Here is a 57,671-nt window from a genome sequence, read left to right as displayed (position 1 = left end):
TGCGGTAGCCGAACTGGTTCGACGGGTCGCTGACGCCGTCCTTCACGTGGAAGAGCGGGTAGCGGTGCGGCTGCTTGAGGACGTAGTCGAGGGGTTCGAAGGGGGCGGGCGTGCCGTCGGGTCGCTTCGAGAAGCGGAACTGGCCGGCGTACGCCCAGAAGATGTCCATCTCCAGGAAGACCAGGTCGGGGTCGGTCTCGGCGAGCAGGACGTCGTAGAGGCGGACCTTGGGGTTGTCGGTGGCGAAGCCGAACTCGTCGGAGTGGTTGTGCTGGTAGAACTTCATGCCGCGTGCCTTCGCCGCCGCGCCGTACGTGTTGAACTCCTCGGCCGCGCGCTTCCAGGCGTCGACGGTGGAGCCGTAGCGGAACGGGCCGGATGCGGTGCCGATGTGCTTGAGGCCGAGGGCCTGGGCGTCGTCGAGGACCTTGGTGAGGTTCTGGGCGAAGGTGTAGGCGTTCGGGTCGTCGGAGTAGTAGCCGACGTGGCTGCCGATCGGGTTCAGGCCGTGGTTCCTGGCCAGCCGCTTGAGCTGGGCGAGCGTGATCGGGCCGGCCGAGCCCTGGGTGTAGCCGGCGAACTCGACCTCGTCGTAGCCGTACTTCTCCAGTTCGGCGAAGACGGGGGCGAAGCCCAGCGTGGAAACCTTGTCGCGCAGGCTGTAGAGCTGGATGCCGAGGCGGCCGGGCGGCAGGACGGGACGGCCGCGGCCGGCGGCTGCGGTCGCGGTCTCGGTGGCGGCGGCCGGGGTCGCGGCGGCGCCGAGCAGGGCGGCGGCGGTGGCGCCGGCGGCCACGCCGAGCATGCCTCGTCTGGTCAGGCGGTGGGTGAGTTCGGGGTCGATCCGGTGCATGCGGCTCATGCTGGAACTCCTCGGGTCGCGGGGCGTTGTCAGTGGTGAGTGCTTCACTGGTGACCAGTCGGAAGTGACCGGTCCGGTGGTGCCGGTCAGGTGAGACCGGCGAGTTGGAGCAGCAGTGCTTTCACGTCGGTGGCCGCGACGCGGTCGCCGACAGCGCGGGGGGTGGAGCAGATGAGGAGCGGACCGTCGTCGTCGCTCGTGGGGAGGCGGCCGTGGCTGCCTCGAATAGGTGACGGGTCGAGGGGCACGACCGCCATGCGGTAGCGCAGGCCGAGTTTCTTGCGGGCCAGTGCGGTGGCCGCCTTGACCTTGACGTAGGGGTCGAGGGGATCCATGAAGAGTTCGACCGGGTCGTAGCCGGGTTTGCGGTGGATCTCGACGAGTCGCGCGAAGTCGGGCGCGTGGGCGTCGTCGAGCCAGTAGTAGTACGTGAACCAGGCGTCCGGCTCCGCTACGGCGACGAGTTCGCCGGAGCGCGGATGGTCGAGGTGGTGGGCCTTCTTGCCCTCGTCGTCGAGGAGTTGCTCGATTCCGGGCAGGTCGGCGAGTGCGGCCCGGGTGGCGTCCAGGTCCTCGGGCCGGCGTATGTAGACGTGGGCGATCTGGTGGTCGGCGACGGCGAAGGCGCGGGACGCCATGGGGTCGAGGTACTCCATGCCGTCCTGCGTGTGCACCTCCAGCAGGCCGGCGCGGCGCAGGGCACGGTTGATGTCGACGGGGCGGTCCGCGCGGGTGATCCCGTACTCGGACAGGGCGACGACGGTACGGCCTTCGGCGCGGGCGTCGTTCAGGAGCGGGGCCATGGCCCGGTCCAGGTCGGCGGCGGCTTTCAGGGAGCGTGGGTCGTCGGGGCCGAAGCGCTGCAGGTCGTAGTCGAGGTGAGGGAGGTAGCAGAGGGTCAGGTCGGGGTGCCGGGTGCGCATGATGTGACGGGTCGCGTCGATGATCCAGCGGCTGGAGACCAGGTCCGCGCCGGGTCCCCAGAAGTGGAAGAGGGGGAAGGTGCCGAGTTTCTCGGTGAGTTCGTCGTGCAGGGCCGGGGGCCGGGTGTAGCAGTCGGGTTCCTTGCGGCCGTCGGAGTAGTAGATGGGGCGGGGAGTGACGGTGATGTCGCTGTCGGCGCCCATGGCGTACCACCAGCAGATGTTGGCGACGGTGTAGCCGGGGTGGGCTCGGCGGGCGGCGTCCCAGAGTTTGTCTCCGGAAACGAGGCCGTTGTGCTGGCGCCACAGGAGTACGTCGCCGAGCTCGCGGAAGTACCAGCCGTTGCCGACGATGCCGTGCTCGGCGGGGTGGGTGCCGGTGAGGAAGGTGGACTGGGCGGCGCAGGTGACGGCGGGCAGGACGGTGCCGAGCGGGGCGCGGGAGCCGGACTGGCCGAGGGCCCTGAGATGGGGCATGTGGTCGAGGAGACGGGGGGTGAGGCCGACGACGTCGAGGACGAGGAGCGGGGTGGGGCCGCTTTCCGCAGCGGTGCTCATGGGAGCTCCTTCAGGTCGAGGTCCGTCAACAGGTCGCGCACGAGGGCGAGTTCGGCGGCGATGCCGTCGGCGAGCTGGGTGCGGCCGCGGGGTCGCAGCTCGGGCGGGAGGGCCTGCCAGGTGTAGGTCTCGACCTCCAGGTGGCGGGTGAGCGGGTGTGGGCCGCCGACGAGTCGGGTCAGTGCGGCCTTCAGTACGGGGAGTGTGGAGGTGAGGGGCTCGGCGGGGGCCGCGTGCAGGGGGACGTGGAAGTGGGCGCGCCAGGGTGCCGCGTCTGGGAGGGTGTCGCCGGCGAGGGCTTCGCCGAGGTCGTCCGTGCCGCGCAGACCGGCCGCGATGGGGGTCCCTCCCGCTCGAACGCACTTGAGAGTGGGGGACGTGCGGGTCTGGTGCAGGAAGCGGGGTTCGTCGAAGGCGGCGAGGGCCGCGCGGACCTCGCGGAGATGGGGGTGTTCGGCGTGCAGGGCGGCCGACAGCTGGGACTTGACGACGGGGATGCCGGCCCGGGTGAGCGTGTCGAGGGCGGTGTACGGGTCTTCGAAGGAGGTGGCGAGGTGGCAGGTGTCGACGCAGATGCCGATCCGGTGGTGGTCGATCGCGGTCAGCGGGGCGATGGCGTCGGCGGTGGTCTCGACGACACAGCCGGGTTCCGGCTCCAGGCCGAGGCGGATGGAGCGGCCGGTCAACTCCTGCAGGGCGTCGAGGCGTTCGGCCAGGGTGAGCAGGGCGGTGTGTGCCTTCTCGGCCCGGTCCTGGTCGTAGGCGGTGCGCCAGGCGAGCGGCAGGGTGGAGATGCTGCCCTCGGTGACGTCGTCGGGGAGGAGTCCGGCGAGGACGCGGGCCAGGGCGGTGGTGTGGTCGAGGCGTTCGGGGTCGGCCCAGTCCGGTTTGTAGACGCGGTACTTGACCTGCTCGGCGCCGAAGCCTTCGTACGGGAAGCCGTTGAGGGTGACGACTTCGAGGCCGCGCCGGTCGAGTTCGGTGCGCAGGCCGCGCAGCGCGGACGGGTCGCTGACGAGAGCGTGGGCGGCGTCCCGGGCGAGCCACAGGCCGATGCCGAGGCGGTCGCGGCCGAGGCGTCGGCGGACGGGTTCGCAGTGGTCGCGGAGCTGGGCGAGGACGCCGTCGAGGGTTTCGGCGGGGTGGACGTTGGTGCAGTAGGCGAGGTGGACGGTGGTGCCGTCGGGGTGGCGGAAGCGCATCGCTCACGCCTCCGTCTTGGGGGCACCGCGCAGGATGGAGTTGCCCTCGTGGGTGGCGTCGGGCGGGGTGATGTCGAGGTTCAGGCGGCCGCTGAGGGCGTAGAAGGCGACGGGGTTGCGCCACAGCACCCGGTCGACGTCGTCCTCGGTGAAGCCCTCGGAGAGCATCAGGTCGCCGACCCTGCGGGTCTTGAGGGGATCGCTGCGGCCCCAGTCGGCGGCGGAGTTCACGAGGACCTGCTCGGGTCCGTAGGCGCGGAGGATCGCGATCATCCGTTCCTCGTCCATCTTGGTGTCGGGATAGACGGAGAAGCCCAGCCAGCAGCCGCTGTCCTTGGCCTCTTTGACGGTGATCTCGTTGAGGTGGTCGACCAGGACGCGGTCCGGTGGCAGCGCGGACTCCCGGACGACGTCGAGGGTGCGGCGCAGGCCGGCGAGCTTGTCGCGGTGCGGGGTGTGGACGAGGGCGGGCAGTTCGTGGTCGGCGGCGAGCTGGAGCTGTGCGGCGAGGGCAGTGTCCTCGGCGGGGGTGATGGAGTCGTAGCCGATCTCGCCGACGGCCACGACCTGGTCCTTGACGAGATAGCGGGGCAGTTCGTCGAGGACGGGGATACAGCGGGGGTCGTTCGCCTCCTTGGGGTTGAGGGCGAGCGTGCAGTGGTGGGCGATGCCGTGCTGGGCGGCGCGGAAGGGCTCCCAGCCCAGGAGGGAGTCGAAGTAGTCGAGGAAGGAGGCGGGAGAGGTGCGGGGCTGGCCGAGCCAGAAGGAGGGCTCGACCACGGCGCGCACGCCGGCGGTGTGCATGGCTTCGTAGTCGTCGGTGGTCCGGGAGGTCATGTGGATGTGGGGGTCGAAGAGGCGCATCAGGACTCCTTGCCGTCGCTGCCGCGGGTGCTGTGCTCGGCGCCCTTCGGCTCGGCGGGCGGGGTGGCCGTGGGGTCGGTCAGGGTCAGGACGCGGTGCAGGTCTTCGGGAACGGGACGGCCCGCGGCGGTGCGTTCGGCGGCGTAGTCGCCGAGCATGCGGGCGAGTTCCGCATCGGCGTGGGCGCGGCGGTCCAGTTCGGCCACCTCGTCCACGGGTACTCCGGTGAAGAGGCATTTCAGTACGGCGTGGCGCCAGTTGTGGGCGTCGAGGTGCCGGGCGGCGTAGGGGCCGACGGCGGCGGCAAGGAGCCGGGTGTCGTTGGTGCGCAGGGCGTCCTCGACCAGCGGGAGGGCGTCGGGGCCGGGGACCAGGTGGGGCAGGGCATGCAGGACGGCGCGGCGTTCGGCGGCCGTGCCCTGGACGTAGACCCGGGTGAGGGCGTCCGTGTCGGCGTGGGCCGCGTCCAGGATGAGGACGCGGGCGGCGTCGGCGTGCTCGGGGCCGCAGCGGCGCCCGGCCTCGGCGAGACGCAGCTCCCACACGGAGATGGGTCCGTGGGTGCCGGGGTGGGTGGCGGCCTCGTCGAGGGCCTGGTCGAGCCAGGAGCGGGCGGCTTGGTCGAGCTGCGCGGTGAGGTGGCTGTGCAGGTCGTCCGGCGGGGTGCGGGCGAGGGTGGTGCCGTGGGTGGCCCCGGCGTGGGTGGCCGGGGTGGTGCGGGGGTCGGTCATGGGGTGCTCCCTTCGGGGGTGGCGGAGGGCTCGCCCGGGGGTGGTGCGTCGGGCAGTGGAGCGTGCGGAGTCGCGGCGGTCGCCGTCGCGTGGTGGAGGAACGGGAGGGAGCGTTCGGCGAAGTGGGGGCCCGCGTGGGAGTGGCGGGGAAGTTCGACGACGGTCAGGCCCTGATAGCCGGTGGCGGCCAGGGCGGCGAGTACGGGAGGGAAGTCGATGTCCCCGTCACCGAGTGGGAGGTGTTCGTGCATGCCCCGGCGCATGTCCTCGATCTGGACGTGGCGCAGCCAGGGGCCGGCGGCGCGGACGCAGTCGGCGGGCGGTAGGGGTTCGAGGCACTGGCAGTGGCCTATGTCGAGGGTGAGTCCGAGGTGCGTCGCATCACCGAGGGTCCGGCGGAGCCGGTGGAAGTCGGCGAGGGTGGCGAGCAGGTGCCCCGGTTCGGGTTCGACGGCGAGGGGGATGCCGGCGGTGGTGGCGGCGTCCAGGACGGTGGCGAGGGACTCGGCCAGGCGTTTCCATGCGGTGTCCGGGTCCGTTCCGGGCGGAGTGGTGCCGCTGAAGCAGTGGACCGCGTGGGCGCCGAGGTCGGCGGCGACCTGGACGGCGCGGATCAGCAGGTCGACGCGGCGGGCGCGGTCGTCGGGCTCGGGGTCCAGCAGCGAGGGGCCGTGCTTGCGGCGCGGATCGAGCACATAGCGGGCGCCCGTCTCGACGGTCACAGCCAGGCCGAGCGCGTCCAGCCGGTGCGCGACACGGCGCGTGCGGGCGGCGAGGCCGGGGGCCAGCGGGTCGAGGTGCATGTGGTCGAGGGTCAGACCGACGCCGTCGTAGCCGAGATCGGCGAGCAGGGAGAGGGCGTCGTCCAGGCGGAGGTCGGCGAGGCCGTTGGTGCCGTAGCCGAAGCGGAGGGGGCTGGCGGTGGGGGGATGTGCGGGTGCGAGAACGGACGGGGGCACCTCAAATGAATGTGACGTCCCGTCACATGAATGCGACGTCTTGCTCCTCCTCACGGCCGCTCCTCAGGACCGCAGGCCGGCTCCTCGCGAAGCCGTTCCGCGAATCCCACCAGCGCCGCGAACTGCTCCCCCAGTGCCGACGGCCCCTCCCCCATCGGGTCCTTGAAGTAGAAGCCCAGTTCGCTCAGCGGGCCGGACAGTCCGTTCTCGTGGGCCCGCGACACCAGTCGGGCCAGGTCGAGGACCAGGGGTGCGGCCAGGGCCGAGTCGCAGCCCTGCCAGATGGTCTGGAGGACCATGCGGGTGCCGAGGAAGCCGTGGAAGGCGATGTGGTCCCAGGCGGTCTTCCAGTCGCCGAGCGCGGGGACGTCGTCGATGTGGACCTCGCCCTCGGGGATCTCGCCCAGCACATCCGCCAGCACTCGTTCCTTGCCGGCGTTCTTCGCCGCCGCGGCGGCCGGGTCGGCCAGGGAGGCGCCGTCGCCGCCGCCCAGCAGGTTGGTGCCGGACCAGGCCCGGACGGGCAGGGCGCGTTGCGTGAACATCGGGCCCAGGGCGGATCGCAGCAGGGTCTGGCCGGTCTTGCCGTCGCGGCCCGCGTACGGGAGGTGGGAGGAGGCGGCCTGCCCTGCGAGCGCCGGGTGGTGCAGGCCGGTAGAGGGCGTGAAGTTCACGTAGGGGCAGCCCGCGCGCAGGGCCGCCGCCGCGTACAGGGAACTCGCCGGCAGCGCAGGGCCGTTGGTGGCCGGTTCGGTGGAGGCGACGTTCACCACCACGGCCCGGGCGAGCCCGCGCCGCCGTACGAAGTCCCGTATGTCCGCGGCGAAGGCGGTGATGAGTTGCGCTTCGCCCCGCCGGTCGCCGGGGGCCGGGCCGCCCGGCCTGATCTCCCGGTCGGCGGCGGCGAGTTCGGCTCCGACGGCCGTCGGGAGGCCGTGCGGCAGGACGCCTCCGGCCGCCAGTGCCTCCGCGCGTTTCGGCAGGGGGCAGTCGACCGTGTCGTGTCCGCCGAAGACCAGGGACGAGAGGGGTGGCAGGCCACTGTCGGCGAACGCCGGTGTCTCGGTGACCAGCCCGGTCGGCGGGTGCAGGCCGGCGGTGAGGGCGGCGCAGCCCGCGACGACGGTGGTGGCGACGGAGCCGCGCGCCCCGATCAGCCAGACGCCGACGTGCGGCGCGGAAACGGACGCGGACATGGGCAGCCTCCTTGTCGAACGCTTCGTGCGCGTCGTACGCGAAACCCTGTCGACGCGAACCCTGTCGAGAGGGGAAAGGACGGCGGGCGGAAGTCCGGCGTCTCCCGCCCGCCGCCGCTCAGTCGCCCTGCGAAGCCGTGGACAGCGAGGGCTCCGTGGGCAGTTCCTTGATCCGGACGTCGCGGAAGGACATCCGGTCGTCGGCTCCGTGGTTCTGGATGCCGAGGTGCCCGTCGACGAGGCTCCGGGCCGGATCGGTGTTGGTGAAATCGTTGATCTTCACGCCGTTGAGCCAGACACGGAGGCGTTCGCCCTCCACGCGGATCTCGTACGTGTTCCACTCCCCCGGGGGATTCAACGCGCGGTCGCGCTTCTTCAGGTCGGCGGACTGGAAGCCGTAGACGGAACCCGTCGTCTTCTCGGGCACGTCGGTGGCGTCGATCTGGATCTCATAGCCGTTGTTCACGGCCGACCACGGGTCGTCCGAGGGTGGGAAGCCCACGAACACGCCGGAGTTGTCGTCGCCCGAGGCGCCGGCCATCTTCCAGTCGACCTTCAGGGAGTACGAGGAGAAGCCCGACGCGGCATACCAGAGCATCCCCATGCCGCCCGACGACGTGAGCGTGCCGTCGTCGTCCAGGGTGAAGGAGCCCGGGCCGGCCTGCTTCCAGCCGTCCAGCGACCCCGCCGTGCCGTCGAAGAGCGGACGGTAGCCGTTCTCCGGTCGGCAGTCGGCCTGTGCGTCGCCGACGGCATACCGGATCCCGCCGAGCAGGTGTCGACGGAACACCGGATCCGCGTAGGACTCCTTCGTGTGGCCGCCGCCGGTATAGAAGGCCCGACCGCCCTGGTAGTTCTGGCACCAGGCGATCGGGTGATCGCCGTTCATGGTGCCGCCGGTGTACGAGGACTCGTCGAGGGAGGCCAGCACATGGACTTGATCCCGGGGATTCGAGCGGTAGTTGTACCACTCGTCCGTCCGGTTCCAGGTGCGGGACAGCCCGGACGTCGCCGGGTGGGCACGGTCCTCGACGACCACCTTGGCCGGCTGGATCGCCGGGTGCGACTGGAAGTAGGCGCCGACGAGGCCGCCGTAGAACGCCCAGTCGTACTCGGTGTCGGCGGCCGCGTGGATGCCGACGTAGCCGCCGCCGTGCCGGATGTAGCCCTCGAAGGCGGTCTGTTGGGCCAGGTCGAGGACGTCGCCGGTCGTCGACAGGAAGACGACCGCGTCGTAGCGGCGCAGGTTCCGTGCGGTGAACGCCGCCGCGTCCTCGGTGGCGTCGACGGTGAAGCCGCTCGTCTTGCCGAGCTGTTGTACGGCCGCGACGCCGTCGGGGATGGAGTCGTGCCGGAAGCCGGCCGTCTTGGAGAAGACCAGCACTCGTCCGGTGTCCGCGGGGTGCGAGGCGGCCGGCTCCGAGACGCAGCCGATGAGCAGGGCCGCGCCGACAACTGCTGTACCGAGTCGTCCTGTTGAGCGCATCGTCACCGCCTCCTCTCAGCCGGTCGTGAAGGTGAAGTCGTCCACGTCGTACAGGGCTCCGGAGCCGCTGCCCTTGAAGACGAGGTAGAGCGTGGTCGTGCCCCTCGGTGCCCGGGACAGGTCGGCGCTGACGTCCTGGAAGGTCTCCCAGCCGCCGGTCACCGGTACGGTCGCTTTGCCGAGCAGGGTGCCGGTCGAGGACCCCGCACGGACCTCGAGCGTGCCGCCCGCGCCGCCGGAGGAGATGCGTGCGGTGATCGACTTGGCGTTGCTGAGGACGTACGGCGTGAAGGAGATCCAGTCGCCGTTGTCGATGTCTCCGACCGCGTTGCCGCCGTGGGCGGTGTCCTTGGCGATGACCGAGACGCCGGAGCCGTTGCCGAAGTGCTCGGCCTGGCGGTGTCTGGGCTGCAGGACGCTCTGGTCGTGGGTGGTGAGCGGGTCCTGGCCGCCGCCTCCGTTGTCGGTGTATTCGGCGTCCATCACGCCGAAGATGTTGGCGTCCTCGTCGTGGCCGCCGTCGGCGCTGGTCTGGATGGTGCCGGTGCAGCCGTTCGCGGAGGTCACGGGGTGGCCGTGGCTGTCGTGGCCGAGGATGAAGGTGACCTTGACCTTCGCGCAGTCGATGCTCTTGCCGTCCTCGGGGTCGGTGACCCTCACCTTGAACGGGATGGCGTCGCCGAAGCTGAACAGCTGGCCGTCGCGCGGGAGTTCAAGGGTCACCTTGGGCGCGGTGTTGCCCACCACGATCTGTACGCTCGCGCTGCCCGTGCGGCCTGAGACGTCCTTCGCGGTCAGGGTCGCGGTGTATGTGCCGTTCTTCTTGTACCTGTGCAGCGGGTTCGCGGCCGTGGATGTGCCGCCGTCGCCGAAGTCCCAGCCGTAGGTGAGGGCGTCGCCGTCCTGGTCGCTGGTGCCCTCGGAGGAGAACTGCACCCGCAGGGGCGCCTGTCCCGAGGTGCGGTCGGCTGCGGCCTGCGCCACCGGCGAGTGTCCGTCGGTCGCGTTCTCGATGCGGTACAGGGCCGAGTTCTCGTCGCCGCCGAACCAGGAGACGCCGTAGTCGAGGACGTACAGGGCGCCGTCGGGCCCGAAGGCCATGTCCATCACCTGGGTGCCGGTCCACGGGATGTCGTTGATCGACTGGACGGTGCCGCTCGCGTCGCTGGTGATGCGCTTGATCCAGCGGCGGCCGAACTCCCCGGCGAAGAAGTCCCCGTCGTAGGCCTCGGGGAACTTCACGGGCGAGTCGAGCGAGGCGTCGTAGTGGTAGACGGGGCCGCCCATCGGGGACTCGGAGCCGGTGCCGAACTCCGGTACGGAGGCGCCGTCGTAGGGGATCCAGGCGGGCTGGGCCGGGGGCAGGTCGGTGAGGCCGGTGTTGTGCGGCGAGGTGTTCTTCGGTGCGCCGCAGTCGAAGGAGGCGCCCGAGGTGCCGGTGGCGAAGTCGTAGTCCACGTAGGCGGCGTTGGCGCCCGTGCAGTACGGCCATCCGAAGTTGCCGGGGGCGGTCACTCGCGCGAACTCGACCTGGCCGGCGGGTCCGCGGGACGGGTCGGCGGCGCCCGCGTCGGGGCCGTAGTCGCCGACGTAGAGGATGCCGGTGGCCTTGTCGACGCTGAAGCGGAACGGGTTGCGGAAGCCCATCGCGTAGATCTCGGACCGCGTCTTGTCCGTGCCGGGGGCGAAGAGGTTGCCGTCGGGGATCGTGTAGGAGCCGTCGGCGTTCACCTTGATGCGCAGGATCTTGCCGCGCAGGTCGTTGGTGTTGCCGGCCGAACGCTGGGCGTCGAAGGCGGGGTTGCGGTCGGCCCGTTCGTCGATGGGGGTGAAGCCGTCCGACTGGAAGGGGTTGGAGTCGTCGCCCGTCGACAGGTACAGGTTGCCCGCCGCGTCGAAGTCGATGTCGCCGCCGACGTGGCAGCAGATGCCGCGGGAGGCCGGGACGTCGAGGATCTTCGTCTCGCTGGCGTTGTCGAGGGTGCCGTCGGTGTTCAGGACGAACCGGGAGAGGCGGTTGACGCCGTCGAAGGGGGCGAAGTCGGCCGCGGTTCCGGTCTCGGGGGCGTCGCCCTCCGGGGTGTCCAACGGGGGTGCGTAATAGAGGTAGATGAATCGGTTGGTGGCGAACTGTGGGTCCACTCCGACGCCTTGGAGGCCTTCCTCGTCGTGGGAGTAGACGTGCAGCTTGCCCGCGAGCCGGGTGGTTCCGGCCGCGTCGGTGAGGCGGAGTTCGCCGTCGCGCGAGGTGTGCAGAACCGAGCGGTCCGGGAGGACGGCGAGCGACATGGGCTCGCCGACCTCCGGCTCGCCCTTTGCGAGGGTGACCTGCTGGAAGTCCTCGGCCGCGGCCACCGAGGCCCCGGCCGCGGAGCTCCCAGCCGCGGAGGCCCCCTCGTCGGCGACGGCTGCGCCGGCCTGGGGAGCGGCGAGGGTGAGGGACGCGCCCGCCAGTAGCGCGCCGCTGATCAGGGCGATCGCCTTACGGAACGTCGGGCGTCGTCTGTGGGACTCGTTTCTGTCGGTGCTGGTGGTGCGGGTTTTCCCGTGCACGAATGCCTCCAGAATGGGGCGGGTTGTACGGGCGGGTGCGGTACGCCGGGATGCGCCGTCATCCCGGAACTCACAGAACGGGCAACGATGTTGATTCAGTCGTTGCCGCCGAACGCCGCGTCGAAGGAAGCCGACGGCGGCTCGAAGTCGTATGCCTTGAGGCGGGTGAGGGCCTCGGGCGCGCCCTGGAGCCGGTCCATGCCGGCGTCCTCCCACTCGACCGAGATGGGGCCCTGGTAGTCGATGGAGCGCAGCATCCGGAAGACGTCCTCCCAGGGGACGTCGCCGTGGCCTGCGGACACGAAGTCCCAGCCGCGGCGGGGGTCGCCCCAGGGCAGGTGGGACCCGAGGCGGCCGTTGCGGCCGTCGAGGCGCTTTCGGGCCTCTTTGCAGTCGACGTGGTAGATGCGGTCGCGGAAGTCCCAGAGGAAGCCGACCGGGTCGAGGTCCTGCCACACGAAGTGGGACGGGTCGAAGTTCAGTCCGAAGGCCGGTCGGCCCCCAATGACCTCCAGGGCGCGCCGGGTTGTCCAGTAGTCGTAGGCGATCTCGCTGGGGTGGACCTCGTGCGCGAACCGCACGCCCTGCTCGTCGAAGACGTCGAGGATCGGGTTCCAGCGCTGGGCGAAGTCCTCGTAGCCGCGCTCGATCATGGATTCCGGCGCGGGCGGGAACATGGCGACCAGATGCCAGATGGAGGAGCCGGTGAAGCCGATGACGGTGTCGACGCCGAAGGCTGCCGCGGCGCGCGCGGTGTCCTTCATACGGTCCGCCGCGCGCCGCCGCACCCCTTCCGGGTCGCCGTCGGCCCACACCGCGCCCGGCAGGATGGCCTGGTGGCGTTCGTCGATGATGGCGTCGCAGACGGCTTGGCCGACCAGGTGGTTGGAGATGGCCCAGCACTTGAGGCCGTACTTGTCGAGGAGTTGGTGCCGCGAGTTCAGATACGAGGGATCCGCGAGTGCCTTGTCGACCTCGAAGTGGTCGCCCCAGCAGGCGAGTTCGAGTCCGTCGTAGCCGAAGTCGCGGGCGAGGCGGCAGACCTCTTCGAGCGGGAGGTCGGCCCACTGGCCGGTGAAGAGCGTGAACTGGCGTGGCATCTCTCTGAACCCTCCTCAGACGGCTATGGGTGTGTAGACGGAGTTCTTCTCGGCGCTCTCCTCCACCGCCGCGAGCACGCGCTGCACCTGCAGCCCGTCGGCGAAGGAGGGTTCGGGTTGCCTGCCCTCGGCGATCGCGTGGACGAGGTCGCGGGCCTGGTGGACGAAGCTGTGCTCGTAGCCGAGGCCGTGGCCCGGCGGCCACCAGGCCTCCAGGTAGGGGTGTTCGGGTTCCGTGACGAGGATGCGGCGGAAGCCTGCGTACGCTCCGGGCTCCGTACCGTCGTGGTAGGAGAGCTCGTTGAGGCGCTCCAGGTCGAAGGCCAACGAGCCGTGTTCGCCGTTGAGTTCGATGCGCAGGGCGTTCTTGCGGCCGGTCGCGTACCGGGTGGCCTCGAAGGAGGCGAGGGCGCCGGAGGTGAAGCGGCCGGTGAACAGGACGGCGTCGTCGACGGTGACCTGGCCGGTGCCGGTGGACTTCACGGCGCTCAGGCCGCTGGTGGGTCCGCCGCGGGGCAGCGGGCGTTGCCGTACGAACGTCTCGATGAGCGCCGAGACGCCCGTCAGCGGTTCCCCCGCCAGGTACTGGGCGAGGTCGACGATGTGTGCGCCCAGGTCGCCGAGCGAGCCCGAGCCGGCCTGTTCCCTGCGCAGCCGCCAGGTGAGCGGGAACTCGGGGTCCACCAGCCAGTCCTGAAGGTACGTCACCCGGACGTGCCGCAGCCTTCCGAGCCTGCCCTCGCCGACCATCTTCCGGGCCAGCGCGGTGGCGGGCACGCGGCGGTAGTTGAAGCCGACCATGGCCAACTGACCTCGTGAGTAGGCCTCTTCGGCGGCCTCGGCCATCATCGAGGCTTCCTCGACCGTGTTCGCCAGGGGCTTCTCGCACAGCACGTGTTTGCCGACGGCCAGTGCGGCGAGGGCGATCTCGGCGTGGCTGTCGCCGGGGGTGCAGATGTCGACGAGGTCGACGTCGTCCCGCGCGATCAGGGCCCGCCAGTCGGTCTCGGCCGCGGCCCAGCCGTGCTGCTCGGCGGCCTGGTGGACGGCGGTCGCGTCCCGCCCGCAGATCGCCGACAGGACCAGACGTCTGGGCAGGTCGAAGACGCGACCCGCGGTGCGCCAGCCCTGGGAGTGGGCGGCGCCCATGAAGGCGTAGCCGACCATGCCGACGCGGAGAGGCGGCTTCCCGGGCGCGGCCCCGTCCGGGTTCGCCTCCGCCCCTTCTGACTGCTGCGGCTGTGCCATGCGCGATGTCCTCCTCGTCGTCGTGGCGCGGTGGGGGGTGCAGCCCGGTCCGTCGACGTACCGGGCTCCTCGGGCCTGCCCTTCGGACCGGCTCGGTGCCGGTGGCGGGGCACCGTTCCTGTCGGCCGGCCCGGCCCGAAGGACAGGCCCCGGGGCGGAAAGCCTCACCTGAATCCGGTGGACATGTACTGGTCGATGTTGGTCTTGTCCACGACGGCCGAGTAGAGCGTGATCGACGCCGGGATCTCGTACTCGGCGAGCCCGCTCACGCCCTTGGCCTGGCCGAGGGCGCGGGCGAGGTCGATCGCGGACGCGGCCATGGTGGGCGGGTAGAGGACGGTCGCCTTGAGGACGCCGTTGTCCTGCTTGATCGCCTGGAAGGCGGACAGTGCTCCCGCACCCCCGACCATCAGGAAGTCGTCGCGTCCGGCCTGGTCGATGGCGCGCAGCGCGCCCACACCCTGGTCGTCGTCGTGGTTCCACAGCGCGTCGAAGTTGGGTTGTGCCTGCAGGAGTTGGGCCATCTTGGCCTGTCCGGACTCGACCGTGAACTCGGCGGCCTGGCGGGCCACCTTCTTGATGTTCGGGTAGTTCTTCAGCGCGTCGTCGAAGCCCTGGGTGCGCTGCTTGGTGAGTTCCAGGTTGTCGAGCCCCGCGAGTTCGATGACGCGCGCGTTCGACTTCCCCTTGAGCTTCTCGCCGATGTAGTTGCCGGCGTTGAGGCCCATGCCGTAGTTGTCGCCGCCGATCCAACACCGGTACGCCTGCGGCGTGTTGAAGATCCGGTCGAGGTTGACGACCGGGATCCCGGCGCGCATCGCCTTCAGGCCGACCTGGGTGAGGGCCTTGCCGTCGGCGGGCAGGACGACCAGGACGTCGACCTTCTTGTTGATCAGTGTTTCTATCTGGCCGATCTGCGCGGCCGTGTCGTTGGAGCCTTCGGTGATCTCCAGGGTGACGTCCGAGTACTTCTTGGCGCGGCTCTTGGCGTTGTCGTTGATCGCGTTGAGCCAGCCGTGGTCGGCCTGCGGGCCGGCGAAGCCGATGGTGACCTGCTTGCCGGGCTTGTCCTCGGCGGCCGGCTGATCGTTGGCGGCCGGTTCGTCGTCACCGGAGTCGTTGCTGGTGCAACCTGCGAGGAGGGCGCCGACCGAGACGGCGGCGGTCCCGAAGAGCAGTCCTCTGCGACTCGTGAAACGACTGGTGAACGTCGGCTCTGGCATGGCGGTGAACCCTTTCCTCAGGTCGTGCTCGCGGTACGGCGCTGGACCAGCACGGCGGCGACGATGATCGCGCCCTTGGCGATCTGCTGGACGTCGCTCTGCAGGTTGTTCAGGGCGAAGATGTTGGTGATCGTGGTGAAGATCAGGACGCCGAGCACGGAGCCGGTGATGGTGCCGCGACCCCCGCTGAGCAGGGTGCCGCCGATGATGGCGGCCGCGATGGCGTCGAGTTCGTAGAGGTTGCCGTTGGTGTTCTGGCCGGAGCCGGACAGGATGATCAGCAGGAAGGCGGCGATGCCGCAGCACAGTCCGGACAGCAGGTAGAGGTACAGCCGCTGGCGGCGTACGTCGATGCCGGCGAGCCGGGCGGCCTCCGCGTTGCCGCCGACGGCGACGGTGCGGCGTCCGAAGGTGGTCCGGTTCAGCACCAGCCAGCCGGTGATCGTCACGACCGCGAACACCATCACCAGGGGCGGGACGCCGAGCACGTAGGAGTCGCGTTCGCCGAGGTCGAGGATGCCGTCGACGGTGACGATCTGCGTGCGGCCGTCGGTGATCTGGAGGGCGAGGCCGCGCGCGGAGGCCAACATGGCGAGGGTGGCGATGAAGGGGACCATCCCGCCGTACGCGATGAGCAGCCCGTTGACCAGGCCGCACCCGAGGCCGACGAGCACCGCGGTGAAGAGGATGCCCGCGAAGCCGTACTCCTGCGTGGCGACCGTGGTCGCCCACACCGAGGCGAGCGCGACGATCGCGCCGACGGACAGGTCGATGCCGCCGGAGGTGATGACGAAGGTCATCCCCACGGTGACGACACCGATCACCGAGGCCTGGGTGAGGACGAGTTGGAGGTTGCGGGTGTCGAGGAACTCGTCCGGCTTGGTGATGCCGCCGATGAAGATCAGCGCGGCGAGCACGCCGAGGAGGGAGAGGGTGCGGAGGTCGGCGCGGGCGGCCACAGTGTGCAATGGGCCGCCTCGGGCCGCCTCACGATCGGCCTTTTGTTCGACTCTTGATGCCGACGAGTGCAGTTTGCTGACCACGGGCAACTCCCGTCATGAACGCCGCTAGATTGGCTACTGCCTTCAGGCAACGGTCAGGGCTTGACCGTCATGAGGCCGGTCAACGGCCGACCGAGAAGCCACCTCCTTCGGGAACCGGCGGAGTCACGACGAGGTCGAGTACGCGAAACTCGTCCAGTTCCCGCGAAGGTCCGGAGTGGATCACCCGGCCCTCGCGGAGAATCATCACCCGGTCGGCCAGCCCCAGAACTTCGGGAATCTCGCTGGAGACCAGCAGCACGGCGAGGCCTTCATCAGCCAGTCGACGGACGACTGCATACAGTTCGGCGCGGGCTCCGACGTCGACCCCTCGGGTCGGTTCGTCGAGCAGCAGCACCCGGCAGCCGCGCAGCAGCCAGCGGGCCAGAACGGCCTTCTGCTGGTTGCCGCCGGACAGGGTGCGGATCGGAACGTTCGGGTTGTCGGGCCGCAGTGACAGCTCGCGGGTCGCGGCCCGCGCGGCGTCGAGTTCGGCGCCCCGGTCGATCCAACCCGCCCGCGCAAAGCGGGACATGGAGGAGACGGAGACATTGCGGGTGACCGACTCCAGCATCAGCAGGGCCTGCGCCTTGCGCTCCTCGGGGGCGAGTCCGAGGCCGGCGCGGACGGCGGCGCGGACGCTGCCGGGTCGCAGCGGGCGTCCGTCGACGCTGACCTGGCCGGCGGTGGGTTTGCGGGCTCCGTAGATGGTCTCCAGGATCTCGGAGCGGCCCGAGCCGACGAGTCCGGCGAGGCCGACGATCTCGCCGGGACGGATGCTCAGGTCGAGGGGTTCGAACTCGCCGTCGCGGGCCAGCCCTCGGACCTCCAGGACCGGTGTGCCGCCGGACGCCGACACCGGCCGCTCGGGAAACACGTACTCGACGTTGCGTCCCGTCATCAGCGCCACGACCTCGCGGGTGGGCGTCGTCTTCGCGGGCAGTCCGACGGCGACGGCCCTCCCGTCCTTGAGCACGGTCACCCGGTCGCCGATGCGGCGGATCTCCTCCAGCCGGTGGGAGATGTAGACGACCGCGACACCGCCGGCGGTGAGGTCGCCGACGATCCGGAAGAGGTTGTCGACCTCGTCCGGGTCGAGTGCGGCGGACGGTTCGTCCATCACGATGAGCCGTACGTCGTGCGAGAGCGCCCGCGCCATGGACACGATCTGCTGCTGGGCGGCCGACAACTCCCCCACCAGGCGGGCGGGATCGATCTCCGGATGCCCGAGTCGCGTGAGCAGGGCGGCCGTCGACGCTCGTGCCGCCTTGCCCCGAACGACGAAACCGGCTGCCGTGGGTTCATGGCCCAGGTGGACGTTCTCGGCCACCGACAGGTGCTCCACCAGGTCGAGTTCCTGGTAGATGGTGGCGATGCCGAGGCGCATCGCGGCGATCGGCGAGCGGAGTGTGACGTCCTCGCCGCGCCAGCGGATGGAGCCGGTGTCGGGCTGGTGGGCGCCGGCCAGGACCTTGATGAGGGTGGACTTGCCTGCTCCGTTCTGGCCTAACAGGCAGTGCACCTCTCCGGCCTGGGCGTCGAGGTCGACGCCGTCGAGGGCCCGGACTCCGGGGAACGACTTGGTGATGCCGGACATGCTGAGCAGCGTTGGTTCGGGTGCCATGTGCGGGTCCCCCTGGCAGGCGTGCGGGCCGGATTCAGGGCAGGGCGGGGTAGGGCGGGGTGCCGGTTGGCCGTATGCGGTCGGCGACGTGCCGTACGAGTTCCGCTGGTGAACGTATGGAGTCTGCCGGCAGGTGTGTGAAGTCGGCTGGTGAGTGTATGTAGTCGGTGCTTATGCGGGTGAGAACAGGTGATCGCTGATGAGGCGGGCCGCGCCGATGACTCCGGCGGTGGGGCCCAACTCGCCCAGGACGATCGGCAGGTTGCCGGTCGCGAGGGGCAGTGACTGGCGGTAGACCTGGGTGCGGATCGCGGCGAGCAGGGTGTGGCCGAGGCCGGTGACCCCGCCGCCGATCACCACCAGGCCGGGGTTGAAGAAGCTGACCAGGCCGGCGATGACCTGGCCTACGCGGTCGCCGCCCTCGCGGATCAGGTCGAGGGAGGTGGCGTCGCCCGCGGCGGCCGCGGCAGCGACGTCGACAGCGGTGAGGCCGCCGTTCGCCTCCAGACGGGTCGCGAGCTCCACCGACAGCCCATGCTGGGCCGCGTCCGTGGCGTCCCGGGCGAGGGCCGCCCCGCTGAAGTGGGCTTCCAGGCAGCCCCGGTTGCCGCAGGCGCACGGTCGTCCGTCGGGCACGGCCTGGATGTGCCCGATGTCGCCCGCGCTGCCCGTCACCCCGCGGTGGACGTCACCGGCCGCGACGATGCCGCAGCCGATGCCGGTGCCGATCTTGACGCAGAGGAAGTCACCCACGGAGCGTGCGACGCCCGCGTGCATCTCCCCCATCGCCATCAGGTTCACGTCGTTGTCGACCATGACGGGGCAGCCGAGGTCCTGGCTGAGCGCCTCCCGCACGGGGAAGCCGTCCCAGCCCGGCATGATCGGCGGGGCCACCGGCACGCCCTCGGGGAAGCGGACGGGGCCCGGGACGCCGATGCCGGCGCCGTCGTATCCCTCCGCGAGTCCCGAGTCCCTCAACTTCGCGGCCATGGCGAGCACTTGCTCGAAGACCGCGACCGGCCCCTCGCGTACGTCCATGGGCTGGTTGAGGTGGCCGAGGATCTCCAGTTCGGCGTTGGTGACGGCGACGTCGACCGAGGTCGCGCCGATGTCGACGCCGAGGAACCTGAGGCCGGGGGCCAGCCTGATGTTGTGGGAGCGGCGGCCGCCGCGCGAGGCGGCGAGTCCGTCGGCCACGACCAGGCCGGTCTCCAGCAGCCGGTCGACCTCCACGGCCAGCTTGGACCGCGACAGGTCGACCTGATCCCCCAGTTGCGCCCGGGAGTTGGGGCCGCCGTCCCGCAGCAGCTTGAGCAGGCGGGCCTGATGCGCGTTCGCGGGTCGTGCCGTCATGCGTCTCACGGGCCCCTCCCCGCCTCAATCGGCCACCGGTTGGCTGGCTTTCGAGGGGAAGGTAGCAGCGGCTGCCGAAGGTGGGAAGAAGTCGTGCACGAATTGCCGCAGACTTTTTCCCCTCACAGGACAAAGCCGGTCCGCGCCCTGGTGTCCCCCGAACCCCGGCACCGCAGGATGGGCACGACGCCCCGGGCCGGGCACGGCCCGGGCGGGGAGGGGAGGGGGACCGTGTGATTCTGGTGACGGGTGCGACGGGGAACGTGGGTGCCGAGCTCGTGCGTGCGCCGGCCGAGGCCGGGAAACCGGTGCGGGAATCGGGGAGGATCCTCGGCGAGGTGCTGGGCCGAAACCTGCGCGCCGTCGGGCTCTCGCACGGGGAGGCACGCGTCGAGCTGGAGGCGGTCGGCATGGCCGACGTCGTACGTCGACGCGTTCTTCAGCTTCTTCGTGGACGGCACCCTGGACGAGTCGGTGGTCCTGCCGACGGTCCAGGAGGTCACCGGCCGGGCGCCGCGCACGTTCGCCGACTGGGCGAGGGCGCACACGGACGCCTTCTGAACATCAAGTCCTGTAGAAATCAGGAACGTTGGCGAGCGTGGTAAGAGCGGCGCGTGTGCTCCGTGTGCTCGCGCATCAACCGGGTGGCAAGCTGCTCGTCCCGGTCTTCGATCGCGTGGATCAGCTCCTGGTGCTCGATCCAGGACTGACTTCCGCGCTGCCGGGCGACCGGCGTGTAGTACCAGCGCACCCGGCGGTCGACCTGCGCCGCGAGTTCGGCGAGGACCGCGTTGCCCGCCAGCTCGATGATCTTTCCGTGGAAGCCGGCGTTCAGGGCGACGGCGGCGTCCACGTCGTCCGAGGCGACCGCCAACCGGCCCTGCTTGAGGATCTCGTTCAGATCCTCGATGCCGGCCTTGTCCGCGTTCGCGGCGGCGAGCCGGGCGGCCTCGGCCTCCAAAAGGGTGCGGACGATGAGGAGTTGGTCGGCCTCCTCCTCGGTGGGCTCGTGCACGAACGCGCCCTGAGCGGGGCGCAGATCCACCCAGCCTTCGGTGCTCAGTCGCTGCAACGCCTCGCGCACCGGCTGCCGGGAGACTCCGAGATGCCCGGCCAGTTCGCTCTCCACGAGATGCTGGCCGGGCTGCAGGGCGCGGGTGGTGATGAGTTCGAGGAGCGCCTCGTAGACGCGGTCCCGCAGCGGGCCGGGCCGTTCCAGCTTGGGCACTGCTCCCTGCGGCAGTCCTGTCGACAACATCACGCTCCCCCTCCTCGCGGGCCGTGCACAGCAGCCGTGACAGCCGGTGTCACCCGTAGACCCAGTATCGATTGTCTTTCGTCTACAGTCTACGGCGCACAGTCGCCAGAGGAATGGCGAGTTGGCCTCGTCACACCCCGTTGTAAGGGCTCGTCAGGGACAGCGGACCACCTGTCCGGCGTACGACAGGTTCCCGCCGAAGCCGAAGAGCAGCACGGGATCCCCCGTGGAGATCGCGCCCTGCTCCACCAGCTTGGAGAACGCGAGCGGAATGCTCGCGGCGGACGTGTTACCCGATTCGGTGACATCGCGTGCGATCACGGCGTTGACGGCGCCCAGCTTCTTCGCGAGGGGTTCGATGATGCGCAGGTTCGCCTGGTGCAGGACGACCGCGGCGAGGTCGGCGGGGACGAAGCCGGCGCGTTCGCAGGCCCGGCGGGCGATGGGCGGCAGCTGTGTGGTCGCCCAGCGGTAGACACTCTGGCCTTCCTGGGCGAACCGCGCGGGCTGTCCCTCGATCCGTACCGCGTGCCCCATCTCGGGCACCGATCCCCACAGCACCGGCCCGATACCGGGTTCCGTCTGAGCCGCCTCGACCACCGCGGCGCCCGCGCCGTCGCCGACGAGCACGCAGGTGGTGCGGTCGGTCCAGTCGGTGACCTCGGACATCTTGTCGGCGCCGATGACCAGGGCGCGGGTCGCGGCGCCCGCCCGCACGGTGTGGTCGGCGGTGGCCAGGGCGTGGGTGAATCCGGCGCACACGACGTTGATGTCCATCGCGGCGGGTGAGGGGATGCCGAGCCGGGCGGCGACCCGGGCAGCCATGTTCGGCGAACGGTCGACGGCGGTCGACGTGGCCACCAGCACCAGGTCGATGTCGGCGGGGGACAGGCCGGCCGCCGCGAGCGCCTTGGCTGCGGCATGCGCGGCCAGCTCGTCGACCGGTTCGTCCGGCCCGGCGATACGACGGGTACGGATGCCCACCCGGGACCTGATCCACTCGTCGCTGGTGTCGACCATGCCCGCCAGGTCCTCGTTGGTGAGTACCCTGGCGGGCTGGTAATGGCCGACGGCAGCGATGCGCGAGCCGTTCATGGGCGAATCCCCCTCATTGCTCAGGTAGCGGGATTCACCAGTCTGATCAGTGACTCGCGGGTACGACGGCAGGTGAAGCCACAGGAAACGGGGGCCCGGCTTGTCGGCTTCCATCAGGCCCTCGGACGCCCGAACAGTTTCCGAACGGGCTACCCGGTGAACAGCTGCGTCGCCTTTTGTACGAGTTCATACAGTCCGTAGGCGAGCGGCGCCCCCACCCACACCCAGGCGAAGGCGATCAGCCCCCGTCGGCTAGGCGGACTCTGGCTGCTGGTGCTGGACATCGACGGCCTCCTCCCTCGGGGCGGGGATGTGGTGACGGGCGTGGACGGGCCGGACGAGTTCGTTGGCGACGAACCCGACCACGAGCAGCCCGATCATGATGACGAACGACAGACCGTACAACGACGCCCCGTGCTTGCCCGCCTCCTCCTGCCGGTCGGCGATCCAGTTCACGATCAGCGGCCCGAGGACGCCGGCCGTGGACCAGGCGGTGAGCAGCCGCCCGTGGATCGCGCCGACCTGGTAGGTGCCGAAGAGGTCCTTGAGGTAGGCGGGGATGGTCGCGAACCCGCCGCCGTAGAAGGACAGGATCACCAGCGCGCTCAGGATGAACAGCGGTTTCGACGAGTCGCCGAACAGGGCGATCAGCGCGTACATGACCGCGCCCACGCCGAGGTAGACGCGGTAGATGTTCTTGCGGCCGATCAGGTCGGAGGTCGACGACCAGCCGATGCGGCCCGCCATGTTGGCCGCGGACAGCAGGGCGACGAAGCCGGCGGCGGCCGACACGGACACCGGGGTGGAGGTGTCCGCGAAGAAGTCCGTGATCATCGGGGCGGCCTTCTCCAGGATGCCGATGCCGGCGGTGACGTTCATGCAGAGCACGACCCACAGACACCAGAACTGGGGTGTACGCACGGCGCCGCGGGCGGAGACCTGCGGTCCGGTCAGGGCGCTCGGCCCGTCAGGGGTGGGTTTCTCACCGCGCGGCACTCGCACGAGCAGCACGCCCAGAGTCATGAAGACTGCATACGAAAGCCCGTGTACGAGAAACGCGAGCGCGATCCCGGAGCTGTCGCTGCCGAACGACTCCAGCATCTGCGCCGACCAGGGCGAGGCGATCAGGGCGCCGCCGCCGAAGCCCATGATGGCGATGCCGGTGGCCATGCCCGGCCTGTCCGGGAACCATTTGATCAGGGTGGAGACGGGCGAGATGTAGCCGATGCCCAGGCCGATCCCGCCGACGAAGCCGTAGCCGAAGACGATCAGCCAGTACTGCTCGGTGGCCGCGCCGAGCGCGGAAAGCAGAAAGCCGGACGAGAAGCAGATCAGGGCGACGGTCATCGCCCAGCGCGGCCCGTTGCGCTCCACGAGCGTGCCGCCGAACGCGGCCGACAGACCGAGCATGACGATGCCGAGCTGGAAGGGCAGCGCGCTCTGTGTGCCGCTGAGGTCGAGGGCGGATTCCAGGGGCGGCTTGAACACGCTCCAGGCGTAGGCCTGGCCGATGGAGAGGTGGACCGAGAGGGCGGCCGGCGGAACCAGCCAGCGGCTCCAACCCGGCGGTGCGACTGGGGGACTCATGATCCCCAACGGTAGGGAGAATCAAGGTAGTTGAAAAGGCGACACGTCGACCGTATGCGATGAACGGTATGCCGTGCGCGCCGAACGGTCCTACCGTCCGGTTTCCCCGGCGGCTTCCCATTCTGCTTCTGCGCGAACCCTGGCTGGCAGCCACCATACTGTAGGCAATATTTCGTCGACAGAGTTCGGCAGTTTCCTCGGTTGCCCTCGACCGAACGGAGTTCCCTCGCGTGAAAGTCGCAGTACTCGGCGCCGCCCTCCACCGTGCGGGCGCCGACGTGCACCTCGTCGCCCGTGGACCGCATCTCGCGGCCATGAGGCAGCACGGTGTGCGGGTCCTCAGCCCGCGCGGTGGGAGACGACCACGGTGTGCGCGTACTGCGGAGTGGGCTGCAACCTCACTCTGCACGTGCAGGACAATGAGATCGTGAAGGTCACCTCGCCGTACGACAACCCGGTGACCCACGGCAACCTCTGCATCAAGGGCCGTTTCGGCTACCAGCACGTACAGAACCGGGGCTGATCAGGACATGGGACGAGTCACGGAACGACGTAAGGTGATCCGCATCCGGGACGGGGTGGTCTCCAGCCGCCCGGACACGCTCGTCGCCGAGGAACCGCTGGAGATCCGGCTGAACGGCAAACCGCTCGCGATCACCATGCGGACACCCGGCGACGACTTCGCGCTCGCCGCCGGTTTCCTGGTGAGCGAGGGTGTACTGGCTGCCGCATCCGACCTACTGAATATTGTCTACTGTGCTGGGGCGACAGTAGACGGCTCGAACACCTACAACGTGGTGGACGTGAGGACCGCGCCGGGCGTGACGATGCCCGACATCACGCTCGAGCGGAACGTGTACACGACCTCGTCCTGCGGCCTGTGCGGCAAGGCCAGTCTCGACGCCGTGCGTACGACCGCCCGGTGGCCCATCTCCGACACTCCCCCGGTCCATGTCGACCCCCAGCTGCTCGCGAGCCTCCCCGACCGGCTGCGCGCGGCCCAGCGGGTCTTCGACCGGACCGGGGGCCTGCACGCGGCGGCCCTGTTCTCCGAGGACGGCGAACTGCTCGACATACGGGAGGACGTGGGCCGGCACAACGCGGTCGACAAGCTGGTCGGCCGTGCCCTGCAGAACGGTGACCTGCCGCTGTCCCGCACGATCCTCCTCGTGTCCGGCCGGGCCTCCTTCGAGCTGGCACAGAAGGCCGTGATGGCGGGCATCCCGGTCCTCGCGGCGGTCTCGGCGCCCTCGTCGCTGGCGGTGGACCTGGCGACGGAGGCCGGCCTGACGCTGGTGGGCTTCCTGCGGGGCACCTCCATGAACGTGTACGCGGGCGAGGGCCGTATCGCCCTGCGGGCCGCGGCCGCCCAGGGCTGACCGGCCCCCCGCTACACGACGGCGGGGCCCGACCCGCGGGGAGCGCCCCCTGCGCCGCAGGGCCCCGCCTCAACCCGTCGTGAAGCGCACTCCCGCGGCGGTCACGACCGATCCCAGCCGCGGGAAGTCGAGCCGCACCGATGCCTCGTGTTCGGCGGCGGTGAACGCGGCCATGGCGTCCTCGACGAAGACAAGGTCTTGACTTGCTCCTCGGGCTGAAGCCCTACCGGCACTCCGCAGGCCGATACCGCCAGTCCGGCGGCCGTCTTCACATTGATCGCGCCTGGCTGCCCATGGACCACGTGAGCCGCAGCCGCTAACGTCCCGGAGCGTGCCCGAGGACGGACGAGCACGACAAAGGAGAGGAGCCGGGGTCGGCCTGCTGATGGCCCTGGTTCTCGCGGCGGTGCTGCTCAGTGCGCTGCCGGACGACGACGACCGACAGAATCCAGGAGACTGTATACCGCATACCGTCCGGGCGTGGTCGACGGACGACCGTCTCACCACCGAGTTCGCCCGCTACGGCGACGACGCGACCCGCACCGACGACTGGACCGGCGGCGACGGCACGCACTCCGTACGACTGCCGGACGGACGGCTGCTGTGGCTGTTCTCGGACACCTATCTGGGCCAGGTGCACGGCCCGCCCAACCCGGTCGGCGAGTCGTACGCCTGGCGGGACGGGACGGCGCCCCTGGTGCGCAACTCGGCCGTGCTGATGGACGAGGGGCGACTGCAGGCCACGCTGCCCGCGCCGCTCTTCCCCGACCCCGGCCCCAACCAGTGGCGTTGGCCGGTCGCGGCCCGCGTCGAGCCCCGCTCCCCCGGCTCCGCCGAGCAGGTGCTGCGGGTGCTGCTGTGGGTGCGTACAACCGGCCCGGCGCCCTGGATCTACGGGGTGCCCACCGCCACCGAGGTGGCCACGCTGTCCCTGCCCGACCTGAGGGTCGAGTCGGTCGTCAAGGTGCTCGACCAGCAGCTCGTGCAGGATCCGTCCCGCCGGGTGCTGTTCGGCACGACGCTCGTCGAGAAGGGCGGCTGGACCTACGTGTTCGGCGGTGACGACGGGCAGGCCGCGTCCCGGCCCGCCTCGCAGGCGTACGTGGCGCGGGTTCCCGAGGGCGGGCTCGGGGACCCTGCCGCCTGGGAGTACTGGGACGGCTCCGCCTGGGCGGCGCGTACCCGTCCGGGGGCCGTGCTCGGGGACGGACGGCGCGCCGGGGTGGGCAGCGCGTTCTCGGTGGTGCGGGAGGGTGGGACGTACGTGCTGTTCACCATGGCGGCGGGGACGCGTGGGCTGACCACGGTGACCTCGTACTGGGCCTGCTCCCCCACCGGGCCCTGGTACGGCCCGTCGAAGGGCTTCACCGCGTCGCTGCCGCAGGGGCAGGTCGCCGCCTACAACCCCCAGGTGCACCCCGAACTCAGTGGTGACGGACGGCTGGTGCTGAGCTACGACGTCAACTGGCTGGAGGCGACGGGCGCGGCGGCGCAGCTCAACCGCGACGTGTCCCTGTACCGACCGCGGTTCGTGAGCCTGCGGCTGGCGCCGGCGCGGTGACCTCCTCGCGGGAGGCGTCGGGGTCGTGGGAGCGGCGTTTGGCGATCACCGCGCACACCATCAGCTGCATCTGGTGGAAGAGCATCAGCGGCAACACGGCCAGCGCGGCGTGCGCGCCGAACAGGACGCTCGCCATGGGCAGCCCGGAGGCGAGGGATTTTTTCGAGCCGGCGAACTGGATCGCGATCCGGTCCTCCCGGTCGAAGCGCAGCGCCTTGCTTCCGTACCAGGTCACGGCCAGCATCACGGCGAGGATCACGGCCTCCACGCCGAGCAGGCCGGCCAGCCTGAGGGGGCTCACCTGGTGCCAGATGCCCTGGACCATGCCCTCGCTGAACGCCGTGTAGACGACGAGGAGGATCGAGCCCCGGTCGACGAGGCCGAGGACCTTCTTGTGCCGGGCGACGAAGCCGCCGATCCAGCGGCGCAACAGTTGCCCGGCGAGGAACGGCACCAGCAGCTGGAGCACGATCTCAAGCAGCGAGTCGGCGGAGAACCCGCCGCCGCTGCCGAGCAGGGCGGCCGCCAGCAGCGGGGTGATGACGATGCCCACCAGGGAGGAGAAGGAGCCGGCGCAGATCGCGGCGGGAACGTTTCCACGGGCCATCGAGGTGAAGGCGATCGACGACTGGATGGTCGAGGGGACGAGCGTGAGGAAGAGCAGGCCCTGGTAGAGCGGGTGGGTCAGGAAGACGGGGACGAGTCCGCGGGCGGCCAGGCCCAGCAGCGGGAACACGAGGAACGTGCAGGCCAGGACGGTGGCGTGGAGCCGCCAGTGTTTGAGGCCGTCCAGCGCCTCACGGGTGGACAGGCGGGCGCCGTAGAGGAAGAAGAGGAAGGCGATCGCGCCCGTGGAGGCGCCGGAGGCCACGTCGCCCGACGTCCCGCGGGCCGGGAGGAGCGCCGCGAGGCCCACCGTCCCGAGCAGCAGCAGGATGTACGGGTCGATCGGCATCCAACTCGGCCATCGCAGGCGTTTCACGGTGCTCCACTTGCTGTCGGCGGTACGGCGGGGACGGGCTTCGGGCCGCCGGGTCACGGGTCCCCGCTCCATCCTGCTCCCTCACCCGGCGATCGGGAACCCGCCATACCGCACTCACTGTCATCACGTGCCGCGATAGCCTGGGCCTCGTGTACGACCCCTCGCAGCTGCGTACGTTCCTCGCGGTGGCCCAGACGCTCAGCTTCACGCAGGCCGCCCGGCGGCTGGGGCTGCGCCAGTCCACCGTCAGCCAGCACGTGCGGCGGCTGGAGGACGCCGCCGGGCGGCAGTTGTTCACCCGCGACACCCACTCGGTGGAGCTGACGGAGGGCGGCGAGGCGATGCTCGGCTTCGCGCGCCGGATCCTGGAGGTGCACGAGCAGGCGACGGCGTTCTTCACGGGGACGCGGGTGCGCGGCCGGCTGCGATTCGGAGCGTCGGAGGACTTCGTGCTGACCCGGCTGCCGGAGATCCTGGAGGGCTTCCGGCACGACCATCCCGAGGTCGACCTGGAGCTGACGGTCGAGCTGTCGGGCACGCTGCACGAGCAGTTGGCGGCCGGGAAGCTGGACTTGGTGCTGGCGAAGCGGCGTCCCGAGGATCCGCGCGGACAGCTGGTGTGGCACGACGAGCTGGTGTGGATCGGCGCGGAGCGGCTGCGCCTGGACGCGGACCGGCCGGTGCCGTTGATCGTGTACCCGCCGCCGGGCATCACCCGGGCGCTCGCCCTGGAGGCGCTGGAGCGGCAGGGGCGGGCCTGGCGCATCGCGTGCACCAGCGCCAGCCTCAACGGGCTGGTCGCGGCGGCCCGCGCGGGCCTCGGCGTGATGGCCCACTCGCGGGGCCTGATCCCGCCGGGCCTGGTGCGCGTCGCCGACCGGTCGGGCCTGCCGGAACTCGGCCGCGTCGACTTCGTCCTGGTCCACGGCCACCGCCGTACGGCAGCCCAGGGCGCCGCCGACGCGCTCGCCGCGGCGATCCTGGCGGGCGGGGACCGGCTGCACCGGCGTTGACATGCGCCGCCGAATACCGGCGTCAGCGCGAAGGCCGCTGGTGGGTGAGCCCTTCACGCGTCGCAGGAACGGCGAGGCATGAGTTCGGGGCGTCGTCGGCGTGATGGCCGTGGCCGCCGGAGTGCCGGTGCTCGCGCCGGTCCGGAGTGCTGGTGCTCGCGCTGGTCAGGACCCCGCGGCCGGCGCGGGCCCGTGTGACGGATCTGGCCGCCGCGACGCTGAAGAGGAGAGGACTCCACAGCGCGGCTGACGACGCCGCGCCGGACTCGGCGGACCTGCTCGGGTCATCGCGATGGACGTGATCCGGTCATCGCGATGGCCGTCATCAGGTCGTACAGATTCGGTGGAGATTACGGCACCGAAACTTACTCAACCGTCAGTTTTCTGTCCGACCCTTCCCCATGTGGGCGCATTTTCCGTCACTGACCAGTGCATACGTGAGCACTGCTCGATTTCCGCGCCCCTCCCGCCCGCTCCCCGGGTGGGGTAGCTTTCACGGCGCTGTGCGGAGCGTCACCAGAGGCGGGGAGCGGGGATTGCGCGAGTTCACCAACCCTCCGTTGGCGTTGGCACCGCCGGTGGGCGGTCTGGCCGACGTTGTCTTCCGGCATGCGCAGGAGGACCCGCTGCACATCGCGCTCGGCCGCAAGGACGAGACGGGACAGTGGCGGGACGTGACCGCCGCCGAGTTCCGCGACGAGGTCCTCGCCCTCGCCAAGGGCCTGCTCGCCCAGGGCATCCGCTTCGGCGACCGCGTCGCGATCATGTCCCCCACCCGCTACGAGTGGACTCTCTTCGACTTCGCCCTGTGGACGATCGGTGCCCAGGTCGTGCCGGTCTACCCCACGTCCTCCGCCGAGCAGTGCTTCTGGATGCTGTACGACGCCGAGTGCACGGCGGCCGTCGTCGAGCACGAGGACCACGCGATGACGATCGCCACCGTCATCGACAGGCTGCCGCAACTGCGCAAGTTGTGGCAGCTGGACGCCGGCGCCCTGCAGGAGTTGTACGAAGCCGGTGCCCACCTCGACGACGAGGTGGTGCACCGGCACCGGCAGGCGGTCACCCCCGACTCGGTCGCGACGATCATCTACACGTCGGGCACCACCGGCCGCCCGAAGGGCTGCGTCATCTCGCACGGCAACTTCATGTACGAAGCGGACACGGTCATCGAACGCTGGGAGCCGGTGTTCCACTCCAAGAGGGGCGACGAGGCGGCGACCCTGCTGTTCCTGCCGCTCGCGCACGTCTTCGGACGGATGGTCCAGGTCGCCGCGATCCGCGGCAAGGTCAAGTTCGGCCACCAGCCGCAGCTGAACGCGGCCGCCCTGCTGCCCGACCTGGCCGCCTTCAAGCCGACGTTCTTCCTCGCCGTGCCCTACATCTTCGAGAAGGTGTTCAACGCGTCCCGCCGCAAGGCCGAGAAGGAGGGCAGGTCCGGGGCCTTCGAGAAGGCCGTCGAGGTCGCGGTGAAATACGCGGACGCGGTCGAGGCGAAGGCCTGGGGCATCGGGCCCGGCCCCTCGGCGGGGCTGCGCATGCAGCATCAGCTCTTCGACAAGCTCGTCTACTCCAAGGTGCGCGCCGCGATGGGCGGCCGGATCCGGCAAGCGATGTCGGGCGGCTCGGCGATGGACCGCAGGCTCGGACTGTTCTGGGCGGGCGCGGGCGTTCACATCTACGAGGGCTACGGCCTCACCGAGACGACCGCCGCCGCGACCGCCAACCCGCCGGAGCGCACCCGCTACGGCACCGTCGGCCGGCCCATCCCCGGCATGACCGTGCACATCGCGGACGACGGCGAGATCTGGCTGCGCGGCGAGAACGTCTTCCAGGGCTACCTCAACAACCCCAAGGCCACCGACGAGGCCCTGCACGACGGTTGGCTCGCCACCGGCGACCTCGGCTCCCTCGACGAGGACGGCTACCTCACCATCACCGGCCGCAAGAAGGAGATCCTGGTCACCTCCGGCGGCAAGAGCGTCTCCCCCGGCCTGCTGGAGGAGCGGGTGCGCGACCATCCGCTGGTCGCCCAGTGCATCGTCGTGGGCAACGACCGCCCCTACATCGCCGCCCTGGTCACCCTCGACCAGGAGGCCGTCGAGCACTGGCTGGCGATGCGCGCCAAACCGCGGATGTCCCCCGCCGAGCTGGTGCGCGACGCGGACCTGGAGGCGGAGGTACGACGGGCCGTGGTCGCCGCCAACACACTGGTCTCGCAAGCCGAGTCGATCCGCACGTTCCGCATACTCGCCCAGCCGTTCACCGAGGAACACGGCCTGCTGACCCCGTCGCTGAAGCTGAAGCGCAAGGCGATCGAGAACGCCTACGCGGGCGAGGTCGAGGCGCTGTACCGGGCATGAGGCTCCATATCGGCACACTCCGTCCGGTTCCGCCTGATTCCTACTGATTCCCCGGTCAGGAATGCATCACGGCTCGTGATCGTTGACGATGGGTGGTACCACCCGACGACAACCGTAAGGATCAAGAGCTCGTGAGCAGCAAGGTCCCCCCGATCATCCTCAACAACGGCGTCGAGATGCCCCAGCTGGGATTCGGAGTCTGGCAGGTGCCGGACGACGAGGCCGAGCAGGCGGTCACCACCGCGCTGGAGGCCGGGTACCGCAGCATCGACACAGCGGCGATCTACGGCAATGAAGAGGGCACCGGCAAGGCGATCGCGGCCTCCGGCATCCCCCGCGAGGACGTCTTCGTCACCACCAAGCTCTGGAACAGCGACCAGGGATACGACTCCACGCTGCGCGCCTTCGACACGTCGCTGGCCACGCTCGGCCTGGAGTACCTCGACCTGTACCTGATCCACTGGCCGCTGCCGTCCGCGGACAAGTACGTCGACACCTACCGGGCGTTCGAGAAGCTCCTGGCCGACGGCCGCGTCCGCGCCATCGGTGTGTCCAACTTCCTTCCCGAGCACCTGGAGCGGCTGATCGCCGAGACGTCCGTCATCCCGGCGGTCAACCAGATCGAGCTGCACCCGCACCTGCAGCAGCACGTCTCCCGCGAGTACCACGCGGAGCAGGGCATCGCCACCGAGGCATGGTCGCCACTCGGGCAGGGCAAGGGGCTCCTGGAGGTTCCGGCGATCGTCGCCATCGCCCAGAAACACGGCCGCACCCCGGCCCAGGTCGTGCTGCGCTGGCACCTCCAGGTCGGCAACGTCGTGATCCCGAAGTCCGTCACCGCGTCCCGGATCAAGGAGAACATCGAGGTCTTCGACTTCAGCCTGGACACTGAGGACCTCGCGGCGATCAGCGCGCTGAACGAGGACCGTCGGCTGGGCCCGGACCCCGCGACGTTCGACATCGGCTGACCTTTCCCGGCCTCGCGCCCCGGGGCCGTGTACGCCACCCGGGCGGGGGACGGACGCGGCCACGTCGGCGGACCGGCGCGGACCCACATGGTAGGGACACCTTATTAACGGATTTGCCTACCGAAGGGTCCTCTCTCAGTGCACCTCCGGACACTGACCCTCACCACGCTCCCGGCCGCCGCCCTGCTGGCCGCCGGGCAACTACCGCTCCCCGCGAGCGCCTACGGCACCCCGCACCCGACGTCGGCCAGTGAGGGCTCGGTGGGCGCGGCCGACCTGCTCGCGAAGACGGCGTCCTGCACGCGGATCTCCCACGGCCGGTACCGCACCGACATGAACACCCGGGCCACGATCCCGGTGTGCGGCACGAAGGGCGCCGTGTTCTGGAAGGCCGACATGGACATCGACTGCGACGGCCGGCGCACCGCGAACTGCAACGAGCGGACCGACCCCTGGTTCCTTCACGACACGGCGTTCCACCAGTCCGACGGCAGGCCGCTGCGCTCCGACGCACTGCCGTACGTCGTCGTCCCCGGCGCCAGCGGCATCTGGAACCACGCCCGCGCGGGCGTCAGGGGCGGCGGTGTGGTCGCGGTGATCCACGGCGGGAAGGTCCGGTACGCCGTCGTCGGCGACACCGGCCCCACGAAGATCATCGGCGAGGCGTCGTACGCCACCGCACGGGCCCTCGGCATCGACCCGGATCCCGCGACGGGCGGCGCGGCCTCCGGGGTGACGTACATCCTGTTCAGGAACTCCCGGGCGTTCCCCATCGAGAGCCACACAGCGGCGGTGGCCGAGGGCGAGCGGCTGGCGAAGCGGTTCCTCCGCGACAACTGACGGCGCGGACCCGTCAGTTGGGCTGTCCGATCGGGCGTACGACGACGGTGTTGATATCGACGCCGGGGGGTTGACCCATGGCCCACACGATGGAGTCGGCGATCTGGTCGGCGGTGAGCAGATGCCCGGGCGGCAGGCTTCCGTAGCTGTCCCAGAACGGTGTCTCCACCCGGCCGGGCGCGATCAGGGTCACGCCGACACCGAACTCCGTCACCTGCCGGCGGGTGTTCTCGGCGAGACCGGTCACCGCCCACTTCGTCGCCCCGTAGACGTTGCCGGGTGTCGGCACGAACCCGGCGACACTGCCGACCAGCACGATCCGGCCGCGGGTCTCCTTGAGGGCGTCGATCGAGGCGCGGATGAGCAGCGCGGGGCCGAGGACGTTGGTCAGCACCATCTCGGTCCATCCGGCGAGGTCGCCCTCCGCGACGGAGTCGTGGGTGGCGAAGCCGGCGTTGGCGACGACGGTATCCAGTCGACCGTATTCCTTGATCGTACGGTCGACGGCCGACTGCACACTGCCGTACTCGGCCGCATTGCCGACGAGCGTCAACAGACCGTCGGGGCGGCCCAGTTCCTCGGCGAAGCCGCGCAGCCGTTCCTCGCCGCGGCCGGTGACGGCCACGCGGTGGCCGTCGTCGAGCAGCCGCCGGGCGACCGCGGCGCCGATGCCGCTGCCGCCGCCGGTGATGAGCGCGACCGGAGAGTCGTTCATGGTTCCCCCTGGGACTTCGCTGGAACTCGCGTATGGGTGGATGCCGGAGAGTCCATCAGTTGGAGCGCTCTCGAAGTCAAGGGGCACCGGAGGAGGGGTGCCAGTCGGCCTCGGCAGTGCGGGCACGTCCGGCGAGACCAGGGGTGGCGATGTGCACCTGGCCGCCGTTCCCGGTGAACCGGAGTCGACTTCAGCCCGTACGCACAGCCGTGTACACCGTATGCGCCGCCAGCAGGAACACATCCGGCCGACGGTGCACGCTCGCCCGGTCCTCGGGATCGACGAGACGGTCGAGGGTCGTGCGGTCGGTGGCGTCGAGGTGCTCGCCGATGACGTCGCGGCGACGGGCCAGGGACGCGGCGACGTAGGCGCGGGCCCGGTCCGTGGTCGGTGCAGGCAGGTCGAGGAGGAAGCTGCGCGTGCCCGTCGGCCTCAGGCCTACGGCGGTCATCAGCGCCGGCCAGTCCTCGGTCTCGGCGACGGCGCCGGGCAGGTCGGCGCGCATCTTCGCGAACCACTCCTCCTCCACAGCGTCGAGGCGTGCCTGCAGTCCGGGCCGCCCGATGCCGATGTCGCGGGGCAGGAACCGGGCGGACAGGCCGCCCTCCAGGAGCGCGAGCGTGCCGCCGGGCGCGAGCCGGGCCGCGAAGGCGGCGAGGGCGGCGCGCTGGTCGCCGAGGTGGTGCAGGCTCCGGCTGGCCCACAGCAGGTCGGCGGGATAGTCCAAGTCGTCGAGGACGCCCGGTAGTTCACCGGCGAGGGTGTCGAAGCGGTCGGCGACGCCGAGCCGGCCGGCCCGGGCGCGGGCGCGTTCCAGCAGCGGCTCGGTGCCGTCGACGGCGACGACGCGGGCGCCGGGGAAGGCGTCGGCGAGCAGACAGGAGACGACACCGGGTCCGCTCCCCGCGTCGACGATCAGCCCCGGCTCGGTCTGCTTGTGACCGAGCCACGCCAGGGCGCGCTCGTACAGGGGTGTGAACAGCTCCGCCTGGTTCTCCAGCAGTGGGGCCATCTCGTTCCAGTCGATGTCCGTGTCGCCGTGCCCGTGCCCGTGCCCGTGCCCGTGCCCATGGCTGTGCCCGTGCCCGGGACCTTGGTCGGCATCGTGATCGTGTTCGTGCGCCATGGGAGTCAGCCTCTCGTCCGGATGCCACCAGCGTGCGCCGACGCACCGCCGCGAGGCCACCGCTGTTGCCGCGACAGCAAAACCCGCGTCGGCGCGGCAAGGCGGGCGGCCGCGAAAATGAGGGGCGCAATTGGGCGCGGGCGCCCATGATGCTCGTATGGACGACGAGCTGGTGGAGCGTTTCCTCACGGACGGGTTCGTGAGGATCGAGGCCGCCTTTCCGCCGCGCGTCGCCGAGGACTGTGCCCGGCTGCTGTGGCGGGAGACGGGGTACGACGCCGGGGACCCGGCCACCTGGAAGGACCCGGTGCACTGGGTGGCGGGTATGGCGCAGGGGCCGTTCGCGGCTGCCGCCAACTCCCCCGTCCTGCATGAGGCGTTCGACCTCCTGGTCGGCGAGGGCCGCTGGGCGCCTCGGTATTCCCTGGGCAGCTTCCCGCTGAGGTTCCCGCACGAGGAGGAGCCCGACGACGCGGGCTGGCACGTCGAGGGCAGCTACCTCCCCGAGGGCGCCTCGATGTATCACACGAACCTGCGTTCCAGGGACCGCGCGCTGCTGATGCTGTTCCTGTTCACCGAGGTCACAAAGGCCGATGCCCCGACCCGGATCCGGATCGGCTCGCATCTCGACGTGCCGCCGGTGCTGGAACCGTACGGCGAGGAGGGCGCCTCGTTCATGGAGCTGGGCCCGAAGGTGGCTCAGGCCTGCGCGCACCGTCCGCTCGCTTACGCCACCGGCCGCCCCGGGGACGTCTACCTCTGTCATCCCTTCCTGGTGCACGCCGCCCAGCCGCACCACGGCACGCGGCCCCGTTTCATGGCGCAGCCGCCGTTGTATCCGGCGGTGCCCTACGAGTTGGAGCGAGCGGACGGGAACTACTCGGCGGTGGAGTTCGCGATCCGCCGGGGTCTGGCCCGCGAAGGCTGACCCCGGCGGATCACTCAGGGAATCAGAGCGCCGGGTAGGCGTTCTTCATGAGCTCCTGGAACTGTGCGGAGAACCAGTGCCCCGACAGCGGGGAGTTCGGCAGGGCGCCGGACAGGTTGTTGCCGTTGCGCGGGTTGCCCGTGTAGGTGGGGTCGCACATCCGGTCGAAGCCCTTGCCCTCGTCGTTGTCGATGGCCTGGCTCGAACCGTCGGACTCGCCCGGGGGCTTCATCCACACGTACGCGTCGATCCCGGTGGCCGGGTTGGCCTGCGGGCGCTCGCCGAGGCCGGCGCCGGACTGGTTGCACCAGTTGCCGATGTGGATGCGGCGGTCGTAGCGGCCGCCGTTGACGTAGTCGTCCACGCTGGTCGTGGCACCCGGTCCGGCGGGCCGGGCGGTGCCGCCCCAGCCGTTGCGGGAGGTGTCGATCAGCATGCCGATGCCGGAGTTGAAGCCGGTCGTGACCAACTGGTTGCGGAAGGCCTGGGCGAAGGACAGCTCGTCGACGTAGCGGTTCCAGTCGACCCACTTGGACTCGCGGACCGACTTGCCGGCCACGGAGTCGTTGATGGTGAAGTTGTTCTCCTTCAGGGCGCTGTAGTTGGCCGTGTTGGTGATGAAGCCGTGGACGTCGTTGACGGTGGCGCCCTCGCTGGTCGCCGCCTCCTTCATCACGGTGGCGCTGGCGGCGAAGTTGTCGTCCCAGCCGATCCAGCCGTGGTGCCCGGCGTCGATGTAGTTGTAGACGTTGGCCACGTCACCGAGCTTGTTCAGGGCGTAGCCGACGCCCTTCTGGTAGTTGCCGTTGGCCTTCATCACGTCGCACTGCGGGGTGGCCGTCGGACGGCTGCCGGTGTTGGTGACGAGGTTGGGCAGCGAGTCGATCTCGATGGTGGTGACGATCCGCAGCGCGGCGTACTTGGGGTCGGCGAGGATCGCGGCGATCGGGTCGATGTACTGCGTCTTGTACTTGTCGATCTCCGTCGGGCCGAGTTCGCCGTTGGAGGCGAGGGCCGCGCAGTCGCGTCCGGGCAGGTTGTAGATGACCAGCTGGACGACGAGTTCGCCGGAGCCCTTCTGCGTCAGGGCCGTGTCCAGGTGGTCGCGCAGGCCCATGCCGCCGTTCACGCCGTTGATGGCGGCGATCCGGTCCAGCCACACGCCGGTCGGCTGGTTGGAGATACGGCTGCCGCCCGGCTCGGCGGCGGCCTTCGCGGCCCACTCCGGGTTCACGTACACCTTGGCGCCCGAGTACGGGTTGTCGACCTTCGGGCCGGTCGGGTCCGGCGGATCGGTGGGGCCGCCGCTGCCGTCGTCGACGTTGCAGGTCACACCGTCGAGGGTGAAGGTGGCCGGGATCGCGTTGCTGCCGCTGTAGGTGCCCTGGAAGCCGAAGCTGGTCGAACCGCCGGTGGCGAGCGAGCCGTTGTAGGACTCGTTGGCTGCGGTGACGGCGGTGCCGCTCTGGCTGATCTTCGCGTTCCAGCCGCTGGTGACCTTCTGGTTTCCGGCGTACGACCACTTCACCGCCCAACTCGACTTGGCGGCACCGTTGTTGGTGACGGTGACGGCCGCGGTGAAGCCGGTGTCCCACTGGTTCTGCACCTTGTAGTCGACGGTGCACGGGACGGCTGCGGCGCCGACGTCTCCTGGAACGACGGCGAAGGCCGTCCCGGAGGCCCCGGCGACCAGCGCCAGGGCAGCGAGTATCGCGGTTCTGGTACGACTCATGAGTGCGGGTTCCTTCTCGGTTGCGGGTGACTCGATTGCGGGTGACTCGGTGCGGGTTGACTCGGTTGCGGGAGTCAGCCGTTCAGGGCGCGCAGATGGTCGCGAAGCCCGATGCCGTACGTCGTGGGCGTACCGTCGTAACTGGTGATCAGGGCGGGACCGGTGTTGCAGTTCCACGTGTTCCAGGTCCAGCCCAGATACGACAGGCCGTGGTCGTCGAACCACTTCATGACCTGGTCGATGAATCCGTGCGAGCAGGTGTTCTCGCCGATCTCCCCGGCCACGAGCGGCACTTGGGCAGCGACCGGGGCGAGCGTGGAGTTCCAGCAGCTCTCGGTGGAACAGCTGTTGAAGTTGTACACGTGCCAGGCGGCGGCGAGATTGCCCGCAGGGTCGGTGGGCTTGTAGGTGAGCCACTGGCTCAGGTCGTTCGAGTACGCGAGCCCGCCGGCCAGGATCAGGTTCTTGGCGCCGGTATTGCGGATGCTGTCTACGAGATCCTGCATCCCGGCGACCTCATAACCGATACCCGGGCAGGTGCCGCCGTCCCGCCAGCACTGCCACGCCTGGGTGGTCGTGGAGGTGGCGCGGTCCGGGTAGGGCTCGTTGAAGAGGTCGAAGACGACGGTCGGGTCGTCCTTGAAGGTGTTGGCCACCGAGGTCCAGAAGGACGGGGTGTACTGCATGTCGGGCATCGGCTTCTGGCAGCTGGCGTGCACGTCCGAGCAACCGGAGGAGTTGCCGGTGTACAGGCCGTAGGTCCAGTGCAGTTCGAGCATCGGCGTCATACCGTTGGCCTTCACCTTTGCCACCAGGTCCTTGACGGCGTTGATGTAGTTGGCGCCGGCGTACTCGGGTTGGATGTTGGAAAGGCCCAGCCAGCACTCCTCGTTGAGCGGGATGCGGACGGTGTTGGCGTTCCAGTCGGCGATCGCCTTGACGGACGCGTCGTCGACCGGGCCGTCGAAGATGCCACGGCCCTGGACGCACATGAACTCGCCGCCGGACCGGTTCACGCCGAGCATGCGGCGGGTGTCGCCCTCGGCGTCCACGAGCTTGTTGTCCAAGACGCGCAGGACGGGCGCCGTGCCGTCACCGGGATCCGAGGGATCGGTCGGATCCGGGGTGGGCGTCGGTTCGGTGTCGACGTTGCAGGTGGTGCCGTTCAACTGGAACGACGTCGGTACGGCGTTGCTCCCCGTCGAGGAGGCGAGGAACCCGGCGCTGACGCTCGCGCCGGTGCCGAGCGAGCCGTTGTAGCTCTCGTTGGCGGCGGTGACGGTGGTGCCGGACTGGGACCACTTGGCGTTCCAGCCCTGGTTGAGCTTCTGGCCGTTCGCGAGGTCGAAGCTCAGTTTCCAACTGCTCACGGCTGCCGTGTTGTTGGTGATGTGCACGGCGCCCTGGAAGCCGGTGTCCCACTGGCTGGTGATGGAGTACTCCACCGTGCAGGCGGGTGCGGCGCCGGACGCCGTGACCGCCGTAGCGGTCATGGACCCGACAAGTGCGACCGCGCCGGCGACGGCTAAAAGTACTGAACGCGGGGGGTGTCGCATGAGCGACTCCTTGCAGTTCGGGCGCGTCGTGACAGACGCGTCGACTGATGGAATCGCTCCCACTGGTGTCAACGAAGCTAGCGCCAAGTGACGGTAAAGAACAGAGGAGTCACTGACTTTTCCTCAACGTCTCTTGTCGAATCTTTTCGACTCTTCAAGCACCTTGACCCCTTCCACCCCCGTCCTCACTATGGGAGCGCTCCCACTGGTTCAAGCCTTGACATCTCCGAGCCGCAAGGAGGAACCAGCACCATGCCCCCCAGAGCAAGAGGCCGGACTGCTCGGCGTTTGTGGACCGCCGTCGTGGCGGCCTTGGCACTTCCGTTCACCATGGTGAGTACGGGTTCAACTCCCGCGCAGGCTGCGGCACTTCAATGCAGCGTCGACTACAAGACGAACGACTGGGGCTCCGGTTTCACCGCGGACCTGACGATCACCAACCGCGGCACGGACCCCATCGCCGGCTGGACCGTGGCGTACAACTACACCGGCAACCAGAAGCTCAGCGGCACCGGTTGGAACGGCACCTGGTCCCAGTCCGGACAGGCGATCACGGTGAAGAACGCGTCGTACAACGGCACGATCGCCGTCGGTGCCGCTGTCTCCACCGGCGCGCAGTTCACCTACAGCGGCACGAACGCGAATCCGACCGGCTTCACGGTGAACGGGACCAGTTGCACGGGTGCCCACCAGCCGCCGATCACCGTGCTGACCAGCCCGGCCGCGGGCGCGGTCTACACGCAGGGTGACGCGGTTCCGCTCGCGGCGACCGCCGCGGCCGCGGACGGCGCGACGATCAGCAAGGTGGAGTTCTACGACGACACCACCCTGCTCGGCACGGACACGACGGCGCCGTACTCGCTCTCGGCCTCGAGTTTGACCGTGGGCAGTCATTCGCTCCTCGCGAAGGGGTACGACAGCCTGGGCGCGTCCGCGGAGTCCACGCCGGTCGGCATCACGGTCGCGTCGGGTCCCGCGGTGGTGTCCTCGACCAACCAACTGGCCGTCCAGCAGGGCAAGACGGGCACGTTCGACGTGAAGCTGTCGACCCAGCCGTCCGCCAACGTGACCGTCACGACCGCCCGCACCGGCGGCAACACGGGCCTGTCGGTGACCGGCGGAGCCTCGCTCACCTTCACTCCGTCGAACTGGAACACCGCTCAGAAGGTGACCATCACGGCCGACGCCTCCGGCACCGGCGCGGCCGCCTTCGAGTCGACGGCCACCGGTCACGCGAAGTCCACGGTGACGGTGACGCAGATCGCGGCGTCGAAGCAGTACGACGCCCGGTTCCTGGAGCTGTACGGCAAGATCACCAACCCGGCCAGCGGCTACTTCTCCCCCGAGGGCATCCCCTACCACTCGGTCGAGACGCTGATCGTCGAGGCTCCGGACCACGGGCACGAGACCACGTCGGAGGCGTACAGCTACCTCCTGTGGCTGCAGGCGATGTACGGCAAGGTCACGGGCGACTGGACGAAGTTCAACGGCGCCTGGGACATCATGGAGAAGTTCATGATCCCGACCCACGCCGACCAGCCGACGAACTCCTTCTACAACGCCTCGAAGCCGGCGACGTACGCGCCCGAGCTGGACACGCCCAATGAGTATCCGGCGAAACTGGACGCGTCGGTCTCGGTCGGTTCGGATCCGATCGCCGGTGAACTGAAGACTGCATACGGTACAGACGATGTCTACGGTATGCACTGGTTGCAGGACGTCGACAACGTCTACGGCTACGGCAACTCGCCGGGCAAGTGCGAGGCGGGTCCGACGGACACCGGGCCCTCCTACATCAACACCTTCCAGCGCGGCGCGCAGGAGTCGGTGTGGGAAACGGTCCCGCAGCCGACCTGCGACGCCTTCAAGTACGGCGGCACCAACGGCTACCTGGACCTGTTCACGGGTGACGCGTCGTACGCCAAGCAGTGGAAGTTCACCAACGCCCCGGACGCCGACGCGCGCGCGGTGCAGGCCGCGTACTGGGCGGACGTCTGGGCAAAGGAGCAGGGCAAGGGCGGTGACGTTTCCGCGACCGTCGGCAAGGCCGCGAAGATGGGCGACTACCTGCGGTATGCGATGTACGACAAGTACTTCAAGAAGGTCGGCAACTGTGTCGGTCCCACCGCCTGCCCCGCCGGGACCGGCAAGGACGCCTCGATGTACCTCATGTCCTGGTACTACGCATGGGGCGGCGCCACCGACACCTCGGCCGGCTGGGCCTGGCGCATCGGCTCCAGCCACGCGCACGGCGGCTACCAGAACCCGTTGGCCGCGTACGCGCTGAGCAGTTACGCCGACCTGAAGCCCAAGTCGGCGACGGGGCAAGCGGACTGGGCCAAGTCGCTCGACCGGCAGCTGGAGTTCTACCGCTGGCTGCAGTCGGACGAGGGTGCCATCGCGGGCGGTGCGACCAACAGCTGGGCGGGCCGCTACGCGACGCCGCCGGCCGGGAAGTCGACGTTCTACGGCATGTACTACGACCAGCAGCCCGTCTACCACGACCCCCCGTCCAACCAGTGGTTCGGCTTCCAGGCATGGTCGATGGAGCGGGTGGCCGAGTACTACCAGCAGACGGGTGACGCGGACGCCAAGGCGGTCCTCGACAAGTGGGTCGACTGGGCGCTGTCCAAGACCACGGTCAACCCGGACGGCACCTACCTGATCCCGTCGACGCTCCAGTGGTCGGGCCAGCCCGACACCTGGAACGCCACCAGCCCGGGCGCCAACAGCGGCCTGCACGTCACCGTCGCCGACTACACCAACGACGTCGGTGTGGCCGCCGCGTACGCCAAGACCCTGACGTACTACGCGGACCGCTCCGGTGACACCCAGGCCGCCACCACGGCCAAGGCGCTGCTCGACGGCATGTGGGACAACTACCAGGACAGCCTCGGCATCGCCGTCCCGGAGACCCGCGCCGACTACAACCGCTTCGACGACGGCGTGTACGTCCCGAGCGGCTGGACCGGCACCATGCCGAACGGCGACGCCATCAACGCGTCGTCGACCTTCGACTCCATCCGCTCGTTCTACGAGGACGACCCGGCCTGGTCGAAGATCGAGGCATACCTGGCGGGCGGCGCCGCGCCCTCCTTCACGTACCACCGGTTCTGGGCCCAGGCGGACATCGCCCTGGCCATGGCCTCGTACGCGGAGCTCCTCGAATAGTCCCGCCAAGCGCTCCACGGGTTGGGCGGTGTTCGGCTGCGGGTCCGTTGTGGCTGGTCGCGCAGTTCCCCGCGCCCCTTGACGGGCGCACCACTCACCGCGTCTTCTTCGGAACCGCTTGAGAGCTCCGCGTGCGTGGTCTCGTCACCGGACGACGAGGCCGACCGGCCGGGCGGCCCCCACCCGCACTGGGGGCCGCCCGGTCCTCGCACGCTCCCCTCCTGAAAGGCCCCCCGAAAGGCCCTCCTGAAAGGAAGGTCCCCCACCGTGCGAAGAACCCGCATCCTCACCGCCGTGCTGGCACTGGCGGCCGGCCTGCTCGCGGGCACCCCGCCCGCACTCGCCGCCAAGGCCACGAGGCCGGCGATCGCCGCCGACACGTACACCTGGAAGAACGCGCGCATCGACGGCGGCGGCTTCGTCCCCGGCATCGTCTTCAACCGCACCGAGAAGAACCTGGCGTACGCCCGTACCGACATCGGCGGTGCCTACCGCTGGCAGGAGTCGACGAAGACCTGGACACCCCTGCTGGACTCGGTCGGCTGGGACGACTGGGGGCACACGGGCGTGGCCGGTCTGGCCTCGGACTCCGTGGACCCGGACAAGGTGTACGCGGCCGTCGGCACGTACACGAACAGCTGGGATCCGGGCAACGGGGCCGTCCTCAGGTCCTCCGACCGGGGCGCCAGCTGGCAGAAGACCGACCTGCCCTTCAAGCTGGGCGGCAACATGCCCGGCCGGGGCATGGGCGAGCGCCTGGCGATCGACCCGAACAAGAACAGCGTGCTGTATCTGGGCGCGCCGAGCGGCAAGGGCCTGTGGCGGTCGACGGACTCCGGTGTCACCTGGTCGCAGGTGGCGAACTTCCCCAACGTAGGCAACTACGCGCAGGATCCGAGTGACACCAGCGGGTATGCGAGCGACAATCAGGGGATCGCCTGGGTCACCTTCGACGAGTCGACCAGTACGTCGGGTGCGGCGACCAAGACGATCTACGTCGGCGTCGCGGACAAGGACAACGCGGTGTACCGGTCGACGGACGCGGGCGCGACCTGGTCTCGGCTGGCCGGTCAGCCGACGGGATACCTGGCACACAAGGGTGTACTGGATACCGTCAACGGCTACCTGTACATCGCATACAGCGACAAGGGCGGCCCCTACGACGGCGGCAAGGGCCAGCTGTGGCGGTACGCCACCGCGACCGGGACCTGGACGAACATCAGTCCGGTCGCCGAGGCCGACACCTACTACGGTTTCAGCGGGCTGACGGTGGACCGGCAGAAGCCCGGCACCGTCATGGCCACCGCATACAGTTCCTGGTGGCCGGACACCCAGATCTTCCGCTCCACGGACAGCGGCGGGACCTGGACGACGGCGTGGGACTACTCGTCGTATCCCACCCGCTCGAACCGCTACACCATGGACGTGTCGTCCTCGCCGTGGCTGACCTGGGGCGCGAACCCCTCACCGCCCGAGCAGGCCCCGAAGCTCGGCTGGATGACCGAGTCGCTGGAGATCGACCCGTTCAACTCCGACCGGATGATGTACGGGACGGGCGCGACGGTCTACGGCACGGAGAACCTGACCAACTGGGACAACGGAAGCCAGTTCACCATCAGGCCGATGGTGCAGGGCCTGGAGGAGACGGCCGTCAACGACCTGGCGTCGCCGCCCTCGGGCGCCCCGCTGCTCAGCGCCCTCGGCGACATCGGCGGCTTCCGGCACACGGATCTGACCAAGGTCCCGTCGATGATGTTCACCTCGCCCAACTTCACCACCACCACGAGTCTGGACTTCGCCGAGACCAGCCCGAACACGGTGGTACGGGTCGGCAACCTCGACTCGGGTCCGCACGTCGCGTTCTCGACGGACAACGGCGCCAACTGGTTCGCGGGGACGGACCCCTCGGGAGTGAGCGGCGGCGGCACGGTCGCGGCGGCGGCCGACGGCAGCGGGTTCGTGTGGAGCCCGGCGGGCACCGGGGTGCACTACGCGACGGGTTTCGGCTCGTCCTGGGCCGCGTCCAGCGGTATCCCGGCCGGTGCGATCGTCGAGTCGGACCGCGTCGATCCGAAGACATTCTACGGCTTCAAGTCGGGCAGGTTCTACGTAAGTTCGGACGGCGGCGCGACCTTCACCGCGTCCTCGGCGGCCGGCCTGCCGAGCGGTGACAGCGTGCGCTTCAAGGCGCTGCCGGGCACGAAGGGCGACGTGTGGCTGGCCGGCGGTGCGAGTGACGGCGCGTACGGGCTGTGGCACTCCACGGACGGCGGCGCGACCTTCACCAAGCTCTCGGGCGTCGAACAGGCCGACACGATCGGCTTCGGCAAGGCGGCGACGGGAGCCTCGTACCAGACGCTCTACACCAGCGCGAAGATCGCCGGCGTCCGTGGCATCTTCCGCTCCACCGACAAGGGCGCGACCTGGACCCGTATCAACGACGATGCCCACCAGTGGGGTTGGACGGGCGGGGCGATCACCGGTGACCCGCGGGTGTACGGCCGCGTGTACGTGGCGACCAACGGCCGCGGCGTCATCTACGGCGACAGCTCCGACACCGGCGGCGGAACGGATCCGGGACCGGGGCCCGGCCCGACCCCGACCGGCGCCTGCACGGTGACGTACAAGGTCACCAACCAGTGGTCGAGCGGCTTCCAGGCGGACGTCCAGCTGGCCAACACGGGCTCGGCGGCCTGGAGCGGCTGGTCCCTCGGCTGGACCTTCACGGACGGCCAGAAGATCAGCCAGGTGTGGAACGCCGACCACGCCCAGTCGGGTCCTTCGGTGACGGCCAAGAACCTGAACTGGAACGCCAACGTTGCCGCCGGCTCGTCCGTGAGCTTCGGCTTCACGGGCAGCTGGTCGGGGGCGAACACGAAGCCGGCCTCGTTCAAGCTGGGTGATCAGACCTGCGCCGTCGCCTGAACCGGTCGGTGCTCGACCGATGGGTGCGTGTCCGGAACGGCACGCACCCACCGTCGTTCTCTCGTCGTCCTCTTCTGACGGGGACGCTGTTAGCCTGGCCGTTTCGTCGATGAAGGAGGCCTCATGGCGGAGAGTTCGACGCCGGGCCCATTGGGGACGGCAATGCGGGAGGTCGCCTTCCCGGACGGGTCTCGCGGCATCGTGCTGGTGCAGGCGGGCACGTCGCAGGAGGAGGCGGAGCTGTTGGGGGCGCGGCTGTGGGCGGAGTTGCCGGAGCCCGAGGCGTCTGACGAGTAGTCAGACGCCGCTCCTCCTGCATACGGATGCGGCACGGGGCCACTTGAGCGCCACTGAGGCTGGGCGGGGCCACCCTTGGTCCCGCAACCGGCCGACCTCGAAGCTCCGTTGCTCGCAGGTCTCGAGGATGCGGGGGAGGGCGCCCAGGGCCGAGCGCCAGGCGCCCGGGGCGCAAGTGCAGTCGGAGTCGTGGAGCAGGATGGTGCCACCGCCGTCCAGGTCGGTCGTGACGGTGCGGTGGACGGACTCCGGTGTGGCGCGGCCGGTCCAGTCCTCGCCTGCATCATGCCCGGGCCGTCGTACGTCGTCGCGATCCCCGTGCCGACGGCGCAGGCCCACACCGCGCACGCCACGGCGGTGGTGACGGCGAGCCGACGCGCTGCGGGGCGAGGCCGTCGCGCGGGCGGTTTCGGGGTCTCGCCGGACGGGGCCGAAGGCCTGCGGCTGTCACGCCGGCCGCCGTGTGAGTGCCGGCGGGCCGATCCCGCCGACACTCACGACCACGGCGCTTACAGCCCGGACGGCCGCTCTTTCACGTCAGAACAGATGCGCGTTTTCACATGTCACGGGATGTACACCGGCGGCCGCGGGGCCGTGGCCATCCCGTTGCCGATGAAGAAGCTCGGATGCGGCGGCTGATTGTATGCAGTGTTCTGCCACGCCAATGCCGTGCGGTACATCGTGTCGTGCAGCAGGGTCGTGATCTTGGTGCTGGTCTCGGTCGGGGTCGAGTAGATCCGCAGCGCCGTGTTGTCCGACGTCGGCCAGACGACCTCTTCGCGCCAGTCGCCGAGGATGTCGCCGGAGAGGGACGGCGTCGCCTTGGTGCTGTTGTTGGAGTGGACGCCCGAGCCGGTCAGCAGGCGGGTGTCGGAGGACGTGCCGTACTTGTCGATGTGCGTGCCGTCGAGGAGTTCGCGGACGGTGTCGCCGTCCCACCAGGACAGGAAGTTGACGGAGGACGGTTCGCGGCCCTTCGTGGCGCCGGACTCGTCACGGATGGACGTGTCGGAGGCGGACCACACCTCGGCGCCGTCGTTGCCGGCCCAGATGTCGCCCGCGACGCCGCGTCCGTTGTCGCAGCAGGCGGCCAGCTTCCAGTTGACCGTGCCGTTCGCCGGGTTGATGTACAGCTCGGCGGGCTGACTCGTCGACTCCGACACCTTGAAGTACTCCAGGCCCGCGTGCGCGGGGTCGAGATCACCGAGGTGCTGGGCGTCGCCGTGGCCGGTCTTCGTGGTCCACAGGCCGTTGCCGTTGTCGTCGACGGCCATCGCGCCGTAGACGATCTCGTCCTTGCCGTCGTTGTCGACGTCCCCGACGGAGAGGCTGTGAGAGCCCTGACCGTCGAATCCCTTGCCGCTGTTGGTGGAGGAGCTGGAGTCGAAGGTCCAGCGGCGGGTGAAGGCGCCCCCTCGCCAGTCCCAGGCGGCGATGACCGTGCGGGTGTAGTAGCCGCGCGCCATGATCAGGGAAGGGCGGGCGCCGTCCAGGTACGCCGTCCCCGCGAGGAAGCGGTCGACGCGGTTGCCGTACGAGTCGCCCCACGACGAGACGGTGCCGCGGGCCGGGACGTAGTCGACGCTCTGCATCGCCTTGCCGGTCTGACCGTTGAACATGGTCAGGAACTCGGGGCCGGACAGCACGTAGCCGCTGGAGTTGCGGTAGTCGGCCGAGGAGCTGCCGATGACCGCGCCGGTGCCGTCCTTCGTGCCGTCGGCGGTCTTCATGGCGACCTCGGCCTTGCCGTCGCCGTCGTAGTCGTACGCCTGGAACTGGGTGTAGTGGGCGCCGGAGCGGATGTTGCGGCCCAGGTCGATGCGCCACAGGCGGGTGCCGTCGAGCTTGACGCCGTCGACGATCGTGTTGCCGGTGTAGCCGGACTGGGAGTTGTCCTTGGCGTTGGTGGGCTGCCACTTGAGGACGAAGTCGAGGGCTCCGTCACCGTCGAGGTCGGCTACGGAGGCGTCGTTGGCCTCGTAGGTGTAGGCGACGCCGTCGGGGGTGGTGCCGCCGGCGGGCGGGGTGATGGACACGTCCTTGTAGCCGGTGCGGAGTTGGACGGCGTGCACGGAGTCGGTCTGCTCCACGCCGCCGACGATCGCGCGGACCGTGTAGTCCGCCTGGGCGGGCGCGCCGGAGTGGAAGTAGTTCGTGGAGCCGGTGATCGGCGTCGAGTTGACCAACACCCCGGCCCGGTAGACGTTGAAGGAGACGTCGCCGGGGTCGGTGCCGAGCCAGCGCCAGCTGACCAGGTTGCCGCTGTCGGTGTGCACGCTGACGACACCTCGGTCGAGCTTCTCGACCTGGCGGGCGGTGGCGGCCTCGGCGGAGTCGGTACCGATCGTGGCGGTCAGTCCGGCGCCGACGAGAGCCGAGGCGGCGACTGCCGCCGAGACGAGTACGCGGGGTCTGCGGTGCCTACGGGGATGCGGTGTCGGGTGCGGGTGCGGGTTCTGCACGGGGTGAACCTCCAGGGAGGACGGATGGATTCCGTTCCTCCTCAGTCGCCGCCATACCCCTCGAAGTTGCCGTACCTTTCGGCCAATTCGGCGACTGTCCGGGCCATTTTCGCGCGCAGCTCGGGCGGTTCGAGAACCTCGATGCCGGTGCCCAGGCGCAGGAACTCGGCATGGGCGTGATCGAGGGACTCGATGGGTACCGTGGCCACGGTCCAGCCGTCGTCGTCCGTACGTCCGCCGGCCACCGGCTGCCTGGCGAGCCTCACGCCCGGCGCCAGGCGCACCACCGCCTCGCCCTGCTGGAGCCGGGCATGGAAGTCGCGCTGGTACGCCGTCCAGTACGCGCTGAGATCGAAGTCGTCGGGGCGGGTGAACGTCTCGTCGGCGGCCGTGAGTCGGAGGATCTGGTCGACGCGGAAGGTGCGGGGTCCGGGGCCGGCGACGACGTACCAGCGGCCTGCTTTGAGAACCAGGCCGTACGGTTCGAGGCGGCGCTCCACGTCGGTGGGTGTACGCCAACGACGGTATACGATATGCAGGATACGGTTGTGCCATACCGCGTCGGCGACTGTGGCCAGGTACGGCGTCTCGTCCGCGTCCGCGTACCAGCCGGGCGCGTCGAGGTGGAAGCGGCCGCTGATCAGGTCCGCGTGGGCGCGCAGTTCCGGCGGCAGGGCCGCGCGGACCTTGAGCTGGGCGGCGGCCAGGACGGAGCCGAGCCCGAGGTCGGCGGCAGGGCCGGGTACCCCGGAGAGGAACAGGGCCTGCGCCTCCCCCGCGGTGAGACCGGTGAGGCGGGTGCGGTAGCCGTCGAGGAGACGGTAGCCGCCGGCGTGGCCCGCGTCGCCGTACAGCGGGATGCCGGCGGCGCTCAGCGCCTCGACGTCCCGGTAGACCGTGCGGACGGAGACCTCCAGTTCCTCGGCGAGCTGGGCGGCGGTCACTCGGCCGCGGGTCTGGAGCAGCAGCAGGAGGGACACCAGTCGGCTCGACTTCACTGACACAGGATGTCAGTGAATCGGCTCTAGCGTCGCGTCATGGCCTTCACGGAGAAACTGCTGACCGTGCCGCCGCCGATCGAGATGGCCGGGCGGCAGATCAAGCGCTACCACGTCACCACTGACCCGGCGGGCATCGCGCCCGACGTGGAGAAGGCGGCGTACGAGATCCTGCCGGAGTTGCTGCCGGAGCCGGACGGGACGCCGCCGGCGACCTTCGTCGTACTGCACCGCGGTGGTGACGACGGCGCCTATCTGAACGCGTACAGCTGGGTGTGGGACAACGTCCTGCACTTCCGGGGCGCCGCGGCGGGCCAGCCCGTCCTCGGCTGTCCGGACGCCGACCCCACGCACTTCGTCACGCCGGACCTGCCGTGGATCGGCTGTGTCTGGGAGCTGCCGCCGATCCTGCACGAACGGGACGCCTGGGTGCGGCACCTGCTCACCCCGGAGATCCAGGATCTGGACGCCTACTTGACCGATTCCCTGCCCGCCGGAACCACTGGAGACCGCTGATGAGCAGCCCGCACGACTTCGACTTTTTCCACGGCGAGTGGGAGGTCCGCCATCGCCGCCGCACCGACTTCCTCGACCCGGAGAGCAGTTGGGAGGAGTTCGGGGCGACGAGCCGCTGCTGGAGCCTGTTCGACGGGAGCGCGAACATCGACGAGATCGACATGCCGCATCTGGGGTCGAAGGGGCTGACGCTGCGGCTCTTCGACCGGGAGAGCCGGCAGTGGTCGCTGAACTGGTCCTCCAGCCGCAGCGGAAAGCTGTTCCCGCCGGTGACCGGCCGTTTCGAGGGCGGCCGCGGTGAGTTCCACGGCGACGACACACACGACGGCAAGGAGGTGCGGGTTCGGTTCGTGTGGTCGGGGATCTCCGCCACCACGGCCCGCTGGGAGCAGGCCTTCTCGGTGGACGGCGGGGAGACCTGGGTGACCAACTGGTACATGGACTTCAGTCGGCCTTCCGGAACGCCAGCACAGTGAACACGGGGTCGGGGCGCGGCCGGTCCTGGTCGGGCAGCGCCGCCAGCCGCGCGGCGAACCGTTCGGCGAGCGGATCGCCGGGCGGCAGCCGCGTGAACCAGCCGCGCCGCAGGTCCGCGATCGTACTGCGCGGGCTGCGGCCCTGACCGAGGCCGGGGAAGCCGGCCCGTGCGGCAAAATCCAGTCCACAGTCGACTGCATACGATGTGATGGTCTCCGCGGCGTCCTGGGCGGGGCGGCGCGGGCGTGGCGCGAGGACCGCGTCGATGTCGCTGTCCACGTCGTGCGCGGCGGCCTTGTCGGCGGTGGTGACGTACACGCCGCCGGGTCTCAGGACGCGGGCGCACTCGGCGACGACCGACCGGACGTCACCGGGCCCGTCGAGCAGGTGCAGCAGCCACACACTGGTGACGGCGTCGAACGTGCCGTCGGGAAACGGCAGCCGGCGGCTGTCCGCGAGGACGATCGCCCCGGGCAGCCGACCGGCCGCTATCCGGGCCATCCCGTACGCCAGGTCCGCGCCCGTCACCCGCAGGGCGGGCCGAGCCGCCGCAAGGCGCCGGGTCACGATCCCCGTGCCGCAGGCGACGTCGAGGAGGCGGCGGGCGCCGGCGGGGACCAGGCCGAGGACGGTGGCGGCGGCCGCGGCGGCTCTGGGCTCGCCACCGCGGGTGGCGTCGTAGGCGTCGGCCTCCTTGTCGTAGTCCAGCACCTGTGTCACTGGGCTCCGTGGCCGGGGGCGAGCGCCTCCACTTTCCTCGCGAGCTCGAAGTCCAGCTCGGTCACGGCCCCGCCCACGCTGTGCGTGTTCACCGTCAGGGAGACGCTGTTGTAGCCGAGGGTGAGATCCGAGTGGTGGTCGAGCTCATCCTGGACCTGGGCGATGTGGACGACCATCGCCGTGGCGGCGAAGTGCGTGCCGAGCCGGTAGGAACGGGCGAGGCGGTCCCCGTCGAGCGACCAGCCCGGCAGCTCCGCGAGCCGGTCCTCGATCTCCTTCTGCGACAGCGGTTCCACGGGCATGGTCGCGCTCCTTCCTGGATGCCAGATACTTCCTCAGCCTGCCACATCCGGGCCGCTTCGGCCCTGGTCACGGCCCTGGTCAGGAGGGTTCCCGATGGTCGGCCGCTGCGGCTGCTTGTCGACTGCGGCTGTTTCTCGACTACGGTCGTCCGTATGACCATTCTCGCGTCCGGTTCCGCCGCGTCCATGGGCACCCCCACCGACAGGGGTGTGGGCCCGCTGTTGCGGGCCTGGCGGCAGCACCGGCGGGTCAGTCAGCTGGAGCTGGCGTTGCGTGCCGACTCCTCTGCCCGGCACATCAGCTTCATCGAGACGGGCCGTTCCCGGCCGAGCGAGGAGATGGTGCTGCGGCTGGCCGAACACCTGGACGTCCCCGTCCGCAAGCGCAACGCCCTGCTGCTGGCGGCCGGTTACGCACCGCGCTACCCGGAAACCCCGCTGGACGACCCGGCGCTGGACGCCCTGCGCGAAGGCATGGAGCGCCTGATCCAGGGCTACGAACCGTATCCGGCCCTCGTGGTGGACGCGATGTACAACGTCGTCACGGCCAACCGGGGCATCCTGATGCTTCTCGACGGCATCCCGGAGGCCCTGCTCGCGCCGCCGCTGAACGCGATGCGGCTGACCCTGCACCCGCAGGGTCTGGCGCCGCGCATCCGCAATCTCCATGAGTGGCGCGGACATCTGCTGGCGCAGATGGAGCGGCAGATCGCCCTGCACCGCTCGGATCAGCTGCGGGCGCTGTACGAAGAGGTTGCCGCGTACCCGGTGCCGCAGGCGGCGGCCGACGGGCGGGACGGACAACATGCCGAGCCCGTCCCCTACTTCGCCCTGCCGATGCAGATCGAGCACGAGGGCCGAACGCTGTCGTTCATCTCGTCCATCTCCACCTTCAACACCCCCATGGACGTGACCGTCGCCGAGCTGGCCATCGAGACCTTCCTCCCGGCCGACCCGGCGACGGTCAAGTTCCTTCACTCGCTGATGTCCTGACGGGCCCTCAGGGCGGCGTGCTGCAGCAGGGCGAACCCGGCGACGGTGAGTGCCTGAAGCACGGTCCACACGGCGCCGGCCGTGGTCGGCGACAGCCACAGACCCAGGGCGACGAAACTCAGCGCCGCCCAGGCGAGGTTGGCCTCGATCACGGCCCGAACCGGCAGCGCGGCCGGGCGGATCCCGGACCGGAGTGCGCCGGCCCGGAATCCGTTCCACCACGATCCCGCCCGCCGACGCCACCGTCGATTACCCCGGAGGTAATCCCGGTGCCGTTGAAGCGCCTTGCGCCCGCCCGCCGGGACTGGTGTGGCCGGCGGCGGAACATGGCACACTGCACGCAAGCTTCGACGCGTAGGGGAGGCGTGGCGTGAGTGAGCGGCGTCCTGCGCCCACCGTGGGTCAGGTGGTGCTCGGCAGACGCCTGCAGGAACTGCGGGAGGCGGCCGGCCTCAAACGCGAGGAGGCCGCGCAGGTGCTGCGGGTGGCCCCGGCGACCGTACGGCGGATGGAAATGGCCGAGGTCGCGCTGAAGATACCGTATGTCCAGGTGCTGTTGGAGACGTACGGCGTCGGCGGCGACGAGACGGCGGCGTTCGTGGACCTGGCCGAGGAGGCGAACCAGCCGGGCTGGTGGCAGCGGTTCCACGATGTGCTGCCGGACTGGTTCAGCCTGTACGTGAGCCTGGAGGGCGCGGCCCGGATCATCCGCTCCTACGAACCGCACTTCGTTCCGGGCCTGTTGCAGACCGAGGCGTACGCGCGGGCCGTGATGGAAGCGGGGACGATCGGGCAGGCGGGGCCGGAGACGATCGAGCGGCATGTGTCCCTGCGCATGGAGCGGCAGCGGCTGTTGGAGCGCGCGGACCCGCCCCACCTGTGGGTGATCATGGACGAGACGGTGTTGCGGCGGCCGGTGAGCATCCGCGGCGAGGTCATGCGCGACCAGTTGGACAGGCTCCTGGAGTTCGCCGAGCGCGACCGGGTCACGCTGCAGGTCGCGGAGTTCGCGGAGGGCCCGCATCCGGGGACGTACGCCCCGTTCTCGCTGTTCCGCTTCGCCGAGCCGGAGTTGCCCGACATGGTCTTCACCGAGTACCTGACCGGCGCGCTCTATCTCGACTCCCGCCAGGAGGTCGCGACGCACCTGGAGGTCCTGGACCACATGTCGGCGCGCGCCGCGTCCGCCGAGCGCACCAAGAAGCTGCTTCGGGAGCGCCGCGAGGACTTCTGAGCCCGCGCACGACCCGCCCCAGACCTGGCGGTGCGGGCCGAGGGCATCGTGCCGGTGTGCGCGGGGGTCGCCCGCAAGGCGTGTGAACTACGCGGCCCCGCCCTTCTCGCCCCTCCCGCCCTGGTCCCTGTCCTCGTCGACGATCTCCGCGTCCACCACGCCCTCGTCGTCCTGCGGTGAGGTGTGCCGGCCGGTGTCCGTGTCTTGGGTGGGGGTCTGCTGTCCGGCGGCCTGGGCGTACATCGCCTGGCCCATCTTCTGGCTGACGGAGGCGAGCTTCTCGACGCCGGTGCGCAGGGCGCTCGTCTCGGCGTTCTGTTCCAGGAGCTGTTTGAGCTCGGCGACGGCGGACTCGACCTCGGCCTTGGTGTCGGCGGGGATCTTGTCGCCGTTCTCGCGGACGAACTTCTCGGTCTGGTAGACGAGTTGTTCGGCCTGGTTGCGGGTCTCGGCCGCCTCGCGGCGTTTGCGGTCCTCCTCGGCGTACTGCTCGGCGTCCCGCATCATGCGGTCGATGTCCTCCTTGGGGAGGGCCGAGCCGCCGGTCACGGTCATCTTCTGTTCGCGGCCGGTGGCGAGGTCCTTGGCCGACACGTGCATGATGCCGTTCGCGTCGATGTCGAAGGCGACCTCGATCTGCGGGACGCCGCGCGGGGCGGGCGGCAGTCCGGTGAGGTCGAAGACGCCGAGCTTCTTGTTGTAGGCGGCGATCTCACGTTCGCCCTGGTAGACCTGGATGCCGACCGAGGGCTGGTTGTCGGTGGCGGTGGTGAAGATCTCCGAACGCCGGGTCGGGATGGTCGTGTTGCGTTCGATGAGCTTGGTCATGATGCCGCCCTTGGTCTCGATGCCCAGGGACAGCGGGGTGACGTCGAGCAGGAGGACGTCCTTGACGTCGCCGCGGATGACGCCCGCCTGGAGGGCCGCGCCGACGGCCACGACCTCGTCCGGGTTGACGCCCTTGTGCGGTTCCTTGCCGGTGAGTTCCTTGACCAGGTCGGTGACGGCGGGCATGCGGGTGGAGCCGCCGACGAGGATGACGTGGTCGATGGCGGAGAGCTTGATGCCGGCGTCCTTGACCGCCTGGTGGAAGGGGTTCTTGCAGCGGTCGAGGAGGTCGGCCGTCAGCTCCTGGAACTGGGCCCGGGTCAGCTTCTCGTCGAGGTGGAGCGGGCCCTCGGCGGAGGCGGTGATGTAGGGCAGGTTGATCGTCGTCTCGGAGGAGCTGGACAGCTCGATCTTGGCCTTCTCGGAGCCCTCGCGCAGCCGCTGCAGGGCCATCTTGTCGTTGCCGAGGTCGATGCCGTACTGCCCCTTGAACTTCTTCACCAGGTGCTCGACGACCCGCTGGTCCCAGTCGTCGCCGCCGAGGTGGGTGTCGCCGTTGGTCGCCTTGACCTCGATGACGCCGTCGCCGATCTCCAGCAGCGACACGTCGAAGGTGCCGCCGCCGAGGTCGAAGACCAGGACGGTCTGCTCCTCGCCCCGGTCCAGGCCGTAGGCGAGAGCGGCGGCCGTGGGCTCGTTGATGATCCTGAGCACCTTCACGCCGGCGATCTCCCCGGCCTCCTTGGTGGCCTGGCGCTGGGCGTCGTCGAAGTACGCGGGGACGGTGATCACCGCGTCGGTGACGTCCTCGCCCAGGTAGGACTCCGCGTCCCGCTTCAGCTTCTGCAGCACCCGCGCGGACAGCTCCTGCGCCCGGTAGCGGTTGCCGTCGACGGCGCCCTGCTCGGGAAAGCGCCAGTGCGCGTCGCCCATGTGACGCTTCATGGAGCGCGCGGTGCGCTCGACGTTCGTCACGGCCTGCCGTTTGGCGACCTCGCCGACGAGCACCTCACCGTTCTTGGCGAAGGCCACGACCGACGGTGTGGTCCTGGCCCCCTCCGCGTTCACGACGACCGTGGGTTCGCCGCCCTCCAGCACGGCCACCACCGAGTTCGTGGTCCCCAGATCGATTCCGACCGCACGTCCCATCGCTGTCCCCTTCCGCCAGGGAGCCTCCCGCACTCCAGCACAAAACTTGAGTGCGCATCTGTCAATGGGTGGATCTGGTCGGTGGAGGACTCCTGTCACAGGGACGGGTACCCCAGGGCGCGCTCGTCCTGCCTCCCGCCTCTCAGCGTGACCGCGCGCCGGGGCCGGTCGGTGATCAGGACGTCCACGCGCGGGTCGGTGAGGAAGGCTCGCATCGGCGCGTCCTCGTTGACCGTCCAGACCATGGTGTACAGGCCGTGCCGGGCCGCCTCGCGCAGGACGTTCGCGCGCGCCAGCTGCTGGTGGACGGCGACACCGGTCGCCCCGCAGGCGCGGACGCGCCTCATGGGCAGCAGTTCGCTCAGCCGGGTCCCCGGCAGCCGGGCCCGGGTGATCTCCCTGCGGTCGCGGCCCAGGGACAGGGCCGTGCGCACGGCGGGGAACGCCCGTCCGATGGCGGCGACGGAGGCGTCCTCCAGGGTCGTGGCGACGAAGCCGTCCATGCCGAGCAGGGCGATCGCCCGGTCGACGAGTTCGCGCTCGTGACCCATTTCCTTCAGGTCCAGGTGCCCGACGAGCTTCCCGGCGATCAGCGCCATGACCTCGTCGACGACCGGTACGGCGTACCCGGCGCGCTCGCTCAGCTCGGCGTGCGTGATCCGCGACAGGAGCGGTCCGCAGTGCGCGACCCGGGCGTCGTGGTAGACGACGAAGACACCGTCGGCGGTACGCCGGATGTCGAACTCGGCGTACTCCGCGCCGGAGACGATCGCGTCCTCGTACGCCGCCCAGGTGGCGGCGGCGGCGCGTTCGGATCCTCCTCGGTGGGCCGACACGGCGGGGCGGCACGGCATGGTCAGGTCACCTCCCGGGGGGTGCACGGTTCGAGTCAGCTCCCGGACGCGGACCGGGGCGCGGGCACGGGTGCGGGCGGGGCGCCGTCGGGCGGTGACAGGAGGGTGCCGGAGTGTCGGCCGACCCTTCTTAGCAGGACGTATCCGATCACCACGAGGACCACGAAGGGAAGCCAGGCCAGCGCGTACGCGGTGCCGTACGTGCCCAGGTCGAGGATGGAGCGGTCGGCGTGGACGTTCGTGCCGTTGACGCCGAAGAACGTCAGCAGCAGGGTCGGCGGCAGTGCGATGAGGGTGGCCGCGGCGACGAGGCCGGAGACGGTGCGGTCGCGCCGGTCGTCGCGTTCGGCGAGTGCGGCGTCCAGGGCGGCGGAGCGGGCGCTGATCACGGAGGTGAGGCGCTCGACCATGCGGGCCGAGTTGTCGAGGCTGTCGCGGATGCCGAGGGCGTCGCGCAGCGAGGACTGGAAGCTCTCCATCAGCATTTCGGGGATCAGCAGGCTGTCGACGTAGGCCTCGACGCCGAAGGCCAGGTCCAGTTGGAGTTCGTTGACGCCGGCGGACAGGCGGGAGATGAGGGAGCGGACCTCGTACGGCGAGTCCGTCATCGCCTGTTCGTTGGCCCGCATCGTCTCGAAGGCGGCGAGGCGGGTGCGCTGGAGGGCGGCGAGCGCGGAGATCATGCCGAGCGCGACGAGGGTCAGGCCGTTCTCCACGTGCGGGGCCCAGCCGGCCTGGACGGAGACGCCGCGGCCGTGGGAGGAGAGGGTCACGCCGTGGTTGCGCAGGTTGGGCGGTGTGGTGGCGTCGAGGTCGGGGGTGTGGGTCGCCGGCATCCTGCCGCGGTAGACGATCTCGTTGAGCAGGGCGGGCCGGCGGGCTGAGTCCCCGTCGTCGCCGTCGCCGTCGGTGAGCAGGTCGTGCAGCAACCGTCCGCCGGGGAAGACGAGTTGGTGGACGTTCTGGCCGTGGGCGAGGGGGGTGGGCAGGGCGAGCCGCTCGTTCAGCACGTCGAGCAGCGGTCTGCCGCCGAGACGGATGCGTTCGCGGTCGAAGCAGGTGTCCGCGAGCCAGGCGGCGAGGGCGGCGGGTTCGGTGTCGGCCGCGAACCGGCAGTCCAGGAGCAGGGTGACGTCGCCGCGCGGGGTGGCGACGACCATGATGTCGGCCGTGGCGAGGTCGAGGCCGTGGCTGCCGTGCGGCAGGTGCAGGTCGTCCGGTGCGGCGCGCAGGGCCAGGACCGGTACGGGGAGCACCTTCTCGCTGGACCTGAGGTGCGGTTCGAAGCGGCCGAAGTCGTAGCGGTCGACGAGGGCGCCGAGCGGGGAGCCGTCCGGGCGCATCCGGCCGGCCAGGCTGAACAGCAGTACGGCGCGGGTGAGTTCACGAGTGGCGGAGTCGAGTACCGCCGACCCGCCGGATGTTGTCGGCCCCATCACGTCCCTTTCGACACCGTCATCCTGATACCCCTCCCCCCGGTCACGAACCGACCGTCGCGCGGGCCGCCCCGGGTGGGGCCGCCCGCGCGACGGTCGTGGTGTGCCGGTCCGGTCAGGCGAGCTTCGCGGACAGGGTGATCGGTACGGCCTTGAGGGCCTGGCTGACGGGGCAGTTCACCTTGGCGTCCTCCGCCGCGGCGACGAAGCCGTCCTCGTCCAGGCCCGGCACGGTGCCCTCGACCGTGAGGTGGATGCCCGTGATGCCCTCTCCCGGCTGGAAGGTGACATCGGCGGAGGTGACGAGCTTGGTGGGCGGGGTGCCGGCCCCGGCGAGGGCGTGCGAGAACGCCATGGAGAAGCAGCTGGAGTGGGCGGCCGCGATCAGCTCCTCGGGGCTGGTCTTGCCGTTCGCCTCCTGGGTGCGGGCAGCCCACGTCACCGGCTGCTCGTCGATGGCGCCGGAGGAGTCGAAGGTGACAACTCCGTTGCCCTCGAGCAGGTTGCCTTCCCAGACGGTGTGTGCGGAGCGCGTGGTGGCCACGGTCATTCCTTTCCTATGGTCCCGGATCCGGGTCTCGGACTCCATACGATCACACTCCGGCTCAACTCACCCGGAAGACCGGTCCACGTGCGCTGAAGGGCAGCCGTGCCCCCTGCGGGATCAGGTAGGCGTGCTCGCGCCGTACCCGCAGGACCTCGCACCATCCGTCGGTGATCACCAGGACCGGTGCGGCGGGCGGGAAGTCGTCCGCGCGGTGCAGCAGGTCGATGCCGGGCTGCAGCACGGTGCCGCCGCGGCCGTGCACCCGTACCCGGCCGGCGATGTCCGTGACCGGCAGGTAGCCCGCGTCGTGCGGGGCCGCGTCGCAGAACACGACCCGCGCGGCCGGTACGTCGCGGGCCTCGGCGTACGAGGCGATCGCGCCCAGCGCCTTGCCGAGCAGGACCCGGTCCATGGAGCCGGAGGTGTCGAGGACGACGCCGAAGGTGCAGCGGGCGATCTGGCGGGAAGTACTCTCCCGCCCGCGGGATGTCGGGCCTGGCCGCCTGGCGGCGGGAGGGGCGCGCGTACGACCGTACGGGCTGGGGACGCGGCACGAACTCGTCGAACCAGCGGGCCAGTCGGGCGTCCCAGGGCAGGGGTGGATGGCTGAGCGCGCGGATCTCCTCGACGAGACCGCCGGGAAGGTAGCCGCGGGCCTGCTGCTCGTGCAGGTCGAGGCCTCGGGCCAGGCCGCGGCGGTAGAGCTCGTCGAGGTCGACCGGGCTGCCGGGGGCACC

46 protein-coding genes and 5 pseudogenes (2 of these 51 only partly in view) are annotated in these 57,671 nt (G+C 70.1%); 16 read left to right on the top strand and 35 right to left on the bottom strand.

The genetic code is table 11. The features are described 5' to 3' along the window. The 19 genes from ACFYO2_RS15055 to ACFYO2_RS14965 form a co-directional block, all read right to left on the bottom strand. Positions 1-862, bottom strand: the 5' portion of a protein-coding gene (locus ACFYO2_RS15055) for a sugar phosphate isomerase/epimerase family protein (protein WP_388348571.1). 176 nt of this gene lie to the left of the window's left edge; only the first 862 of its 1,038 coding nucleotides appear in the window; the start codon lies at positions 860-862; its stop codon lies beyond the left edge, outside the window. A gap of 86 nt (positions 863-948) precedes the next feature. Next, positions 949-2,343, bottom strand: a complete 1,395-nt coding sequence (locus tag ACFYO2_RS15050) for an alkaline phosphatase family protein (RefSeq protein WP_388348569.1) — start codon at positions 2,341-2,343, stop codon at positions 949-951. Beyond that, positions 2,340-3,545, bottom strand: a complete 1,206-nt coding sequence (gene eboE, locus ACFYO2_RS15045) for a metabolite traffic protein EboE (protein ID WP_388348567.1) — start codon at positions 3,543-3,545, stop codon at positions 2,340-2,342. Before eboE ends, ACFYO2_RS15050 begins: the two co-directional genes overlap by 4 nt. Positions 3,546-3,548: 3 nt before the next feature. Then, positions 3,549-4,409, bottom strand: a complete 861-nt coding sequence (locus ACFYO2_RS15040) for a TatD family hydrolase (protein WP_388348565.1) — start codon at positions 4,407-4,409, stop codon at positions 3,549-3,551. Beyond that, positions 4,409-5,140, bottom strand: a complete 732-nt coding sequence (locus ACFYO2_RS15035) for an EboA domain-containing protein (RefSeq protein ID WP_388348563.1) — start codon at positions 5,138-5,140, stop codon at positions 4,409-4,411. The genes ACFYO2_RS15040 and ACFYO2_RS15035 overlap by 1 nt, the downstream gene beginning before the upstream one ends. After that, positions 5,137-6,099 (bottom strand): sugar phosphate isomerase/epimerase family protein, encoded by a 963-nt coding sequence (locus ACFYO2_RS15030; protein WP_388348561.1) that lies wholly within the window; start codon positions 6,097-6,099, stop codon positions 5,137-5,139. The genes ACFYO2_RS15035 and ACFYO2_RS15030 overlap by 4 nt, the downstream gene beginning before the upstream one ends. A gap of 50 nt (positions 6,100-6,149) precedes the next feature. Further along, positions 6,150-7,295, bottom strand: coding sequence for an inositol-3-phosphate synthase (locus ACFYO2_RS15025; protein ID WP_388348559.1), 1,146 nt, complete (start codon positions 7,293-7,295; stop codon positions 6,150-6,152). 118 nt (positions 7,296-7,413) lie between these two features. Continuing rightward, complete coding sequence (locus ACFYO2_RS15020; protein ID WP_388348557.1) at positions 7,414-8,781, bottom strand: ThuA domain-containing protein; 1,368 nt, start codon at positions 8,779-8,781, stop codon at positions 7,414-7,416. 15 nt (positions 8,782-8,796) lie between these two features. Then, on the bottom strand, positions 8,797-11,334 hold the full coding sequence (locus tag ACFYO2_RS15015) for a PQQ-dependent sugar dehydrogenase (protein WP_388348555.1): 2,538 nt from the start codon (positions 11,332-11,334) through the stop codon (positions 8,797-8,799). Positions 11,335-11,429: 95 nt separating this feature from the next. Further along, complete coding sequence (locus ACFYO2_RS15010) at positions 11,430-12,434, bottom strand: sugar phosphate isomerase/epimerase family protein (protein ID WP_388348553.1); 1,005 nt, start codon at positions 12,432-12,434, stop codon at positions 11,430-11,432. 15 nt (positions 12,435-12,449) lie between these two features. Next, positions 12,450-13,682: a Gfo/Idh/MocA family protein gene (locus ACFYO2_RS15005; RefSeq protein WP_388348551.1), complete on the bottom strand. Its 1,233-nt coding sequence runs from the start codon at positions 13,680-13,682 to the stop codon at positions 12,450-12,452. 164 nt (positions 13,683-13,846) lie between these two features. Next, a complete protein-coding gene (locus tag ACFYO2_RS15000) occupies positions 13,847-14,905 on the bottom strand; it encodes a substrate-binding domain-containing protein (RefSeq protein ID WP_388348549.1) in 1,059 nt (352 codons plus the stop codon). A gap of 17 nt (positions 14,906-14,922) precedes the next feature. Then, positions 14,923-15,864: an ABC transporter permease gene (locus ACFYO2_RS14995; protein WP_388348634.1), complete on the bottom strand. Its 942-nt coding sequence runs from the start codon at positions 15,862-15,864 to the stop codon at positions 14,923-14,925. Positions 15,865-16,027: 163 nt separating this feature from the next. Beyond that, the gene (locus ACFYO2_RS14990) at positions 16,028-17,569 is read right to left on the bottom strand and encodes a sugar ABC transporter ATP-binding protein (protein WP_388348547.1); all 1,542 of its coding nucleotides are present in this window, start codon (positions 17,567-17,569) and stop codon (positions 16,028-16,030) included. A 171-nt stretch (positions 17,570-17,740) separates the two neighbouring features. Then, positions 17,741-18,922 (bottom strand): ROK family protein, encoded by a 1,182-nt coding sequence (locus tag ACFYO2_RS14985; RefSeq protein WP_388348545.1) that lies wholly within the window; start codon positions 18,920-18,922, stop codon positions 17,741-17,743. A gap of 580 nt (positions 18,923-19,502) precedes the next feature. Then, positions 19,503-20,180 (bottom strand): GntR family transcriptional regulator, encoded by a 678-nt coding sequence (locus ACFYO2_RS14980; protein ID WP_388348543.1) that lies wholly within the window; start codon positions 20,178-20,180, stop codon positions 19,503-19,505. A 153-nt stretch (positions 20,181-20,333) separates the two neighbouring features. Continuing rightward, positions 20,334-21,275, bottom strand: a complete 942-nt coding sequence (locus ACFYO2_RS14975; RefSeq protein WP_388348541.1) for a beta-ketoacyl-ACP synthase III — start codon at positions 21,273-21,275, stop codon at positions 20,334-20,336. A gap of 149 nt (positions 21,276-21,424) precedes the next feature. After that, entirely contained in the window at positions 21,425-21,559 is a 135-nt protein-coding gene (locus ACFYO2_RS14970) for a hypothetical protein (RefSeq protein ID WP_388348539.1), read from the bottom strand. Continuing rightward, positions 21,528-22,862, bottom strand: a complete 1,335-nt coding sequence (locus tag ACFYO2_RS14965; protein WP_388348537.1) for an OFA family MFS transporter — start codon at positions 22,860-22,862, stop codon at positions 21,528-21,530. Before ACFYO2_RS14965 ends, ACFYO2_RS14970 begins: the two co-directional genes overlap by 32 nt. Positions 22,863-23,092: 230 nt before the next feature. Here ACFYO2_RS14965 and ACFYO2_RS14960 point away from each other — a divergent pair. From ACFYO2_RS14960 to fdhD, 3 genes and pseudogenes are all read left to right on the top strand, one after another. Further along, positions 23,093-23,242: pseudogene (locus tag ACFYO2_RS14960) on the top strand (ketopantoate reductase family protein); the annotation flags it as partial. Further along, positions 23,212-23,385: pseudogene (locus tag ACFYO2_RS14955) on the top strand (Fe-S-binding domain-containing protein); the annotation flags it as partial. The pseudogenes ACFYO2_RS14960 and ACFYO2_RS14955, both read left to right, overlap by 31 nt. A gap of 7 nt (positions 23,386-23,392) precedes the next feature. Then, entirely contained in the window at positions 23,393-24,241 is an 849-nt protein-coding gene (fdhD, locus tag ACFYO2_RS14950) for a formate dehydrogenase accessory sulfurtransferase FdhD (protein ID WP_388348535.1), read from the top strand. 69 nt (positions 24,242-24,310) lie between these two features. Here the strand turns inward: fdhD and ACFYO2_RS14945 are convergent. After that, a pseudogene (locus tag ACFYO2_RS14945) lies at positions 24,311-24,439 on the bottom strand (isochorismatase); the annotation flags it as partial. A gap of 133 nt (positions 24,440-24,572) precedes the next feature. On the opposite strand from ACFYO2_RS14945, the gene ACFYO2_RS14940 reads away from it, so the two are divergent. Further along, entirely contained in the window at positions 24,573-25,802 is a 1,230-nt protein-coding gene (locus ACFYO2_RS14940; protein ID WP_388348533.1) for a DUF4185 domain-containing protein, read from the top strand. Here ACFYO2_RS14940 and ACFYO2_RS14935 read toward each other — a convergent pair. Next, on the bottom strand, positions 25,738-26,757 hold the full coding sequence (locus ACFYO2_RS14935) for a bile acid:sodium symporter family protein (RefSeq protein WP_388348633.1): 1,020 nt from the start codon (positions 26,755-26,757) through the stop codon (positions 25,738-25,740). The genes ACFYO2_RS14940 and ACFYO2_RS14935 overlap by 65 nt on opposite strands. Positions 26,758-26,933: 176 nt before the next feature. Between ACFYO2_RS14935 and ACFYO2_RS14930 the strand changes: the two genes are divergently transcribed. The 4 genes from ACFYO2_RS14930 (at position 26,934) to ACFYO2_RS14915 (ending at position 31,968) form a co-directional block, all read left to right on the top strand. Then, on the top strand, positions 26,934-27,797 hold the full coding sequence (locus ACFYO2_RS14930) for a LysR substrate-binding domain-containing protein (protein WP_388348531.1): 864 nt from the start codon (positions 26,934-26,936) through the stop codon (positions 27,795-27,797). A gap of 536 nt (positions 27,798-28,333) precedes the next feature. Beyond that, a complete protein-coding gene (locus ACFYO2_RS14925) occupies positions 28,334-30,160 on the top strand; it encodes an AMP-dependent synthetase/ligase (protein ID WP_388348529.1) in 1,827 nt (608 codons plus the stop codon). A 131-nt stretch (positions 30,161-30,291) separates the two neighbouring features. Continuing rightward, positions 30,292-31,128 carry an aldo/keto reductase gene (locus tag ACFYO2_RS14920; protein ID WP_388348527.1) on the top strand — a complete coding sequence of 279 codons (837 nt, stop codon included), beginning with the start codon at positions 30,292-30,294 and terminating at the stop codon, positions 31,126-31,128. 138 nt (positions 31,129-31,266) lie between these two features. Then, positions 31,267-31,968 (top strand): glycoside hydrolase family 75 protein, encoded by a 702-nt coding sequence (locus tag ACFYO2_RS14915; protein ID WP_388348525.1) that lies wholly within the window; start codon positions 31,267-31,269, stop codon positions 31,966-31,968. A gap of 13 nt (positions 31,969-31,981) precedes the next feature. Here the strand turns inward: ACFYO2_RS14915 and ACFYO2_RS14910 are convergent, their stop codons facing one another. After that, entirely contained in the window at positions 31,982-32,683 is a 702-nt protein-coding gene (locus ACFYO2_RS14910; protein WP_388348523.1) for an SDR family oxidoreductase, read from the bottom strand. Positions 32,684-32,873: 190 nt separating this feature from the next. Beyond that, entirely contained in the window at positions 32,874-33,809 is a 936-nt protein-coding gene (locus tag ACFYO2_RS14905) for a class I SAM-dependent methyltransferase (RefSeq protein ID WP_388348521.1), read from the bottom strand. Positions 33,810-33,966: 157 nt separating this feature from the next. Here ACFYO2_RS14905 and ACFYO2_RS14900 point away from each other — a divergent pair, with 157 nt between their 5' ends. Continuing rightward, on the top strand, positions 33,967-34,737 hold the full coding sequence (locus tag ACFYO2_RS14900; RefSeq protein WP_388348519.1) for a phytanoyl-CoA dioxygenase family protein: 771 nt from the start codon (positions 33,967-33,969) through the stop codon (positions 34,735-34,737). Between the two features lie 22 nt (positions 34,738-34,759). Here ACFYO2_RS14900 and ACFYO2_RS14895 read toward each other — a convergent pair whose 3' ends face one another. Continuing rightward, on the bottom strand, positions 34,760-36,469 hold the full coding sequence (locus tag ACFYO2_RS14895) for a glycoside hydrolase family 6 protein (RefSeq protein ID WP_388348517.1): 1,710 nt from the start codon (positions 36,467-36,469) through the stop codon (positions 34,760-34,762). A gap of 74 nt (positions 36,470-36,543) precedes the next feature. Beyond that, positions 36,544-38,025 (bottom strand): cellulase family glycosylhydrolase, encoded by a 1,482-nt coding sequence (locus tag ACFYO2_RS14890; RefSeq protein ID WP_388348515.1) that lies wholly within the window; start codon positions 38,023-38,025, stop codon positions 36,544-36,546. 252 nt (positions 38,026-38,277) lie between these two features. Between ACFYO2_RS14890 and ACFYO2_RS14885 the strand changes: the two genes are divergently transcribed. The 3 genes from ACFYO2_RS14885 to ACFYO2_RS14875 all read left to right on the top strand — a co-directional run bounded on the left by ACFYO2_RS14885 (position 38,278) and on the right by ACFYO2_RS14875 (position 44,418). Beyond that, the gene (locus tag ACFYO2_RS14885) at positions 38,278-41,196 is read left to right on the top strand and encodes a glycoside hydrolase family 48 protein (RefSeq protein ID WP_388348513.1); all 2,919 of its coding nucleotides are present in this window, start codon (positions 38,278-38,280) and stop codon (positions 41,194-41,196) included. A 267-nt stretch (positions 41,197-41,463) separates the two neighbouring features. Then, entirely contained in the window at positions 41,464-44,121 is a 2,658-nt protein-coding gene (locus ACFYO2_RS14880) for a cellulose binding domain-containing protein (RefSeq protein WP_388348511.1), read from the top strand. 123 nt (positions 44,122-44,244) lie between these two features. Beyond that, positions 44,245-44,418: a hypothetical protein gene (locus tag ACFYO2_RS14875; RefSeq protein ID WP_388348509.1), complete on the top strand. Its 174-nt coding sequence runs from the start codon at positions 44,245-44,247 to the stop codon at positions 44,416-44,418. Positions 44,419-44,981: 563 nt separating this feature from the next. Here the strand turns inward: ACFYO2_RS14875 and ACFYO2_RS14870 are convergent. Further along, positions 44,982-46,880 (bottom strand): rhamnogalacturonan lyase, encoded by a 1,899-nt coding sequence (locus tag ACFYO2_RS14870; protein WP_388348507.1) that lies wholly within the window; start codon positions 46,878-46,880, stop codon positions 44,982-44,984. A 41-nt stretch (positions 46,881-46,921) separates the two neighbouring features. After that, positions 46,922-47,878: a helix-turn-helix transcriptional regulator gene (locus tag ACFYO2_RS14865; protein WP_388348505.1), complete on the bottom strand. Its 957-nt coding sequence runs from the start codon at positions 47,876-47,878 to the stop codon at positions 46,922-46,924. A 39-nt stretch (positions 47,879-47,917) separates the two neighbouring features. On the opposite strand from ACFYO2_RS14865, the gene ACFYO2_RS14860 reads away from it, so the two are divergent. Together ACFYO2_RS14860 and ACFYO2_RS14855 are read left to right on the top strand one after the other, a co-directional pair. Beyond that, on the top strand, positions 47,918-48,394 hold the full coding sequence (locus ACFYO2_RS14860) for a hypothetical protein (RefSeq protein WP_388348503.1): 477 nt from the start codon (positions 47,918-47,920) through the stop codon (positions 48,392-48,394). After that, complete coding sequence (locus tag ACFYO2_RS14855) at positions 48,394-48,870, top strand: hypothetical protein (RefSeq protein WP_388348501.1); 477 nt, start codon at positions 48,394-48,396, stop codon at positions 48,868-48,870. The genes ACFYO2_RS14860 and ACFYO2_RS14855 overlap by 1 nt, the downstream gene beginning before the upstream one ends. On the opposite strand, the gene ACFYO2_RS14850 is transcribed toward ACFYO2_RS14855, so the two are convergent. Together ACFYO2_RS14850 and ACFYO2_RS14845 are read right to left on the bottom strand one after the other, a co-directional pair. Continuing rightward, positions 48,839-49,582: a class I SAM-dependent methyltransferase gene (locus ACFYO2_RS14850; RefSeq protein WP_388348631.1), complete on the bottom strand. Its 744-nt coding sequence runs from the start codon at positions 49,580-49,582 to the stop codon at positions 48,839-48,841. The genes ACFYO2_RS14855 and ACFYO2_RS14850 overlap by 32 nt on opposite strands. A 5-nt stretch (positions 49,583-49,587) precedes the next feature. Beyond that, positions 49,588-49,893, bottom strand: a complete 306-nt coding sequence (locus ACFYO2_RS14845; RefSeq protein WP_388348499.1) for a 4a-hydroxytetrahydrobiopterin dehydratase — start codon at positions 49,891-49,893, stop codon at positions 49,588-49,590. A gap of 153 nt (positions 49,894-50,046) precedes the next feature. Here ACFYO2_RS14845 and ACFYO2_RS14840 point away from each other — a divergent pair, with 153 nt between their 5' ends. Then, entirely contained in the window at positions 50,047-50,886 is an 840-nt protein-coding gene (locus ACFYO2_RS14840; protein ID WP_388348497.1) for a helix-turn-helix domain-containing protein, read from the top strand. Here the strand turns inward: ACFYO2_RS14840 and ACFYO2_RS14835 are convergent. Then, positions 50,868-51,065 (bottom strand): annotated as a pseudogene (locus ACFYO2_RS14835) (hypothetical protein); the annotation flags it as partial. The gene ACFYO2_RS14840 and the pseudogene ACFYO2_RS14835 sit on opposite strands and share 19 nt — an antisense overlap. Before the next feature lie 191 nt (positions 51,066-51,256). On the opposite strand from ACFYO2_RS14835, the gene ACFYO2_RS14830 reads away from it, so the two are divergent. Beyond that, positions 51,257-52,120 carry a helix-turn-helix domain-containing protein gene (locus ACFYO2_RS14830; RefSeq protein ID WP_388348495.1) on the top strand — a complete coding sequence of 288 codons (864 nt, stop codon included), beginning with the start codon at positions 51,257-51,259 and terminating at the stop codon, positions 52,118-52,120. An 87-nt stretch (positions 52,121-52,207) separates the two neighbouring features. On the opposite strand, the gene dnaK is transcribed toward ACFYO2_RS14830, so the two are convergent. The 5 genes and pseudogenes from dnaK to ACFYO2_RS14805 all read right to left on the bottom strand — a co-directional run. Beyond that, positions 52,208-54,097, bottom strand: a complete 1,890-nt coding sequence (dnaK, locus tag ACFYO2_RS14825) for a molecular chaperone DnaK (protein WP_388348493.1) — start codon at positions 54,095-54,097, stop codon at positions 52,208-52,210. Between the two features lie 95 nt (positions 54,098-54,192). Further along, a complete protein-coding gene (locus ACFYO2_RS14820; protein WP_388348491.1) occupies positions 54,193-54,951 on the bottom strand; it encodes a glycerophosphodiester phosphodiesterase family protein in 759 nt (252 codons plus the stop codon). Positions 54,952-54,986: 35 nt separating this feature from the next. Further along, a complete protein-coding gene (locus ACFYO2_RS14815; RefSeq protein ID WP_388348489.1) occupies positions 54,987-56,387 on the bottom strand; it encodes a hypothetical protein in 1,401 nt (466 codons plus the stop codon). A 115-nt stretch (positions 56,388-56,502) separates the two neighbouring features. Then, positions 56,503-56,931, bottom strand: coding sequence for an OsmC family protein (locus tag ACFYO2_RS14810; protein ID WP_388348487.1), 429 nt, complete (start codon positions 56,929-56,931; stop codon positions 56,503-56,505). 61 nt (positions 56,932-56,992) lie between these two features. After that, a pseudogene (locus tag ACFYO2_RS14805) lies at positions 56,993-57,671 on the bottom strand (hypothetical protein) (it continues 1,273 nt past the right edge of the window).

The sequence above is a fragment of the Streptomyces sp. NPDC006602 genome (genome assembly GCF_042870385.1).
Lineage (GTDB): Bacteria > Actinomycetota > Actinomycetes > Streptomycetales > Streptomycetaceae > Streptomyces.
This window is presented reverse-complemented; position numbering and strand designations above follow the sequence as displayed.

Excerpts from the sequence above, each read along its gene's own strand:
- ACFYO2_RS15040 (WP_388348565.1), bottom strand. The coding sequence starts at position 4,409 with ATGCGCCTCTTCGACCCCCACATCCACATGACCTCCCGGACCACCGAC.
- ACFYO2_RS14860 (WP_388348503.1), top strand. The coding sequence starts at position 47,918 with ATGGCCTTCACGGAGAAACTGCTGACCGTGCCGCCGCCGATCGAGATG.
- ACFYO2_RS14900 (WP_388348519.1), top strand. The coding sequence starts at position 33,967 with ATGGACGACGAGCTGGTGGAGCGTTTCCTCACGGACGGGTTCGTGAGG.
- ACFYO2_RS15050 (WP_388348569.1), bottom strand. The coding sequence starts at position 2,343 with ATGAGCACCGCTGCGGAAAGCGGCCCCACCCCGCTCCTCGTCCTCGAC.
- ACFYO2_RS14910 (WP_388348523.1), bottom strand. The coding sequence starts at position 32,683 with ATGAACGACTCTCCGGTCGCGCTCATCACCGGCGGCGGCAGCGGCATC.
- ACFYO2_RS15020 (WP_388348557.1), bottom strand. The coding sequence starts at position 8,781 with ATGCGCTCAACAGGACGACTCGGTACAGCAGTTGTCGGCGCGGCCCTG.
- ACFYO2_RS14855 (WP_388348501.1), top strand. The coding sequence starts at position 48,394 with ATGAGCAGCCCGCACGACTTCGACTTTTTCCACGGCGAGTGGGAGGTC.
- ACFYO2_RS15010 (WP_388348553.1), bottom strand. The coding sequence starts at position 12,434 with ATGCCACGCCAGTTCACGCTCTTCACCGGCCAGTGGGCCGACCTCCCG.
- ACFYO2_RS14895 (WP_388348517.1), bottom strand. The coding sequence starts at position 36,469 with ATGAGTCGTACCAGAACCGCGATACTCGCTGCCCTGGCGCTGGTCGCC.
- ACFYO2_RS14965 (WP_388348537.1), bottom strand. The coding sequence starts at position 22,862 with ATGAGTCCCCCAGTCGCACCGCCGGGTTGGAGCCGCTGGCTGGTTCCG.
- ACFYO2_RS14980 (WP_388348543.1), bottom strand. The coding sequence starts at position 20,180 with ATGTTGTCGACAGGACTGCCGCAGGGAGCAGTGCCCAAGCTGGAACGG.
- dnaK (WP_388348493.1), bottom strand. The coding sequence starts at position 54,097 with ATGGGACGTGCGGTCGGAATCGATCTGGGGACCACGAACTCGGTGGTG.
- ACFYO2_RS15025 (WP_388348559.1), bottom strand. The coding sequence starts at position 7,295 with ATGTCCGCGTCCGTTTCCGCGCCGCACGTCGGCGTCTGGCTGATCGGG.
- ACFYO2_RS14970 (WP_388348539.1), bottom strand. The coding sequence starts at position 21,559 with ATGTCCAGCACCAGCAGCCAGAGTCCGCCTAGCCGACGGGGGCTGATC.
- ACFYO2_RS14905 (WP_388348521.1), bottom strand. The coding sequence starts at position 33,809 with ATGGCGCACGAACACGATCACGATGCCGACCAAGGTCCCGGGCACGGG.
- ACFYO2_RS14840 (WP_388348497.1), top strand. The coding sequence starts at position 50,047 with ATGACCATTCTCGCGTCCGGTTCCGCCGCGTCCATGGGCACCCCCACC.
- ACFYO2_RS15000 (WP_388348549.1), bottom strand. The coding sequence starts at position 14,905 with ATGCCAGAGCCGACGTTCACCAGTCGTTTCACGAGTCGCAGAGGACTG.
- ACFYO2_RS14975 (WP_388348541.1), bottom strand. The coding sequence starts at position 21,275 with ATGAACGGCTCGCGCATCGCTGCCGTCGGCCATTACCAGCCCGCCAGG.
- ACFYO2_RS14985 (WP_388348545.1), bottom strand. The coding sequence starts at position 18,922 with ATGACGGCACGACCCGCGAACGCGCATCAGGCCCGCCTGCTCAAGCTG.
- ACFYO2_RS15005 (WP_388348551.1), bottom strand. The coding sequence starts at position 13,682 with ATGGCACAGCCGCAGCAGTCAGAAGGGGCGGAGGCGAACCCGGACGGG.
- ACFYO2_RS14890 (WP_388348515.1), bottom strand. The coding sequence starts at position 38,025 with ATGCGACACCCCCCGCGTTCAGTACTTTTAGCCGTCGCCGGCGCGGTC.
- ACFYO2_RS15035 (WP_388348563.1), bottom strand. The coding sequence starts at position 5,140 with ATGACCGACCCCCGCACCACCCCGGCCACCCACGCCGGGGCCACCCAC.
- ACFYO2_RS14935 (WP_388348633.1), bottom strand. The coding sequence starts at position 26,757 with ATGCCGATCGACCCGTACATCCTGCTGCTGCTCGGGACGGTGGGCCTC.
- ACFYO2_RS14845 (WP_388348499.1), bottom strand. The coding sequence starts at position 49,893 with ATGCCCGTGGAACCGCTGTCGCAGAAGGAGATCGAGGACCGGCTCGCG.
- ACFYO2_RS14990 (WP_388348547.1), bottom strand. The coding sequence starts at position 17,569 with ATGGCACCCGAACCAACGCTGCTCAGCATGTCCGGCATCACCAAGTCG.
- ACFYO2_RS14815 (WP_388348489.1), bottom strand. The coding sequence starts at position 56,387 with ATGGGGCCGACAACATCCGGCGGGTCGGCGGTACTCGACTCCGCCACT.
- eboE (WP_388348567.1), bottom strand. The coding sequence starts at position 3,545 with ATGCGCTTCCGCCACCCCGACGGCACCACCGTCCACCTCGCCTACTGC.
- ACFYO2_RS14875 (WP_388348509.1), top strand. The coding sequence starts at position 44,245 with ATGGCGGAGAGTTCGACGCCGGGCCCATTGGGGACGGCAATGCGGGAG.
- fdhD (WP_388348535.1), top strand. The coding sequence starts at position 23,393 with ATGGGACGAGTCACGGAACGACGTAAGGTGATCCGCATCCGGGACGGG.
- ACFYO2_RS14885 (WP_388348513.1), top strand. The coding sequence starts at position 38,278 with ATGCCCCCCAGAGCAAGAGGCCGGACTGCTCGGCGTTTGTGGACCGCC.
- ACFYO2_RS14820 (WP_388348491.1), bottom strand. The coding sequence starts at position 54,951 with ATGCCGTGCCGCCCCGCCGTGTCGGCCCACCGAGGAGGATCCGAACGC.